This is a genomic window from Amycolatopsis suaedae (assembly GCF_004214935.1).
Classification (GTDB): domain Bacteria; phylum Actinomycetota; class Actinomycetes; order Mycobacteriales; family Pseudonocardiaceae; genus Amycolatopsis; species Amycolatopsis suaedae.
In genome coordinates this window covers 342,216-399,493 of the sequence record NZ_SFCC01000003.1, presented here as the reverse complement: position 1 = coordinate 399,493, position 57,278 = coordinate 342,216, and the positions used below count along the sequence as shown (strand labels likewise).

Genomic DNA, 57,278 nt, shown 5'->3' with positions numbered 1-57,278 from the left:
CCCGTCGAGCGTGAGCGTCCCGCTCTCCGGCTGCAGGAACCGCAGCATGAGCGAGAACATCGTGGTCTTGCCCGCCCCGGACGGTCCGACGATCGCGGTGTGCCCGGTGCGGGCGATGTCCAGGCTGACGCCGCGCAGGGCGGGTTCGGCACCCGGTGCGTACCGGGCGACCACGTCGCGGAAGGACAGGACCGTGTCCGCCCGCCCGTCGACCGCTCCGGCGGCTGCCGTGGTCCGGCCCTCCGGCTCGACGTCGAGGCCCTGCACCTCGCGGATCCTCGCCGCGGCGGCGACCCCGGCCTGCAGCTCACCGACCGTCCTCGTCACCGCCTCGACCGGCTCCATCAGCTGGAACGCGTAGAGCAGGAACGCCACCAGGCTGGACACGGCGAGCGCGCCCTCGCTGACCCGCCACGCACCGAGCGCCAGGATCAGCAGGATCGCCAGCTGGATACCGGCGCCGGCCAGCGTCCAGTTGACCACCGTGATCCGTGCCGCGCGGATGCCCTTCCGTGCCGACTCCTGGGCTTCGGCCAGCACCCGGCCGCTCTCCCGGTGTTCGGCCCGGCTGGCCTTGACGGTGCGGATGGCCCGCAGTGCTCCTTCGAGCAGCCCGCCCATCCGGCCGACGGCGTCCTGGGCGTCCCGGTGTGCCGCGGAGATCTGCGGCATCAGCATCCCGGCGACCGCGCCGACGACACCCAGCGCGCCGATGGTCGTCGCCAGCAGCACCCAGTCCAGCGCCGCCATCAGCACCAGCGACCCGATCACGCCGACTGCGCCGTTGACCAGCTGGATGCCGCTTCCCGCCGCCTCCCGCAGCAGCACGCTGTCGGAGGTCACCCTGGTGACGAACTCGCCCCCGGAGCGCTTGGCCAGCTCCCCCATGCGGATCCGGAACAGCCTGCGCACCATGTCCGTCCTGGCATCGAGCACGATGTTCTCGGCGAGCTTGCCCAGCAGGAGACCCTGCCACAGGCCGATCACCGACCCGGCCACCAGCAGCGTCACCAGGATGGCCACGGCCGCGCCGATCGGCGCCGACTCCGCCATCCCGTCCAGGACCCATTTGGCCACCATCGGGGTGGCCAGGGTCGCGCCGGTGGCGATCAGCCCGAGCACGAGCCCCAGCAGGAGCTTCCCCCGGTGTGGCCGGACGAACGACCACAGCACCCGTACGTTCTGCCACCGCAGAGGTGGCTCGTCCTTTCCTCCCATGGACCCGAGTGTAGCGAAATGGGACATCGATGTCTCATAATAAAGACTCGCGGTGCCGATGCGGTACATCCGTTGTTAAATAAGAGCCGTGTCGTCCACTCGCAACCGAACCCGGGCCCACATCCTGAAGACGGCGGCCAGCGTGCTCGCGGACTGCCCGACCGCCTCGCTCGGCGACGTCGCCGAGAAGGCCGGGGTGGGCCGCAGCACCCTGCACCGCTACTTCCCGGAGCGGTCCGGTCTCACCGCCGCGGTGGTCGACGAGGCCATCGAACAGATCCGCCTGGCCGTCACCGAGGCCGCGCTGGACCGGGACGACACCCTCACCGCTCTGCGCCGGGCGGTGCACGCCTGGCTCGAGATCGGCCCGTGGCTGCAGTACCTGTTCAACACCGGGCACCTGCTGGCCGAGCAGGACCGGGTCAACCAGGAACTGGACTCGGCGAACAAGCCGCTCACCGACCTGCTGGAACGCGGCAGGAAAGAAGGCCTGCTGGACGCGGGCGTCACGGTCGACTGGCTGATGGGCGTGTTCTGGGCGCTGCTCTACACCGGCTGGGAGCTGGCCAAGGAGGGCACGCTGCCCCGGCACGACGTGGCGGCCAACATCATCCGCACGATGGAGAACGGCATCATGTCCCGGTGATGTGCTCCGGCCGGACGGGTACCCGCCGCAGTGCCAGCCCGGTCCCCTGCCGGATCGCCGCGACGATCGCCGGAGTCGACGAGATCGTCGGTGGCTCACCCACTCCGCGCAGCCCGTAGGGCGCGTGCGGATCGGCCAGCTCCAGCACGTCGACGTCCATCGGCGGCATGTCGAGCACGGTCGGGATCAGGTAGTCGGTGAACGACGGATTGCGCAGCTTGCCGTCCCGCGTCTGGATTTCCTCCATCACGGCGAGCCCGAGCCCCTGCGCCGACCCGCCGTGGATCTGTCCGAGCACGGCCTGGGGGTTCATCGCCCGGCCGACATCCTGCGCGCAGTCCAGCGCGACGACCTTCACCAGCCCCAGTTCGACGTCCACGTCCACCACCGCCCGATGTGCCGCGAAGGCGTACTGGACGTGGGCGTTGCCGCTGCCGCGTTCCGGGTCGAGTGCCTCCGTCGGCCGGTGCCGCCACCGCACGGTCTCGTCGATGACGTCGTCGCCGAGCAGCTCGACGAGGTCCCCGTCTCCCCTGCGCCGCACCGCCTCGCGCACGGCGAGGCAGGCTGCGCGCACCGCCCCGCCGGTGACGTAGGTCTGCCGCGAAGCCGACGTGGACCCGGCGTTGCCGATGCTCGTGTCGACCGGCAGTACCGTCACCCGCTCCACGCCCAGCTCGGTACGGGCAATCTGCTGCAGCACGGTGACCAGGCCCTGGCCGACCTCACAGGCGGCGGTCTGCACGCTCACCGCGGGCTCGCCGCCGACGATCTGCAGCCGGACCCTGGCCGTCGAGTAGTCGTCGAAGCCCTCGGAGAAGCAGATGTTCTTGATGCCGACGCCGTAGCCGACACCACGCACGACGCCCTCGCCATGGGTGGTGTTGGCGACCCCGCCCGGCATCCGGCGCAGGTCGAACTCGCCGTCGCGAGCTGGCATCGGTTTGGCGCTCACCCGGCGCAGCAGTTCGGCGACCGGCGCGGCCGAGTCGATCCGCTGCCCGGTCGGCATGACCGAGCCCTCGCTCATCGCGTTGCGGACCCGGATCTCGACCGGGCCGAGCCCGCAGGCCGCGGCCAGTTCGTCCATTTGCGACTCGTAGGCGAACGCGGCCTGCACCGCCCCGAACCCGCGCATCGCCCCACACGGCGGGTTGTTCGTGTAGGCACCCCAGCAGTCGACGGTCACGTTGGGCACGTCGTAGGGCCCGACACCGAGCGTCGCGGCGTTGGCGACGACGGCGCTCGTCGACGACGCGTAGGCACCGCCGTCGAGGAACAGCCGCGCCCGCACGTAGACCAGGCGCCCGCCGGCGGTGGCGCCGTGCTCGTAGTACATCCGCGCCGGGTGCCGGTGGACGTGTCCGTAGAAGGACTCCTCCCGGTTGTAGACCATCTTCACCGGCTTGCCGGTGTGCAGTGCCAGCAGGCACGCGTGGACCTGCATCGACAGGTCCTCCCTGCCACCGAAGGCACCGCCCACGCCGCCGAGGGTCACCCGGACCCGGTCCGCGGGCAGGCGCAGCGCGGCGGCGATCTGCTGCTGGTCGACATGCAGCCACTGGGTGGCGACGTAGAGGTCGATCCCGCCGTCCTCGGCCGGCACGGCGAGGCCGGACTCCGGCCCGAGGAACGCCTGGTCCTGCATGCCGACCTCGTAGGAACCGCTGACCACGACCTCGGCGGTCGCGCCGGGGTCGCCGCGGCGGATCGGGACGTGCCGCACGACGTTGCCGCCCGGGTGCAGTTCGGGGCCGTCGCCGCGGACGGCGCTCTCCGCGTCGACGACCGGTTCGAGCACCTCGTAGCTGACGGCGATGGCGTCGAGTGCCCTGCGCGCGGTCTCCGGGTGGTCGGCGGCGACCAGCGCCACCGGTTCGCCTTGGTAACGCACCACGTCCTCGGCGAGGACCGGCTGGTCGGCGTGTTCGAGGCCGTAGCGGTTGTGCGGGACGTCGGCGGCGGTGAGCACCGCGTACACACCGGGGACGGCGAGCGCCGGGCCGATGTCGAGCGCGGTCAGCCGGGCGTACGGATGCGGGCTGCGCAGGGTGGCGCCCCAGATCATGTCCTCGTGCCACAGGTCCGAGGAGTAGGCGAACTCGCCGCGGACCTTGCTCACCCCGTCCGGCCGCTGGGCGCTGCTGCCGATCCCGCCGGTGACGCCGACCTGGGTGGAGGCGGTCATCGGTCGTCCCGGAGGCGACTGCTCGCCGTCCGTAGCCCGGCGGCGATCGCGGACTCGTCGGTGGTGGTGAGCCTGCCGTCGTCGACGACGGTGTGCCCGCCGACCAGCAGGCGCGCCAGTGGCGGTGGCGTGCCCAGCACGAGGGCGGCGACCGGGTCGGCAATGCCGGCGTGGTCGAGGCCGTCCATCCGCCAGATCGCCAGGTCCGCCAGTTTGCCCGGCTCGATCGACCCGATCTCGGACTCCCGGCCGAGGCAGCGTGCGCCGCCCATGGTTCCCATCCACAGCGCCTGCCGGACGGTCAGCGCGCGTGGCCCGCCACGCTGGCGTGCCTGCAGCAGCGACTGGTGCAGTTCCCCGGCCAGGCCCCCGGCCTCGTTGGACGCGGCGCCGTCGACCCCGAGGCCGACGGGGACACCGGCGTCCAGCAGGTCGCGCACCGGCGCGATCCCGGCGCCCAGCCGACCGTTGGAGGTGGGGCAGTGCGCGGATCCGGTGCCGGTCTCGCCCATGCGGCGCACGGCTTGCGGCGCGAGGTGCACCGTGTGCGCCAGCCAGACGTCGGCGCCGAGCCAGCCCAGCTCGTCGGCGTACTCGGCCGGGGTGCAGCCCTCCTCCTCGAGGCACTGCTTCTCCTCGTCGAGGGTCTCCGCCAGGTGGGTGTGCAGGCGGACTCCCTTGCGGCGGGCCAGTTCCGCCGCACCCTCCATCAGCTCGCGGCTCACCGTGAACGGCGAGCACGGGCCGGCGGCGACCCGCAGCAGCGCGTCCGGGGCGGGGTCGTGGTGTGTGTCGATGGCCCGTTCGGTGCCCAGCAGTGCGGCCTCGGTCCGTTCGACGAGGTTGTCCGGCGGCAGCCCGCCGTCGGATTCCCCCCGGTCCATCGACCCGCGCACGACGTGCAGCCGCACCCCGACCCGCTGCCGGGCCTCGGCGAGTGCGGCGATCTGATCCCCGGCGTCGGCGGGGAACACGTAGTGGTGATCGGCGACCGTCGTGCACCCGGTGGTGGCCAGCTTCGCCAGCCCGGCCGTCGCGGCGGCGTGGGTGATCCCGGCGTCGAGCCTGCCCCAGACCGGGTACAGCTCGACGAGCCATTCGAACAACGTGGAGTCGGCCGCCAGACCACGGGTCGCCCACTGGTAGAGGTGGTGGTGGGTGTTGATCAGGCCGGGGGTGACCAGGCATCCGGCCGCGTCCAGGCGTTGACCGCCCTCCGGGGCCGCGCCCTCGCCGACCTGCGTGATCCAGCCGTCGGTGACCACGACGTACCCGGTCGCGTACTCGGTACCCGCCCGGTCGACCGTGCAGACGGCGGCGTTCTCGATCACCAGCGTGGACATGTCACTCCTGTCGCGTCGCGGCGAGCCGGACCGCGTCGAGGATCGTCTCGTAGCCGGTGCACCGGCACAGGTTGCCCGCCAGCGCCTCGCGGATCTCCTCGTCGGAGGGTGCGCCGTTGCGGGCGAGCAGATCGTGTGCGGCGACCACCAGGCCCGGGGTGCAGAAGCCGCACTGCACGGCGCCGGCGTCCACAAAGGACTGCTGCACCGGGTCGAGGCGGTCGCCGTCGGCGAGTCCCTCGACGGTGCGTACCTCGCGGCCCTCGGCCTGTCCCGCGGCCACCAGGCAGGCACAGACCGGCACGCCGTCGAGGTAGACGCTGCAGGAACCACACTCGCCCTGCTCACAGGCGTTCTTCGAGCCGGGCAGGCCGAGCCGCTCGCGCAGCACGTACAGCAGGCTCTCGCCCGCCCAGACGTCGTCCGCCTGCCGGGGCTCGCCGTTGACGGTGAGGTTCACACGCATGAGCGTTGCCTTTCGCGGTGATCGTCCCAGGCCCAGGTGAGGGTGCGCCGGGCGAGGACGGACAGGGCGTGCCGCCGGTAGGCGGCGCTGCCACGGACGTCGTCGATGGGTTCGGTGGCGTCCGCGACCAGCTCGCCGAACCGGCGTTTGAGCGAGTCCGGCAGCGGGCCGGGCCGGTCCCACGGCAGCTCGGCGCGGAGGAACTCCTCGGCGCCCGGCGTGCGCCGCGGTGTCGGCGCGGCGGAGCCGACCGCGGCGCCCACCTCGCGGCGCCCGGGACGGATCGCCAGCGCGAAGGAGCAGACCGCGATGACCATCGCGTTGCGGGTACCCACTTTGGCGAACTGCTGCGGCCCACCGGCCGCGGGCAGGAGGACGGCCGTGATCAGCTCGTCGTCGGCGAGCACGCTGCGTTTGACGCCCGTGTAGAACTCGCCGGCGCCGACGGTGCGGACTCCCCGCTGCGACGCCAGCTCGATCCGCGCTCCCACGGCAAGAAGCACCGGATGGGTGTCACCCGCCGGTGAGGCGGCGCCCAGGTTGCCGCCGACGGTGCCGCGGTTGCGGATCTGGGGCGACCCGACGGTGCGCGACGCCATCGCCAGGCCGGGCAGCTCGGCACCCAGCTCGGTGATGACCCGGGCGTAGGGCACGGTCGCGCCCAGCCGGATCAGCTCGCCGTCACGGGACCATTCACCGAGTTCGGCGACCCGGGTGAGGTCCAGGAGCGCGCCGGGCCGCCGGTGATCGAAGTTGAGTTCGACCATCACGTCGGTACCGCCCGCGATCGGGACCGCGTCCGGCCGCCCGGCCCTCAGCGCGAGCGCTTCGGGCAGCGTGGTCGGACGGAGAAAGTCCACGGTGACTCCTCTGACGGCGGATACTCCAGTGAACAGCGACACCACCGACCCGGCAACGGTGGTGGACTACGAAACACCGATGAGGCACAGCCAGGCTGTTTGTGCTTTCCTACAAACGTTATGACCACCGTGCGGGACCTACTCCGGATCCCCGAGCTACGCCTGCGGGTCCGTAGCGGGGACGACCTGCTCGACCGTGGCGTGAGCCGGGTGTACGGCACTGAACTGCCGGACCCGAGCCGCTACCTGACGGCAGGCGAGCTCGTGCTGACCGGGTTGCTGTGGTGGCACGCGCCCGGCGACGCGGAGCCGTTCGTCGCCGCCCTGTCCCGCGGCGGCACCGCCGCGCTGGCGGCGTCGGGTGCCGACACCGGCGGGATCCCCGGGGAACTGGTCGAGGCCTGCGCCCGGCACCGGATTCCCCTACTGGAGGTTCCCGCCGACCTGTCGTTCGCGGTGGTCACCGAGCGAATGGTGCTCGCGCTGGCCGAGGTGCGGCCGGTGCTCCGGGCGGACACCGAGCTGCCCGTCCTGCTGACGCAGGCCGCCGAGGAACTGGCGGCCCCCTGCTGGGTGCTGTCCGCGAGCGGGCGGGTCGTCGCGGGAAGCGGCATGCTGCTGCCCGACGCCAGGAAACTGGCCGAGCGCTTCGTCGCCAACGGCTGCCGGGCGGTGACCGCGCGGCGGCACAGCGTCCTCCCGGTCGACGACCACGCCGACGTGCCGTGGGCGGTGGTCGTCGGCGACGACCGGACGACCTGGGCACCTGCCACCAAGCACGTGACGGACGAACTGGTCGACCTGGTCCGCGCCCACCAACGCGAACACCTGCGTGCCCGGACGGCGTCCCGCGCCGCCGACCAGGCAGTGCTCGACCTGCTGGTCCACGCGGGGAGCGACGGCATGGGACCCGCACTCGGCCGCGCGGGCTGGTCACCGGACGCGGTGGCACGGGTGGTGCTTCTGCGGATGACCGGAACGCCGGCGGTACGGGGCGTCGCACTCCTCGACGAGTTGCTCAGCGGCCACCACGCCACCATCGGCACCCGAGGCGCCGACACGATCGCGCTGGTCGAGGACACGGACAGCTGGCCCGCCGACTGGGCCGAGTCGGCCGACCGCGCGTTGCACACCCTCGCGCCGCGACTGCGTGCGACCTGGATCGGTGTCGGGCTCAGCGGCCCGGCAGGCACGTCGGGCCTGCGGGGCGCGGTCGACGAGGCGGGGCACGCGCTGGCCGCGGGCGAACAGCGTGGCGAGCCGGTCACGGTGACCTCGGGTGACGACCTCGGCGTGCACCGGCTCTTGCTCGCCGGTGTCACCGACCAGCTCAGGGAGGCACTCGGCCACCGGATGCTCGGCAGGCTGATCGAGTACGACGCCAGCCAGCAGAGCGACCTCGTCCATACGCTGCGGGTCTTCCTACACAACTCGGGTTCACCGACTCAGGCAGCCAAGGCCCTGCACATCCACGTCAACACACTGCGCTACCGCATCGGCCGGGCCAGCGAGCTGATCGGCCTCGACCTGACCGACTTCACCAACCAGGTCGACGTCTTCCTGGCGCTGCAACTCATCGCCGGACGACCGGAACCGCCGCGGAAATCTCACCGATAAGTGCCTCCACGTGTTCTCCCCAATGCGACACAATGACCAGTTCCCGCGCACGATCTATCCACAGCACGTGGCGGCTCTGATTTCCCCGGGCGCAGACTCCGGTCGCGGGTGCGGCGGGGAATACGTTCCGACGCCGATTCAGCCACCACAGGTAGCCGTAGTCCGGGTTCACCGATCCTGGTGCCCAGCTCATCCGAATCCACTGATCACTCAGGATCTGGTCGCCATGCCACCGACCGCGCTCGCACAACAGCACACCGAGACGGGCAAGGTCGGCAGCACTGGCCCAGAGACCGCCGCCCCAGTGGGCGCCGCCGGACACCACCGCGATATCGCGTCCATCCACCTCCACGAATGAGTTGTCGTACCCGTGCCACGACCACGTCCGTGACACGCCGATGCGATCGAACAGTTCCACTTTCACGACGTCGGCCAGCGATCTGCGCCAGAGCAACGTCAACGCCAATGCGAGCAGATTGACCCGCACGTCGTTGTAGCACCACGCCGAACCGGGGGCAGCCTCCTCGATGTTGGCGCCGTCCACCGAGGAAGGCTTGCCCCACAGCACACCGTCCCAGCCGCTTGTCTGCTGGAGCAGGTGGTGCCACGTCACCTCACCGTGCCGCCGACCCACGACCGGGAGTTCGACCGGCGCGTGCACATCACCGATCAAACCCCGGTCGTAGGCCAGGCCAGCCACCAGCGACAGCACACTCTTGGTGAGGCTGTAGCACATTTCCGGTTCATGAATCGCGCCCCAGCCAGCGAGTGGTTCTCCGCGGTGAAACACCACGCCACTGGCGCCCGTTCCGGGGAGCAGCGGGCCGATCGGCTCGGCCTCGGACTGCCCGGCTACCTGGCGCCTGTGGTAGCCGACCATGTCCTCGATACCGGGGGTCACCCGCCGCTGTTGCCGTCGAACGGCTCTTCTCACGGTGTCCACGTCCACAACGCCCACGCCGATCGATCATCCCGTACGACGCTGCGGATCGGGACCTCTACGCGGACCCGATCCGGTCCGCGAGTGGCTCGCAGTCGCCACGTTACCCCACGGCGCCAGCTTTTTCACTAACACTAAAGAGTGATGGTTTCGATTGCATGTTCGATATACAATCGTCTCATGCGCGCCGGTGATTCCACCGGCATAAAGCTCGGATTTCGTGCAGTGACAAGGGATTCGTTCCCGGCCAGCGGGTCAGGAACGGTGGAGGTAGCGCTCCAGCCCCGGCCGGTCGACGGTGGTCGCCTCCGCGACCTCGGCGTCGTCGAGGGCACCGCAGTGCAGGCCACGCAGGAGGAACCCTGCCATGGCCTGCGCCGTGGCCGGCTCGTCGAGCAGGCCGGTCTCGGCGCTGGTGACGTAGTCACGCAGGCGGCCGGCCGCGTGGGCGAAGCCCTCGCGGAAGAACGCGTACGTGGCGGCGTACCGGCTCGGCAGCTGGTGCGGGTGCAGGTCCCAGCCCTGGTAGAAGCCCCGCTCCAGGGACCGCCGGACCAGCCGGGCGTGCTCGCGCCAGGCCGCCCGGACGGCTTCCCTGTCGCCGGTCGGCAAGCGGTTGGTGGAGCCGTCGGACAGCCGCACCCCGGTGCCGGCCGCCGACACCTGCATCAGTTCCTTGGCGAAGTCCGCGGCCGGGTGATCCATGCTCTGGTACTGCACGCCGATCCCCAGCGCGGCGCTGTAGTCGTAGGTCCCGTAGTGCAGGCCGCTGATCCGGCCCGCACCGGCGTGAATGATCCGGGGCACCGCCACTGTCCCGTCAGCGTCCACAATGGATTGGGAGGTTTCCACCTGCACCTCGAACCGCAACGTCGCATCGTCGAGCCCGTGAGCGGCTTCCAGCGCACCGAGCACGTGCGCGGCCGCCGCCACCTGGTCGACGGCGGTGACCTTCGGCAGCGTCACCACGAAACCGGCCGGCAGCGGACCGGCGTCCAGTAGCGTCCCCAGGAACAGGTCGAGCGTGCGGATACCCCGGCGCCGGGTCGCCCGCTCGAAGCCCTTGAACCGGATTCCGGTGAACGGCGGCGCCTGGCCGGCGCGGACGGACTCGGCGAGCGCGGCCGCCGCCGCACGGGCGTCCGCGTCCTCGGTCCCGTCGTCCGGGCTGCCGTAGCCGTCCTCGAAGTCGATCCGCAGGTCTTCGATCGGCTCCGCGGCGAGCTTGTCGCGCACCCGGTCGAGGACACTCGGGTCCGGGTCGAGGTCGCGGCCGTGCTCGGCGAACACGTCCGACGCCTGCCGCCCCCACCGCGGCACGAGGTCGGCCGTGTACCGGTCGGCGGGGACGTACACCGTGTGGACGGGCTGACGGCCGGCCCGGTCACCGGGGTAGGCCGCCGCCACGCGGGCGTCCGCCTCGGCGAGGCGGGCGTCGACCTCCGCGTAGAGCTCCTCGGTGAGCCGGGCTCGCGCCATCGTCAGCTGATCCGCTCGTAGGCGGGCAGGGTGAGGAAGTCGGCGAAGTTCTCGGCGAGCGCGACCTCCTCGAACAGCTCCACCGCCGGCCCCAGCAGGTCGGCGGGGATGACGTCGGCCAGGTCGGCTCGCACCTCGCCGATCACCGTGCGCACCAGAGAGTCGGTGACCTTCTCGCCGGTGTCGAGCTGGGTGCTGTTGCGGACCCACTGCCACACCTGCGACCGGGAGATCTCCGCGGTGGCCGCGTCCTCCATGAGGTTGTGGATGGCGGCCGCGCCGTTGCCACCCAGCCACGAGGCGAGGTAACGGATGCCGACGTCCACGGCACCGCGCAGACCGGCAGCGGTCGCGCCACCTTCGGTGGCCGCGACGTCGAGGAGCTGGTCCGCGGTCACCGCGACTTCGTCGCGGGTGCGCTCCAGCTGGTTGGGCCGGTCGCCAAGGACCTTGTCGAACTCCTCGCGGCACAGGTCCACCATGCCGGGGTGCGCGACCCAGGAGCCGTCGAAGCCGTCACCGGCCTCGCGGGACTTGTCGGCACGGACCTTCTCCATCGCCTTCTCGGTGACCTCGGGGTCCTTCCGGTTGGGGATGAACGCCGCCATGCCGCCGATGGCGAACGCGCCGCGCTTGTGACACGTCCGCACCAGCAGTTCGGTGTAGGCCCGCATGAACGGGGCCGTCATGGTGACCGAGTTTCGGTCGGGCAGCACGAACTTCTCGCCGGCGTCGCGGAAGTACTTGATGACACTGAACAGGTAGTCCCACCGGCCCGCGTTCAGGCCCGACGCGTGCTCACGCAGCTCGTAGAGGATCTCCTCCATCTCGAACGCGGCCGGAATGGTCTCGATCAGCACCGTGGCGCGGATCGTGCCGTGCTCGATGCCCAGCTCGGCCTGCGCGCGGGTGAACACGTCGTTCCACAGCCGCGCCTCGAGGTGGCTCTCCATCTTGGGCAGGTAGAAGTACGGTCCCTTGTCGGCGGCCAGCAGCGCACGCACGTTGTGGAAGAAATACAGCCCGAAGTCGACGAGGGCGCCGACGCCCTTGCGGCCGTCGAACTCGAGGTTGCGCTCGTCGAGGTGCCAGCCGCGGGGGCGCATGACGATCGTGGCGTGCTCGACGTCGTCACGCAGGGCGTAGCTCTTGCCCTCCGGGGTGCTCAGCGAGATGTCGCCACGCACGGCGTCACGCAGGTTGACCTGCCCGGACACCACGTTTTCCCAGTGCGGGGTGTTGGCGTCCTCCAGGTCGGCCAGCCACACCTTGGCGCCGGAGTTCAGCGCGTTGATGGTCATCTTGCGATCGGTCGGCCCGGTGATCTCCACCCTGCGGTCGCGCAGCGCGGGCGGCGCGACGGCGACCTGCCAGTCGCCCTGGCGCACCTCTGCGGTCTCGGGCAGGAAGTCGAGCCTGCCGGTCCGCGCGGCCTCGGCACGCCGCACCTTGCGGGCCTCCAGCAGTTCGTCACGCCGGGCGGCGAACTCCGCGTGCAGTACGGCGAGGAAGTCCAGCGCCTCGGGCGTCAGGATCTCGTCCCCGCGGTCGACCGGAGCACCGAGCACACGAACTTCAGACATCAAGAACACCCCAACCGTGGACGCTTCACTTTTCTACTTGCCGGACTATAGTTTTTGCATGGCGGAATCACAACGCAGCCCGGGGAGTGTTCAGTCACTTCAGCGTGCCTTCGAACTACTCGAGTTGCTCGCCGACGCCGGCGGTGAGTGCAGCCTCTCGGAGCTGGCTGCCACGTCGTCGCTGCCGATGCCGACCATCCACCGCCTGATACGTACCCTGGTGGCGCTGGGTTATGTCCGGCAGAACGCCAACCGCCGCTACGCGCTCGGAGCGCGGCTGATCCGGCTCGGCGAGAACGCGAGCATGCAGTTCGGCACCCAGGCGCGGCCGCTGCTGGCCGAGCTGGTCGACGAGGTCGGCGAGACGGCCAACCTGGCCATCCTGGAACGCGACGAGGTCGTGTACGTGGCGCAGGTGCCGTCGAAGCACTCGATGCGGATGTTCACCGAGGTCGGCAGGCGCGCGCTGCCGCACGGCACCGGCGTCGGCAAGGCGATGCTCGCCCAGCTACCGCCGGAGCGGGTACTGGAACTGGTCGGCCGGACGGGCATGCCCGCCTACACCGACCACACGGTCACCAGCCCCGAGGCGCTGCTGCGTTGCCTGGCCGACGTCGGCAAGCGGGGCTACGCACTCGACGAGAGCGAGCAGGAACTCGGCGTCCGCTGCGTCGCGGTGGCGCTGACCGGCACCCCGGCACCTGCCGCCGTTTCGGTGTCCGGCCCGGAGGGACGGCTCACCAAGAAGGCGGTCGCCCGGATCGCGCCGGTGGTCCAACGCGTCGCCGCCGAGCTGTCGCGGCGGCTGAGCGAAAGCTAGGAGCCAAGCAGCGCGTCGACGAACGCCCCGGCCTCGAACGGTGCCAGGTGGTCCGGGCCCTCGCCGAGCCCGACCAGCTTGACCGGCACACCCAGCTCCCGCTGCACCTGGAACACGATGCCGCCCTTGGCGGTACCGTCCAGCTTGGTCAGCACGATGCCGGTCACGTCGACGACCTCGGCGAACACCCGCGCCTGGGTCAGCCCGTTCTGGCCGGTGGTGGCGTCGAGGACGAGCAGCACCTCGTCCACCTCGGCCTGCTTCTCGACGACGCGCTTGACCTTGCCCAGCTCGTCCATCAGGCCGGTCTTGGTGTGCAGGCGGCCCGCGGTGTCGACCAGCACGGCGTCCACGCCCGCCTCGACGCCGCGCTTCACCGCGTCGAACGCGACGGCGGCCGGGTCGGCGCCCTCCTTGCCGCGCACCACCTCGGCTCCGACGCGGTTCGCCCAGGTCTCCAGCTGATCGGCGGCGGCGGCGCGGAAAGTGTCCGCCGCGCCGAGCAGAACCTGCCTGCCCTGGGCGACCAGCACCCTGGCCAGCTTGCCGGTCGTGGTGGTCTTGCCCGTTCCGTTGACACCGGCCACCAGCACCACGGCGGGCCGCTTCGTGCCGTCGACCGTGTGCGGCAACGCGCGAACGGCCCGGTCGCCGTCGGTCGCCAGCGCCTCGACCAGCACCTCGCGCAGCAGTGCCCTGGCCTCCTCGGAGGTCCGCACCCCACGCGTGCTCAGCTCGGCACGCAGCTTGTCGACCACCTCGGTGGTGGTCGCCGCGCCCAGGTCGGCGACGAGCAGCGTGTCCTCGATCTCCTGCCAGGAGTCCTCGTCGAGATCCCCCGCGCCGAGCAGGCCCAGCAGGCTCTGCCCGAACGCCGACCGCGACTTCGCCAGCCGCCCCCGCAGCCGCTCCATCCGGCCGCTGGCCGGCTCGATCTCGTCGATCTCCTCGGCAGGCGCGGCCTCGGCCTCGTCGGGCAGGCCGACGTCGACGATCGTGCGGCGCGGCGCGTCCCTCGGCACGGCGGCGTCGTCACCGACACCGGGCTGACCGTCGACCTCGGTGCGTTCCCCTGCCGGGTGTTCCTCGGTACCGCCGGGAGCCAGCGCGATGTCGCCGCCCGCCTGATAACCGCCGCCCTTCGGCTTGGCCTCCTCGACCCGCTCGGGCTCGGTCAGGCTGATCTTGCGACGGCGCGCGACGACCAGCCCGACGACCAGGGCCACGACCAGCACCACGACGACGGCGAGGGCGATCCAGAACCAGAGGTTGCTCGACACGTCCGCAATCCTCGCATCCGGTGACGACACGCCTTTACCTAGCCCGGTGACAGGCCTCCACCGGCAACGACTCGGTTCGGTCAAGTTCCCACGTTATGGCTTGCGTCACTCGTCCCAGGAGGACTAGACCACACCTCCATGCGCGTTGTCGGTCTCCTGTCCGGCACGTCGATCGACGGGATCGACGTGGCGGTCGCCGAGCTGCGCGCGGACGGCGACCGGGTGGAGCTGTCCGCGCTGGGGCATCTGGAACTGCCGTACCCGGACGGACTCCGCGACCGCTTACTGGCCGCGCTGCCGCCCAACCCGAGCTCCGCCGGCGAGCTGACCCGGCTGGACACCGAGGCGGGGCAGGCCTTCGGTGAGGCCGCCGCGGCGGGCATCTGCCGGTTCGGGCAGGCCGACCTGGTCGTGTCGCTCGGCCAGACCGTCTACCACTGGGTCGAGGACGGCCGGGCCCTCGGCACCCTGCAGCTGGGCCAGCCGGCCTGGATCGCCGAACGTACCGGGCTGCCGGTCGTCGCCGACCTGCGCACCCGCGACGTCGCGGCGGGCGGCCACGGCGCGCCGCTGGCCAGCACGCTGGATCACCTATGGCTACGCGATCTCGCGCTGGAGACGGGACGGCCCGCGGCGGCACTCAACATCGGCGGCATCGCCAACCTGACGGTCGTCTTCCCGGACGCGCCGACGCTGGCCTACGACACCGGGCCGGGCAACGCACTGCTCGACCTCGCCGCGTTCCAGGTGACCGGCACCGCGCACCGCGACACCGACGGAGCACTCGCCACGGCGGGTACGCCACGGAAGGACCTGCTCGATCGGCTGCTCGACGACGGCTTCTACGCCGCGCCACCACCGAAGTCCACCGGCAAGGAACATTTCCACGGCGACTACCTGGCAGCGGCGACCGCGGGCCTGCCGCCGATCGGCGGGCCGGACCTGCTGGCCACACTCACCGAACTGACCGCCGTCACCATCGCGGCCGAATGCGCGCGGCACGGCGTCGGCACGGTGATCGCCTCCGGCGGCGGGGTGCGCAACCCCGCGCTGTGGCGCGCGTTGACAGAGCACCTGACTGTCCCGCTGCGGACCAGCGACGAGCTCGGTCTGCCTGGCGACGTGAAGGAGGCCTACCTGACGGCCCTGCTGGGTTGGCTCACCTGGCACGGCCATCCCGCGAACGTCCCCAGCGCGACCGGCGCCGCGGGACCCCGCGTGCTCGGCAGCATCACACCCGGCTCCGGGCCGCTCACCCTTCCACCCCCATTACCCGAACCGGTGACCCGGCTGCGGGTGGCAGCTGGAGTGGACGACACGATAGGGATAACGAATGCGCGCACTTGACCTCGCGATTATCGCGGTCTTCCTGGTGGGGATGCCGTTACTGGGCATCTGGATCGGCGGCCGGCAGAAGTCCGGCAACGACTATTTCGTCGGCGAGGGCAAGATTTCCTGGTGGGTCGCCTGCCTGTCGGTGGTGTCGGCCGAGACCTCGACGCTGACGGTGCTGTCGGTACCGACGGTCTCCTACCTCGCCGCCCCCGAAGCGGGCGGCATGACATACCTGTCGCTGGCGATCGGCTACATCCTCGGCCGGATCGTCGTGGCGTTCGTGCTGCTGCCCCGGTACGTCGCCGGCAACCTGGTGACCGCCTACGCGTTCCTGGGCAAGCGGTTCGGCGGCGGGCTGCAGGGCACCGCGTCGGTGACGTTCCTGTTCACCCGGCTGCTCGCTGACGGCATCCGGCTGTTCGCCACCGCCATCCCGATCAAGCTGGTGCTGGCGGCGTACGGCCTCAACGCCTCCTACTGGGCCATCGTCATCGCGCTCGGCGTGGCCATGGTGATCTACAGCTTCTTCGGCGGTGTCCGCGCCGTCGTCTGGGTCGACGCCATCCAGATGCTCTGGTACGTCCTCGGTGCCGCCGCGGTCATCTGGGTGCTGTCGGACAAGCTGCCCGACGGCTGGTTCGGCGCCGCGTTCGACGCGGGCAAGTTCCAGATCCTCGACTTCAGCTCCAACCCGCTCACCGGGCAGTACGCGGTGCTGACCGCCGTCATCGGCGGTGCGGTGCTGTCGATGGCCTCGCACGGGTCGGACCAGCTGATCGTCCAGCGGCTGCAGGCGACCAACGACGTCCGGGCCAGCCAGAAGGCTCTGATCGGCAGCGGTGTGGTGGTCTTCGTCCAGTTCGCGATCTTCCTGTTCATCGGCGTGATGCTGTGGTCGTTCTACAACGGCCTCGACCCGGTCAAGCAACTCGGCCTGACGAACAAGGACGAGCTGTTCGGGGCGTTCATCGTCAACGAGCTACCCAGCGGCCTCTCCGGGTTCGTGATCGCCGGAATCCTCGCCGCGGCACTGAGTTCGTCGCTGGGCGCACTGGCCTCGTCCACCGTCACCGACGTCTACGAACGGGTCATCGGGCGGCAACTGTCCGATCAGGACCGGCTCAAGCAGGGCCGGATCTGGACGGTGATCTGGGCGGTGGTGCTCATCGTGTGCGCCGGCCTGTTCGCGTCGTTCAACCGGACCGCGTCCGACCCGATCGTCGTGCAGGCACTGGGCATCACCGGGTACACCTACGGCGCACTGCTCGGCGCGTTCCTGCTCGGGCTGCTGGTGCGCAGGGCACGGCAGGCGGACGCCATCATCGCGTTCGTCGTCACCGTGGTCGGGATGGCGTTCATCATCCTGGGCCTGAAGTTCAGCAAGACCGACTCCAGCCTGCTGGGCGTCGACTTCGCCAAGGCCGCGGGCGACAAGGTCACGCTGGCGTGGCCCTGGTACACGCTGCTCGGTGTGGCGATCACGCTGATCGTGGGTGGGTTGCTGGCGCTGCGGCACCGCGACCCCGACCCGAAGGCGCAGGAGGCGGTGGCGGCCAAACCCCGCCACGAAGCCGCCTGAGACAGGACGAAGGCCCCCGGGCGACCGGGGGCCTTCGTCGTGAACTCAGTCCGCCCCGGGCGGTGCCTGACCCTGGGGTGCGACACCGACCAGCGAGTGGACCCGGTAGCGGGCCGCCGACCACGCCGGGGAGTCCGGCAGCGGCTCGATCCGCACCGACACCGCCGCCTTGCCCGCGGTCGCCGAAGCCGGCACCTCGAACGCGTCCGCCAGCCAGCGCGAGTGCTTGTTGCTCAACGGCTGGTACCACTCGCCGACCCAGCGGCCGTCGATGAACACGTTCGCCCGCTGCCGCGCGACCAGCTGGTCGGACACGCGGTGCAGCCGCAGGCCCGAGTTGTCCGTGGCCACCTTCGCGGTGAACTGGACGGCACCGTTGGCCGCCGTCGTGTTCAGCTTCACCGGCGTGCGATCACCCTTGCCCTCGAACGTCGACGTCACCTCGGCGGTGGTCTCGTCCTCCGCGGTGTAGCCGTGCAGGGCCCGGCTGGCCGGGTCACCGGCGTCGACCGCGTCGGACTGAACCACGCCGGACCGGTCGTGGCCGTACCAGAACGCCACCGAACTGTAGTTCGCCGCCCGGTCGGAGTCCGGGCCGTGCTCGATGTCGAACTCGATGCTGTCCCCGAACGGCACCGCGTCGGCGTTCATCAGACGGTAGGCGTTCAGGCAGACGTACTGGCAGCCGTCACGCCCTGTCTCCTGCGAGACGAGGCCCGCCTGCGGCATCGCGTAGGACACGCCCTCCTTGTTGTTCCACTCGGCATCCATGAAGTACCAGCCGGACTCGTAGAAGTCCTCCGAACCGGTGCCGATGATGCTCGGGCCCTCCGCACCGTCGACGTAGACGCGCTCGTCACCCTCCAGGTAGTTCATCGGGTGAATCGGCCCGCCCGGTGCGATGTGACCACGCATCGTGGTCGACACACCGTGGAAGACACCCTGTCCCCTGGTGGACAGGAACGACCACTCCTTGCCCTGCTCGGTGTCCCCGCGCCGGTGCGTGGCGTGGAAGTAGCCGAGTGTCCCGTCCGGCTTCAGGGTGTCGGCGATCGACCCGTTCGGCGCCGACGTGACGGCGACACTCCCGCCGGTCACCGCGACCCCGGACTCGTTGACCAGTTCCACGACCGCGTTGCGCGCGTAGGGCATCGGCCAGTACGAGGTGAACGCGCCGCCCGGTGCCGTGTCGATGGAGTACATCAGCGTGCGGGTCTCGAACTTGCCGAGGCCCGATCCGAAGAACTCGCCGATCGGCGTGTCGACGGTGGTCTTGCCGTCGAACGTGAGCCGCAGCCGCAGCTTCTCCAGGATCGCGTCGGACTCCGCCACCTTGGCCGCGTCGGCCGGGTAGCGGAACACCCCGAGGCCCTCCCAGCGCTGACCGGTGATCCGGTAGCCGTGCACGGCCTCGTCGCTGCGATGGTTCGGTCCCACGTCCATGACGTCGGTACGCACCCACTCGCCGCCCACCCGCGAGTGCACGTCGTACCGGAACTCGTTGACGTCGAGGGACGAGGACACGAAGGTGCTCTCCACCCGGATCTTCGACTTGCCCGCGGTGACCGATGCCGGAACCTCGATCGCCTGGTCCGCCCAGGTGTCCGGCGGTGTCGCCGCGCCGTTGCGCCACTCGCCGACCCGCTGCCCGTCGACACTGACGATCGCGTGCTGATGGGCGATCTTCGGGTCGTACCGGCGGATCAGCCGCACACCGGTGTTGTCCGGTGCGACGGCCGCGGTGAACGAGCTGCCGCCCGGCGCGAACGCCCGGCCGTCGTCGTAAACGTTCGGGCTGTTGATCACCTGCGGCAGGCGTACCTGCAACTGGTTGATCTGCCGTGCTCCCGCCGCGAGCGGCAACCTCGTCGACGCACCCGGCGCGAGCGTGACGTCCGCGCGCTGAACCGCCGCGTTCGGCGCCGCCGGCTTCGGGTCCCGCAGGCCGAAACCACGCAGCCGCTCGACCACGTCGAGTGCCTTGTCGCTGGGGTCGAACGTCCGCACGCCGGCCGAGTCGGCGAACTGCCGGTAGGTGACGTGGTAGAAGTGCGGGTTGTTCTGCGTGACGATCTTCATCGAGTGCGTGTACGGCATCGGCACCTTGATCACCGAACCGCCCATGGTGTCGGCGGAGTTGCCCACGAGCGGCCAGACGAACGGCGCGCCCTTGGCGCCGTTGAGGATGTCCTGCAGCTTGCCGTGCAGTACCACCCGGCCGTCCAGCTCGATGGTGATCTCGCCGATGGCGATCACCGACTCCGGACGGTAGGTGAACCACAGCGAGGAGATCTCGCCGGCGCCGTGCACGTCGGCGATCACGCAGCGGCCGTCCGGCTCGTTGCGCAGGCAGGAGTACGTGCCCTCGAAGCCGTCGTCGTTGCCGCCGGTGCGGTCGAAGCTGGAGAACTGCTTGACCTGCTCGGCGGGTCTGAGCCGGGACAACCCGTCGAGCGTGCGATACGCCTCCCAGCCGATCGGTCCCTTGGCCTCCGGTGCCGCTGCCGGGGCGGCGCCCGCCGCTGGCACGGCGAACACCGTGGCCGCCGCGGTGAGCAAACAGACGAAGAGCGTGCGAAAACGAGCGGCCATACTGCCTCCCGGAAAGTGAAGAGCACCCGGCGACCCAAACCGGGTAATCGATTACCGGCCACGTTAAATGCACATAAAGCGGACCGTCTAGAGGCAATCGGGTGGTGTCCCCAACCGGCCAGCGAGCGGCCCGGCTACCGTTCCGCGCATGAAGCACGTGCACGCGGGCAAGGTCCGCGACCTCTACGAGACCGACGGCGACATCCTGCTCGTCGCATCGGACCGGGTGTCGGTGTACGACGTCGTTCTCCCGACGCCGATCCCGGACAAGGGCGCACTGCTGACCCAGCTGTCGGCCTGGTGGTTCGATCGCACCACGGACATCGTGCCCAACCACGTCGTGTCGGTGACCGACGTGCCCGCCGAGTTCGGCCGCAGGGCGATCCGCTGCCGTCCGCTGAAGATGCTTCAGGTGGAGTGCATCGCGCGGGGCTACCTGACCGGGCTGGGGCTGAGGGAGTACCAGCGGGACGGGACGGTGTCCGGGGTGGCGCTGCCCGCCGGGCTACGCGAGGCCGACCGGCTGCCCGAGCCGATCTTCACGCCGACGACCAAGGCGTCGGAGGGGCACGACGAGTTCATCACGTTCGCCGACGTCGTGAACCAGATCGGCAGTGAGACCGCGGAGCGCCTGCGGGACCTGACCCTGGAGATCTACCGGCGGGGCGCCGAACGCGCGGCGGAGAACGGGATCATCGTCGCCGACACGAAGCTGGAGTTCGGCCTCGACGCCGACGGCACGATCACGCTCGGCGACGAGGTGCTGACGTCGGACTCGTCCCGCTTCTGGCCGGCCGACGAGTGGGAGCCGGGCCGCCCGCAGAACGGCTACGACAAGCAGTTCGTCCGCGACTGGGCGCGGAGCACCGGCTGGGACCAGACGCCGCCCGGCCCGGAGATCCCCGCCGACGTCGTCGCCGCGACCCGGGAGCGCTACGTGCAGCTCTACGAGCGCATCACCGGGGAGACGTGGCCGGCCTGACCGGAGGCGTCAGGAGGTCGCGGCGCGCTCGGCGGCACTGCGCAGCACGCAGAACTCGTTGCCCTCGGGGTCGGCCAGCACGGCCCAGCCGGTGCCGTCCGGGTTGCGGCGGTCGTCCACGAGGGTCGCGCCGATGCCGAGCAGGCGCTCGACCTCCGCGTCCCGCGGGCCGTCCGGCTGCAGGCACAGGTGGATGCGGTTCTTGACGACCTTGCCCTCCGGCACCTGGTTGAAGTGCAGGATCGGGCCCTCGGGCAGCATGACCTCGGTCTCGTCGTGGCCAGGCTCGTCCTCGGGGTGCAGCGGATGGCCGGTGACCTCGCTCCAGAACCGCGCCAGCGCGTAGGCGTCGGCGCAGTCGACGGCGATGTTGCGCAGCGTCGACGTCACGCGCTCTCCGCCTCGGTACGCAACCGCTGCGAGATCACCTTCGTGATGCCGTCGCCCTGCATGCTCACGCCGTACAGCGCGTCGGCGATCTCCATGGTCGGCTTCTGGTGGGTGATGATGATCAGCTGCGACGCGGCGCGCAGCTCCTCCAGCAGCCCGATCAGCCTGCGCATGTTGGTGTCGTCCAGCGCCGCCTCGACCTCGTCCATGACGTAGAACGGCGACGGCCGCGCCCGGAAGATCGCCACCAGCATCGCCACCGCGACCAGGGACTTCTCCCCACCGGACAGCAGGGACAGCCGCTTGACCTTCTTGCCCGGCGGCCGCGCCTCGACGTCGACACCGGTGGCCAGCAGGTCGTCCGGCTCGGTCAGCACCATCCGGCCCTCGCCGCCGGGGAACAACACGGAGAAGACGATCTCGAACTCCCTCGCCACGTCGTGGTAGGCGCTGGTGAAGACCTCGAGAATCTTGTCGTCGACCTCCTTGATCACCGTCAGGAGATCCTTGCGGGTCGCCTTGAGGTCCTCCAGCTGCGTCGAGAGGAACTTGTACCGTTCCTCCAGCGCGGCGAACTCCTCCAGCGCCAGCGGGTTGACCTTGCCCAGCAGCGTCAGATCCCGCTCGGCCCGCTTCGCGCGACGGCTCTGGGTGGCCCGGTCGTACGGGATCGGCTGGGGCGCCGTGACGGCCTCGCCCCGTTCCTTGGCTGCCTCGTACTCGGCGATCTCACCGGCGCTCGGCGGCACCGGGACCTCCGGGCCGTACTCGGCGACCAGGTCCTCCAGGCCGATCCCGAAGTCCTCGGCGATCTTGGTCTCCAGCTGCTCCAGCCGCAGCCGCTGCTCGGCACGCAGCACCTCGTCGCGGTGCACGGCGTCGGTGAGCTTCTCCAGCTCGCCGGTCAGCTCCCTGACCTTGGCCCGGACCTGGCTCAGCGCGGCGTCCCTGCGCTCGCGCTCGGCCTGCGCGGCGTCCCGCTCGGCGGCCGCCCTGCGCACCGACAGCTCGATGCGCTCCAGCGCCAGCTCGCCGGCGTCGACGACGGCCTCGGCGATCTCCGCACCTCGCGCCCTGGCCAGCCGGGCCTTCTCGGCACGCTCACGCGCCTGCCGCTCGGCCGCGGCGGCCCTGCGCAGCGAGTCGGCGCGCCCGGCGATGCTCTGCGAACGTTCCTCGGCCGTGCGCAGCGCCAGCCGCGCCTCGACCTCCTCCTGCCGGACCTCGGCCAGTTCCTCGACGGCCTGGTCACGCTCGGCGGTGTCCGGGTCGTCGTCAACCGGCTGGTCGGCAACGGCGGCAAGCCGTTCCTCCAGCTCGGCCAGCTGCTCCAGCGCCTGCTCCCGGGTGCGCTCGACCTTGGCCCGCTGCTCGCGCAGCCTGGTCACCTCGGCCTCAGCGGACCGGGCGGCCTGCTGGACGCGGTTGAGCCGCTCCGACGAGCGTGCCCGGCGGACCTTGGCCTCGCCCAGCGCCTCCTTGGCCTTGCCGACCTCGTCGCGCCGCGCCTGCTGCTCGGCCCGCGCGCCCTCCAGCTCGGCGACGGTCCGCTCGAGCCTGCGCTCGGCCGCGGCCAGCCGGTCCTGTGCCTCATCGACGGCGGCCTGCACCTCGATGACGCTCTCCGCCCGGGCCGACCCGCCGACCGCCCAGTGGGCGCCGAACACGTCGCCGTCCGCGGTGACCGCACTGACCTCGGGGTGCGCCTCGACGAGCCGGCGCGCCGAGTCGAGGCCGTCGACGATGGCCACCCGGTCCAGCGCGCGCTCCACGGCGGGACGCAGTGCCTCGGGCGCCGTCACGACCTCCCGTGCCCAGCGCGCACCGTGCGGCAGCGCGGGCCAGCCCGAGGTGTCGACGGTGAACCGGCTGCCGCCGAGCAGCAGCCCGGCCCGGCCGGAGTCGTTGTCCCGCAGGAACGACAGTGCCGCCAGCGCGTCGTCGCCGCCGGCGACGGCCACCGCGTCGGCGACCGGGCCGAGCGCCGCGGCCAGCGCGACCTCGTGCCCCGGCTCGACGGTGAGCAGCGCGGCGACCGACCCGAGCAGGCCGGGCAGGCGCTCGGTGGCGCCGAGCAGGGCGCCGGTACCGTCCTTGCGGCGCAGTCCCATGGACAGCGCGTCGGCCCTGGCCTTCTCGGACGCGATCTCGCGCTCGGCGGTCCGCTCGGCCTTGACCAGTTCCTCGACCCTGGCCTTGGCGGCGTTGTTGGCCGCCACCGCGCGGTCGTGGTGGCCCTGCAGGTCGGCGTCGTCGGACTCCTCGACGCCGCCCTCGGCCCGGGCCTGCTCCAGTTCCTCGGCGGCGATCTCGGCACGTTCGGCGGACTCGTCGATGGAGACGGTGAGCCGGTCGATCTCGTCGGAGGTGGCGTTGGTCTTGCTGCGCAGCGCCTCCACCTGGCCGCTCAGCTTCGCCAGGCCCTCCCGGCGGTCGGCGATGGCCCGCACCGCGGCCATGTGCGCCCGCTCGGCGGCCTGCACCAGGTGCTCCAGCTGCTCGCGGCGCTGCACGGTGTTGGACAGCAGGCCGCGGGCCTCGGTGACCGCCTCGGCCAGCTCCTCCTCCTGCTCGGCGACGCGCTCGGCCTCGGCAAGCAGCTGCTCGGGATCGCGGCCGCCGGTCGGCGCGGCGACGTCGGAGGACAGGTGCCGCTGCCGTTCGACGGCCAGCCGCACGGTGCCGCGCAGCCGCTCGGCCAGGGCCGACAGCTTGTACCAGGTGTCCTGCGCGGCGGACAGGCGCGGCGTGTCCTCGGCCAGCGCCGCCTCCAGCTCGGTCTCCTGGGCGGTGACCAGTTCCAGCGCCTGCTCGACCTCGGCGCGACGGGCCCGAGCGGCGTGCTCGTCGGCCTCCTCCTTGGCGATGTCGGCGCGCTGGGTGACCAGGTCGTCGGCGAGCAGGCGCAGCCGCGAATCCCGCAGCTCGGACTGGACAGCCTGCGCCTTGCGGGCGATCTCGGCCTGCTTGCCCAGCGGCTTGAGCTGGCGGCGCAGCTCGGTGGTCAGGTCGCCGAGCCGGTCCAGGTTGCCCTGCATGGCGTTGAGCTTGCGCAGCGCCTTTTCCTTGCGCTTGCGGTGTTTGAGCACACCGGCGGCCTCCTCGATGAAGGCGCGGCGTTCCTCGGGCTTGGCCTCGAGGATCTGGGAGAGCTGCCCCTGGCCGACGATGACGTGCATCTCGCGGCCGATGCCGGAGTCCGACAGCAGCTCCTGGACGTCCATCAGGCGGCAGCCGTTGCCGTTGATCTCGTACTCGCTGGCGCCGTCGCGGAACATCCGGCGGGTGATCGACACCTCGGTGTACTCGATCGGCAGAGCGCCGTCGGAGTTGTCGATGGTCAGGCTCACCTCGGCGCGCCCGAGCGGGGCGCGGCCGGCTGTGCCGGCGAAGATGACGTCCTCCATCTTGCCGCCACGCAGGTCCTTCGCGCCCTGGGTGCCCATGACCCAGCGCAGTGCGTCCAGCACGTTGGACTTGCCCGAACCGTTGGGACCGACCACGCAGGTGATGCCCGGTTCGAACCGCAGCGTGGTCGCCGAGGCGAAGGACTTGAAGCCCTTGAGCGTCAGGCTTTTCAGGTGCACGCGGCGATTACCTCTTCGATGCCCGGTTGGCGTACTCGATCGGACTGGTGCTTCGTCAAGGAAGGTTGGTGCGTTTATTCGGTGGATCCAGGTGGTCGCTGACGAGGCGGAGGGTGGCCCTCGTACCGGCGTTGTACTCGGGCCATCCGACAACGCGGTCAGCGGGCGCCTGGGCCGCCGAGAAACGTGCCGAACCTTTCTTGACGGAGCACCAGGTTACCTGGCGACCCCGTGCGACCGTGGGAGGCGGTGCCTACCGCTCCACGAATCCGCTCAGTCCGCCCTTGGCCGGTGACCAGCGGTCGACCACCGTATCCACTCGACCGGGTGACGAACCGGATCGCAGGATCTCCAGAAGCTGCTCACAGTGGGTCCGATCACCCTCCGCGACCACCTCGACACGGCCGTCGGCGAGGTTGCTCGCACTGCCGACCAGCCCCAGTTCCAGCGCACGGCTGCGGGTCCACCAGCGGAAACCGACTCCCTGGACCTGACCGCGTACCCACGCCGTCAGCCGTACGACCTCACTCCGGCGGGTCATTCCTCACCTTCCTCCCGCTTCGCAGAGTCACCACTGTGTGCCGGTTCGCTCGCCCAGGGTCATCCGGCAGTGATAACGTCCCGCACCGGATTCCACTCCCAGGCACAGCCACGCTAGGAGCCACGATGCCCCAGTCCCCGGGGTCCCCGTCGAACCACCCCGAGACGCCCGGCACGCTCACGCCGCCCGGCGCGCCGGGTGGCCGCCTGCAGCGCACCGGCCTCGCCGTCCTCGCCGCCAGCGGACTCGTGCTGGCCACGGCGTTCGGCGCGGTCGCCCAGCTGGCCGGCAGTGAGCCCTCGGCCGACGCCGGCGGGCCCGCGCAGGTGGGCAGCCCCGGTGGCGGGCCCGGTTCGCCGGTCGTACCGGGCCAGCCGGTGCCCGCCCAGGACCCGATGATCGTCAACGGCGAGCCGGTCGCGGGCTCGTACTCGGCCCCGCCGAGCACGACCGTGACCACGGGCCCGGACGGCAGGCCGACCACCACGGTGTTCACCCCGCCGCCGAACGTGCCGCCGCCGGTCAACCCGCCGCCCGGCAACCCGCCCCCTGGCACGCCGCCGCCGGTGACCAGCGACCCGACCTCGCCGACGTCGACGCCGACCCGCACGCACACGCCGCCGACGTCCACTCCGCCGACCAGCACCCCGACGGACCCGCCGTCGAGCACGACCTCGGAGGGCACGACGTCCTCGTCGACGACGACGGGCACGTCCCGCCCGCAGTAGGCCCCGGCGCAACTACATCTCGAAGCGGTAGCCCATGCCGGGCTCGGTGAGCAGGTGGCGGGGCCGTGACGGCTCCGCCTCCAGCTTGCGGCGCAGCTGCGCCAGGTAGACCCGCAGGTAGTGCGACTCGGTGTCGTAGGACGGCCCCCAGACCTCGTGCAGCAGCTGCTTCTGCGCCACGAGCCTGCCCCGGTTGCGCACCAGCAGCTCCAGCACACCCCACTCGGTCTTGGTCAGGTGCACGTCCGCGCCGTCGCGGCGCACCCGCTTGGCCGCCAGGTCGATCCGCAGCGAACCGGTCTCGACGACGGCGCTGGCGTCGTCGGCACCGGTGACCGCCGACCGCCGCACCGCGGCCCGCAGCCGGGCCAGCAGCTCGTCCATGCCGAACGGCTTGGTGACGTAGTCGTCGGCACCGGCGTCGAGTGCCCGCACCTTGTCGGTCGAGTCGCCCCTTGCCGACAGCACGATGATCGGCACGGTCGACCACCCACGCAGGCCGTCGATCACCTCGTTGCCGTCCATGTCCGGCAGGCCGAGGTCGAGCACCACGACGTCGGGCTTGGTCTCGGCGGCCGCCCGCAGCGCGGCGGCGCCGTCGTGCGCGGTCACCACCTTGTACCCGCGCGCGGACAGGTTGATCCGCAAGGCACGCACGATCTGCGGCTCGTCGTCCACCACGAGCACCGTGCTCGGCCGCTCAGTCACGCCTGCTCCCCTTCCACACCGGCATACTTCGGCAGCGCCACGACGACGGTCAACCCACCGCCCGGCGTGTCCTCCGCCCGGATGGTGCCGCCCATGGCCTCGGTGAACCCCTTCGCCACCGACAACCCGAGCCCGACGCCCGGCGCGCCGTTGCGGTCGCCGAGCCGCTGGAACGGGGCGAACGCCGAGTCCGCCTTGCCCTTCTTCAGTCCCCGGCCGTGGTCGGTGACCCGCAGCTCCACCCAGTCGGCGTGCGCACTGGCCCGCACCGAGACCGGCTGCGGGCTCGCGCCGTGCCGCAGGGCGTTGTCGACGACGTTGGCGACGACCCGCTCCAGCAGCCCGGGATCGGCCAGCACCCAGGGCACGTCGTCGGCGATGCCGACCTCGATGCTCGCCGACCCGTCCACACTGGACAACGCGTGGTGCACCACCTCGTCGTAGCCGACCGGACGCAGGTGCGGCCGCACCGCGCCGGTGGCCAGCCGTGACGAGTCCAGCAGGTTGTCGATCAGCCCGGCCAGCCGGTCGGCCGACTCCTCGATCGTCGCCAGCAGCTCCGCCGTGTCCTCTTCGGACAGCTCGATGTCGGTCGCCCGCAGGCTTCCCGCCGCCGCCTTGATCGACGTCAGCGGCGTGCGCAGGTCGTGGCCGACCGCCGACAGCAGCGCCGTGCGCAGCTCGGTCGCCGCCGCCTTGCGTTCGGCCTTGTCGGCCGCGGCGGCCATCCGCTGCTGCCGCAGGGCCAGCAGCGCCTGCCCGGCGGCGGCCTCCAGCACGCCCCGGTCGGCCGCCTGCAACGCCCTGCCGCGCAACACCAGGTGCACACCGGAGGTCACCGGAACGTCCACATCGGCATCGTCGGGGTGCCCGCACGGGTCCGGGCCAGCGTGCGCGACCCGCTGCCACTTGCCGTCCCGCTTCTCCACCAGCGCCACCGATTCGAGGCTGAAGTTCTCCCGCACCTTCTCCAGCAGCCGCTCGGCCGGCGAGGCGTGGGTCAGCACCGTGCGGGCGTAGGACGCCAGCAACGACGCCTCGGTCCGCGCCCTGGCCGCCTGCGCCGCCCGCCGCGCCGCGACGTCGACGACCGCGGCCACCAGCACCGCGGCCACCACCATGGCCACCAGCGTGACGACGTTGCGCGGATCCTGCACGGTCAGCAGGTGATACGGCGGGGTGAAGAAGAAGTTCAGCAGCCCCGCCGACAGCACGGCGGCGAACAACGCGGGCCCGAGCCCGCCGACCAGCGCGACCACGATCGTGGCCAGGAAGTACACGACGACGTCGGTGGAGAAGTCCAGCTGGTCCCGCAGGACCACCCCGCCCAGCGTGGCCAGCGCCGGCGCCGCCAGCGACAGCACCCAGCCCCACACCCGCCGCGACGGCGCCAGCGGGTTGGCGTCCAGCCGCGCCCGCAGCCGCCCGCCCGCCTCGTCGTGGGTCACCATGTGCACGTCGATCGGGCCCGACCGCTGCACGACCGTGGCCCCGATGCCCTCTTCGAACAGCCGCGCCAGCCGGGACCGCCGGGACGTGCCGAGCACGAGCTGGGTGGCGTTGGCGCCGCGGGCGAAGTCCAGCAGCGCCGTCGGGACGTCGTCGCCCACCACGGTGTGGAACGTGGCGCCGACGTCCTCGGCCACCTTGCGGTAGCGGCCGATCGACGTCGGCCCGACCCTGGTCAGGCCGTCACCCCGCAGCACGTGCACCACCTGCAGCTCCGCGCCGGCCCGCGCGGCGATCCGCCGTGCCCGCCGGATCAGCGTCTCGCTCTCCGGGCCGCCGGTGATCGACACGACGACCCGTTCGCGGGCCTCCCAGGTGTCGGTGATCTTCTGCTCGGCCCGGTACCGCTGCAACGCGACGTCCACCTGGTCGGCCACCCACAGCAGGGCCAGCTCGCGCAGGGCGGTCAGGTTGCCGGGGCGGAAGTAGTTGCCCAGTGCCGCGTCGATGCGGTGTGCCGGGTAGACGTTGCCGTGCGCGAGCCTGCGCCGCAGCGCCTCCGGCGTGATGTCGACCAGCTCGACCTGCTCGGCCCTGCGCACGACGTCGTCGGGCACCGTCTCGTGCTGCACGACGCCGGTGATGCGCGCGACGACGTCGCCGAGGCTCTCCAGGTGCTGCACGTTCACCGTGGACAGCACGTCGATGCCGGCGGCGAGCAGTTCCTCGACGTCCTGCCAGCGCTTCTCGTTGCGGGAGCCGGGGACGTTGGTGTGCGCCAGCTCGTCGACGACCGCGACCTCGGGTGCGCGGGCCAGGACGGCGTCGACGTCGAACTCGGTGAAGTCCCTGCCCCGATGCGTGCTCGCCCGCCGCGGCACGACCTCCAGCCCCTCGATCAGCCGCGCGGTCTTCGCCCTGCCGTGGGTCTCGACCAGCCCGATCACCACGTCGGTGCCGCGTTCGAGCCTGCGGTGCGCCTCGCCGAGCATGGCGTAGGTCTTGCCGACGCCGGGCGCCGCGCCGAGGTAGATGCGCAGTTCACCTCGGCGCGGCGGGGCCGGCGTGTCGTCGTTCTCGCTCACGGTGTCAGTTTGCGCCCTGTCACCGCGAGGTTCAGCTCCAGGACGGTGACCGAGGGCACGCCGATGCCGGTCGTGGTGTTCTCCTCGATCAGGCGGCGCACGACGTCCTCCGGCACACCGGTGTTGCGGGCCACCCTCGGCGCCTGCAGCTGGGCGTAGGCGACGCTGATCTGCGGGTCCAGGCCGGAGCCCGAGGCCGTCACCGCGTCGGCCGGAACGGCCTCGGCCGGGACGCCCTCGCGGGCCGCGACGGCCGCCCGGCGCTCGGTCACCAACGCGACCTGGTCCTCGTTGAACCCGCTCTTGTTGCTGCCCCCCGACGCCGGCAGGCTCGCGGCCGACGGCCGGGTGTGGAACCACGGGTCACGGGCCGGGTCGGCCGCCACCGGGTCGATCCCGATCAGCGACGACCCGGCGGCCTGACCGTTGTGGACGATTACCGACCCCTCGGCGTTGTCCTGCAGCCCGGGAATCCGGGAGACCGCCCAGACGCCCAGCGGGTACACCACGCCGAGCAGGACGGTGAACACCAGCAGCACCCGCACCGCGGCGCCCGCCTGATTGAACAGTGCCTTCATGAGTTTCACCCGATCCCCGGAATGAGCCGGACGAGGAGGTCGATCAGCCAGATCCCGGCGAACGGGGTGACGATGCCACCCAGGCCGTAGATCAGCAGGTTGCGCCGCAGCAGCGCCGACGCGCTGGACGGCCGGTACCGCACGCCCCGCAGCGCCAGCGGGATCAGCGCGACGATGACCAGCGCGTTGAAGATCACCGCGGACAGGATGGCCGACTGCGGCGTGGCCAGCCCCATCACGTTCAGCCCGCCGAGCTGCGGGTAGATGGCCACGAACATCGCGGGCAGGATGGCGAAGTACTTGGCCAGGTCGTTGGCCACGCTGAACGTGGTCAGCGCGCCGCGGGTGATCAGCAGCTGCTTGCCGATCTCGACGATCTCGATCAGCTTGGTCGGGTTGGAGTCGAGGTCGACCATGTTGCCGGCCTCCTTGGCGGCCGACGTTCCGGTGTTCATCGCCACCCCGACGTCGGACGCGGCCAGCGCCGGGGCGTCGTTCGTCCCGTCGCCGGTCATCGCGACCAGCCTGCCGCCCTCCTGCTCCTTCTGGATCAGCGCCATCTTGTCCTCGGGCTTGGCCTCGGCGAGGTAGTCGTCGACGCCGGCGTCGGCGGCGATGGCCCGCGCGGTCAGCGGGTTGTCACCGGTGATCATCACCGTCCTGATGCCCATGGACCGCAGTTCCTCGAAGCGTTCCCGCATCCCCGGCTTGACCACGTCGGACAGCCGGATCACACCCCGCAGCACGGCTTTGCCGCCGGTGTACTCGGCCACCACCAGCGGGGTGCCGCCCTGTTCGCTGACCTCGTCGACGATCCGCTCGACCTCGTCGGGCACGTCGCCGCCACGCTCGCGCACCCACGTCCGCAGCGCGCTGGTGGCGCCCTTGCGGATCAGCCGCTCCCCGATGTCCATTCCGGACATCCGGGTCTGGGCGGTGAACGGCACGAACTCGGCGAGCCGCTCGTCCTCGGTGGCCTCCGCGGGCAGGCCGTGCTCGCGCTCGATCAGCTCGACGATGCTGCGCCCCTCGGGCGTGCCGTCGGCGAGGCTGGACAGCCGTGCGGCCCGCGCCAGCTGGTCCACAGTGGACCCGGCGACCGGGATCAGCTCGGTTGCCTTGCGGTTGCCGAAGGTGATCGTGCCGGTCTTGTCCAGCAGCAGCGTGGACACGTCACCGGCGGCCTCGACCGCGCGGCCCGAGGTGGCCAGGACGTTGCGCTGCACCAGCCGGTCCATGCCCGCGATGCCGATGGCCGACAGCAGCGCGCCGATGGTCGTCGGAATGAGGCAGACCAGCAGCGCCACCAGCACGATGACCGACTGCGTGCTGCCGGAGTAGCCCACCATCGGCTGCAGCGCCACGACGGCGAGCAGGAAGATGATCGTCAGCGTCGACAGCAGGATGGTCAGCGCGATCTCGTTCGGCGTCTTCTGCCGCGAGGCGCCCTCCACCAGTGCGATCATGCGGTCCACGAAGGACTCGCCGGGCTTGGTGGTGATCTTCACGACGATCCGGTCGGACAGCACGGTGGTGCCGCCGGTGACCGCGCACCGGTCGCCGCCGGACTCCCGGATGACCGGCGCGGACTCGCCGGTGATCGCCGACTCGTCGACGGTGGCGATGCCCTCGACGACGTCGCCGTCACCGGGGATCACCCCGCCGGCCTCGACCACCACGAGGTCGCCGATCCGCAGCTCGGCGCCGGGTACCCGCTCCTCGGAGCCGTCCGGCGTGAGCCGCCGCGCCATCGTCTCCTTCTTGGTGCGCCGCAGGGTTTCCGCCTGTGCCTTGCCCCTGCCCTCGGCGACGGCCTCGGCCAGGTTGGCGAACAACACGGTGAACCACAGCCACACCGCGATCAGGACGGTGAACACGCTCGGGTCGACGACGGCGAACACGGTCACCAGCACCGAGCCGACCCAGACCACGAACATGACCGGGTTGCCCAGCTGGTGGCGGGGGTTCAGCTTGCGCAGCGCGTCGGGCAGGGACGTCAGCAGCTGACGCGGGTTGAACACGCCCGCACCGACCCTGCCGGTGTTCTCGACGTGGTGCTCCATGTCCTCAACAGGACTTCGGGGTGGGGTCTGGGTGGTTGTCACGCGAGTGCCTCCGCGATGGGACCCAGCGCGAGCGCCGGGATGAACGTCAGTGCGGCGACCAGGACGACGGTCCCGGTCAGCAGCGAGCCGAACAGCGGCCCGGTGGTGGGCAGGGTGCCCGCGGTCTGCGGCACCTTCTTCTGCGCGGCAAGGGATCCGGCCAGGCAGAGCACGGCCAGGATCGGGACGAAGCGGCCGATCAGCATGGCCACGCCGAGCGAGGACTGGAACCAGTCGCTGGTCACGGTGAGCCCGCCGAACGCGCTGCCGTTGTTGTTGCCCGCCGAGGCGTAGGCGTAGAGCACCTCGGACAGCCCGTGCGGGCCGCTGTTGGTCAGTGCCGTGCTCAGCTCACCGGGCATCATCAGCGCGGCGCCCGCGCCGAGCAGCACGACGGTCGGCATGGCCAGCATGGACACCGCCGCGCAGGTCACCTCACGCCTGCCGAGCTTCTTGCCCAGGTACTCCGGCGTCCGGCCGACCATGAGCCCGGCCAGGAACATGGCGATAACCGCCATCACCAGGATGCCGTACAGGCCGGTGCCGACCCCGCCCGGCGACACCTCGCCGAACAGCATGTTCAGCAACGTCGTCCCGCCGCCGAGGCCGGTGAAGCTGTCGTGCATGGAGTTCACCGCGCCGGTGGACGTCCCGGTGGTGCTGGTCGCCCAGAGGCTGGACGCGCCGATGCCGAACCGCTGTTCCTTGCCCTCCAGGTTCGCCCCGGCCAGCAACGCGGCCGGCCCGTTCGGGTTGGCCTCGGCGACCCAGGAGATCGCCAGCATGGCGCCCCACAGCAGGCCCATCACCGACAGCAGGACGTAGCCCTGCCTGCGGTTGCCGACCATCGTGCCGAACGCCCTGGTCATCGAGACCGGGATGACCAGGATCAGGAAGATCTCGATCAGGTTGGTCCAGGAGTTCGGGTTCTCGAACGGGTGCGACGAGTTGGCGTTGAAGATGCCGCCGCCGTTGGTGCCCAGTTCCTTGATGGCCTCCTGGCTCGCCGCGGGCGCGAGCGCGAGGGTGTTCGGCGTGCCGTCCGGGCCGACGACGTCCACCCCGGAGGCCAGGCTCTGCACGACGCCGAGCGCGACCAGCACGATGGCGAAGACGAACGCCACCGGCAGCAGGATCCGTACGGTGCCGCGGGTCAGGTCCACCCAGAAGTTGCCGAGCCGGTCGGTACGGGACCGGATGAAGCCGCGGACCACCGCGATCGCCACCGCCATGCCGACCGCCCCGGACAGGAAGTTCTGCACGGTCAGGCCCAGCATCTGCACGCTGTGCCCGAGCACGGTCTCCGGGACGTAGGACTGCCAGTTGGTGTTGGTGACGAAGCTGACCGCGGTGTTGAACGCCGTCGCCGGGTTCACCGCGCCACGGCCGAAGTCGAACGGCAGCAGCGGCTGCAGGCGCTGCAGCAGGTACAGCAGCAGCACCGACACCAGCGAGAACGCCAGCACGCTCAGCGCGTAGATCCCCCAGCGCTGCTCGGAGGCCGGGTCGACGCGGAACAGCCGGTACAGCACCCGTTCGCCACGCAGGTGCTTGTCGCTGGTGTAGACGCGGGCGATGTAGTCGCCGAACGGCTTGTAGACCGCCGCGAGGGCAAGCAGAAGCAGGCCGACCTGGATCAGGCCGGCCGTCGTGTCGGTCATCAGAACTTCTCCGGCCGGATCAGGGCGACGAACAGGTAGACGAGCAGGCCCAGCGCCAGCACACCGCCGATGACGTTGGCCGTCACGGATGTGCTCACAGCTTCTCCAGACCGCGCAGCGTCAGCGCCAGCACCACGAAAACGCCGATCAGCAGGACGGCGTAGAGCAAGTCGGCCAATGTGCACCTCTCACGACGGGTCACCCGGTGTGGTGACCACAACCCGACGAAGCGTGCGCCCGTCACCCGAGGTGATCGACCCCCGTTGACGAGCCCTTGATGCCCCTGAGGTGGGCCGTTTACGGAGCTCTAACGGCCGGTGAAGCGCGCCACAGGCCGTGCACTGGCGCCCACTTGGTGTTACAAATGAGTTACATAGTTGTCATAGCTAAGCATTGGAGGGGACGTTCCATGTGTGGCATCACCGGCTGGGTGTCCTACGACTCCGACCTGCGGCAACGCCGTGACATCGTGAACGCGATGACCGACACCATGGCCTGCCGTGGTCCGGACGACGCGGGTACGCAGGTCGAGGCGCACGCGGCACTCGGACACCGTCGACTGGCGATCATCGACCTGCCCGGCGGCAAGCAGCCCATGACCGAGCAGACCGCGTCCGGACCGGTCACGCTCGTCTACAGCGGCGAGACCTACAACTTCACCGAGCTGAGGGACGAACTGGCCGGGCTGGGCCACCGGTTCCGCACCGACAGCGACACCGAGGTCGTCCTGCGCGGCTACCTGCAGTGGGGCGAGGGCCTGCCCGAGCACCTCAACGGCATGTACGCGTTCGCCGTCTGGGACGGCCGCGAGGACAGGCTGGTGCTGGTCCGCGACCGGATGGGCATCAAGCCGCTGTACTTCGAGCCGACCGCCGACGGCGTGCTGTTCGGTTCCGAGCCCAAGGCCATCCTGGCCAACCCGCTCGCCAAGCGGGCCGTCGACGCCGACGGCCTGCGTGAGCTGATGGCGTTCACCAAGGCCCCGGGCTGGTCGTTGTGGCAGAACATGTCCGAGGTCGAGCCGGGCACCGTCGTCACGGTGGACCGGCGCGGCATCCGCACCCGCGCCTACTGGACGCTGCGGGCCGCCGAGCACACCGACGACCAGGACACCACCGTCGGCAACGTGCGCGAGCTGCTGACCGACATCGTGCGCCGTCAGCTCGTCGCCGACGTGCCGCGGTGCGTGCTGCTGTCCGGCGGCCTGGACTCCAGCGCGATCACCGGCCTGGCCGCGGCCGAACTGGCCCGCGAGAAGGAGCAGCTGCGGACGTTCTCGGTCGACTTCGTCGGGCAGGAGGAACACTTCAAGCCGGACGATCTGCGGTCCACTCCGGACTCCCCGTACATCAGGGACGTCGCCAAGCTCGTCGACTCCGCGCACCAGGACGTCGTGCTGGACCCGGCCGCGCTGAGCGACCCGGCCGTGCGCGCGGCGGTGATCACCGCGCGGGACATGCCCGGCATGGGCGAGATGGACAACTCGCTGTACCTGCTGTTCAAGGCGATCCGGGCGGAGTCGACGGTGGCGCTGTCCGGCGAGTCGGCCGACGAGGTGTTCGGCGGCTACGCCTGGTTCCACGACGACGCGGCCACCACGTCGGGCACCTTCCCCTGGCTGGCCCGCTACGCCGGGCTCGACCGGACCTCGATGCTGAGCACGGACGTCCGGGCGACCCTGGACCTGCCCGGCTACATCGGCGACCAGTACGCCACCGCCGTCGCGGCCGTGGACCACCTGGACGGCGAGTCCGAGCGGGAACACCGCATGCGCACGGTCTGCCACCTGCACCTGACCCGGTTCGTCCGGCAGCTGCTCGACCGCAAGGACCGCGCGTCGATGGCTGTCGGCCTTGAGGTGCGGGTGCCGTTCTGCGACCACCGGCTCGTCGAGTACGTCTACAACACCCCGTGGGCGCTGAAGACGTTCGACGGCAGGGAGAAGAGCCTGCTGCGGCACGCGGCCAAGCACGTGCTGCCGGAGTCGGTGACCAACCGGCTGAAGAGCCCGTATCCGTCCACTCAGGACCCCGGCTACGCCGCGGCGCTACAGCGGCAGATCGGCGACATCCGGCGCGACGACCCGGTGTTCGACCTGGTGGACCGGACCTGGCTGGACGAAGCCCTGCGGACCGACCCGGCCGCCATGGAGAGCACCACCAGGGCGGGCCTGGACCGCGTGCTGGACCTGCACACCTGGCTGGACCTGTACAGGCCGAGCCTGCTGCTGTAGCCCTGGGGTGTTACCCAGGACACGGTGTGGCTGAGAAGTGTCTGTGAAACCGCGTGAGCGGGCATTCCCGGAGCGGGGCCGACGTTGGACAGGGTGAAGGAGAGGTGAGGACAATGACCGCGGCTTTCTCGCAGGCGACCTTGACCAGGGGTACCGCGGCGCCACAGCTGCCGACCCCGCCGACCGGCTGGCCCATCGGCTCGTACGAGTCCTACGAGGGTGCCCAGCGGGCCGTCGAGTACCTGGCCGGCCAGAAGTTCCCCGTTGAGGACGTCACGATCGTGGGCGTCGAGCCCATGCTCGTGGAGCGCATCTCGGGCAGGCTGACCTGGGGCAAGGTACTGACGAGCGGTGCGATGTCCGGCGCGTGGTTCGGTTTGTTCGTCGGTCTGCTGCTCAGCCTGTTCACCCCGGGTGCCGGCTTCGCGCCGATCCTGATCGGCCTGGCGTCCGGTATCGGCTTCGGGCTCGTGTTCGCCGCCATCGGTTACGCGGCCACCAGGGGCAGGCGCGACTTCGTCTCGCACAGCCAGCTCGTGGCCCGGCGCTACGACGTGCTCTCCCTGCCCCGCAACGCCGAGCGCGGGCGCGACCTGCTGGCCCGGCTGGCCGTCGGCTGATGGCACGCGCCGAGTGGGCCCCGACCCCCACTCGGCGCGTACCGGGCGCTCCTACTTCGTAGGAGTGGGCGGGGGCGGCGGGCTCGACGGTGCCGACGGTGCCGACGGGGGCGGCGGAGGCGGCGGAGGCGCGGGCACCGAGACCACCGGCGGCGCCGGGATGGCCGCGGTGAACGGGACCCCGGTGATCTCCCGGCAGTCGGGCCGGTAGGCGTTGTAGCCGTTGTAGTTGCCGTTGTCGTCGTAGGCGCCGGTCTCGATCCGCGGGCGCGGGAACCGGTTGTCCTCGCCAAGCTTCCGCCTGCTCTCCGTGCCGGGCTCGCAGCCGTAACGCGGCATGAGAATCGGCTTACCGTCCTCTGTGTACAGATAGAAGTCGGTGATCGGCTTGCCCTGCGCGTCGAAGGCGTAGACGTTGTCCAGGTAATTGCCGTTGTAGAGGAGATCCTGCTGGCCGTTGTTGTACGCCTGCCCCGGGTAGGACGAGTACCCGCCGCTGTAGCCCATCCGGTCCTTGACCGCGTCGATGGCGTGCGCGACCAGTCCGAACGTGCTGCCGAACACGAACGCCGACACCGGCAGGCTCAGCCACAGCCACTTGCGTTCCCCGGCCGACTTCGGGCCGAGCCAGACGACGGCCGCACCGGCCAGCGCCAGCAGGACGAGCGCGGCGAGCCCTTCGGAACGCCGGACGAACAGCATCAGGCCGACCACCAGCAGTACCGCCGCGCAGAGCAGCCACCAGGCGGGGCGCAGTGAGAGCAGGTAGTCCAGCACCCGGCGGGTCCCGGCGGAGGCACCGGTCAGCTTGCCGTGCAGCCAGCGCACCTCCGGCAGGTCCCTGATCCGCTCGTCGTGCTTGGCGGCGTAGAGACCACCGGCCACCAGCACCGGAACGACGAGCAGCAGCACCGCCAGCACGGCGAACGCCGGCTCGAGCGCCACCCCGAAGCCCAGCAGCACCAGGACGACCAGTGCCGCGATCATGCTCCACACCGCGAAACGCGCCGCGACGGGCGACGGCTTGGCCTGGCCGGCCGGCATCTCCGGCGGTTCGAGCGGCGGGTAGCCGCCCGCCGCCCGCAGCTCGGCCGCGTAGCTCTCCGGCGAGCCCAGCCGTTCGGTCAGGGTCTCGACCCTGGCCGCGTCGCCCAGTTCGGCGCCGATCTCGTTGAGCTGTGGCCGCACGTCCTCGAGGATCTCGTCCACCTCGGCGTCCGGCAGGTCGGCCAGTGCGGTACGCACCCTGGCCAGATAGACCCGCACGGCGGCGGGAGTCTGCGTGGTCATGCTGCCTCTCCCAACAGGCTTTCCATGGTCTTCGCGAAGCTCTGCCAGATCCGGCCGGACTCCGCGAGTCGCTCACGCCCTGAGGCGTTCAAGCTGTAGTACTTCCGGTGTGGCCCTTCCTCGCTGGGCACGACGTACGAGGTCAGCATTCCCGCCTTGTACAGCCGTCGCAGGGTGCCGTACACCGACGCGTCACCCACCTCGTCCAGTCCCGCCTGTCTGAGCCGGCGCAGCACGTCGTAGCCGTAGCCGTCGTGATCGCGCAGCACCGCCAGTACGGCGAGATCCAGCACGCCCTTCAGCAGTTGACTGATCTCCACCGGCCCTCCAGTTGTTCGCTGAGAACACTAGCACGCATTGCGCAGTAGTGTGTGTAGCGGTGCGCCGTTCGGTGGCCGGGAACTGTCAACTCGCAGGTGAGAACGTACGACTCGCGGTCAGGAACGTACGACTCGCGCGCGGCGCTGGCAGCGCGGGCAGGAGAAACTGGAGCGGTTCATGAACGGGTCGCGGCGGATCGGGGTGCCGCAGCGCGGGCAGGGCCTGCCCTCCTGGCCGTAGGCGGACAGGCTGCGGTCGAAGTAGCCGGACTGGCCGTTCACGTTGACGTAGAGCGCGTCGAAACTCGTGCCGCCCGCGGCCAGCGCCTCCGCCATCACCTCGGTCGCCGCCCGCAGCAGCTCCGTGCCCTGCTTCGCGGTCAGCCGGTCGGTGGGCCGCGCCCAGTGCAGCCGGGCCCGCCACAACGCCTCGTCCGCGTAGATGTTGCCGACGCCGGAGACCAGCGTCTGGTCCAGCAGGGCCCGCTTGACCTCGGTCCGCCGCGCCCGCAACGCACGCACGGCCAGCACCGGGTCGAACGCGGGATCCATCGGATCGCGGGCGATGTGCGCGATGGTGTCCGGCAGCGCGACGCCGTCGACCTCCACCAGGTCGGCCAGCGCCAGTCCGCCGAACGTGCGCTGGTCGACGAAACGCAGCTGGGGCCCGCCGTCGTCGAACCGCATGCGCACCCGCAGGTGCTTCTCGTCGGCGGCGTCGTCCGGCTGCACCAGCATCTGGCCGCTCATGCCCAGGTGCGCGAGCACCGCGTCACCGCCGGACAGTTCCAGCCACAGGTACTTGCCCCGGCGCCGCGCGGCACCGATCGTCTGGCCGGCCAGCCGCGCGGTGAAGTCGCCGGCTCCGGCGACGTGCCTGCGCACGGCCCTCGGGTGCAGGACCTCGGCCGCGGTGATCGTCCTGCCGACCACATGCCGTTCCAGTCCCAGCCGGACGACCTCGACCTCGGGCAGCTCTGGCATCCCGTCACCCCAGCTTCGCGGCGACCAGCGGCGCGGCCTGCTCGGCCAGCGCACACGCCTGCGCGGAATCGTCGGGGGACCCGTTGACCCTGCCCCCGACCTCGATCGAACCGGACCCGTTCTCCACGAACACCGAGCACGCCTTCGCGCCCTGCACCTGCTTCAGCGCGCGACGCGTTCCGACGGTCAGCTCCGTGGGTTCGGCGTCCTCCCCGTCGGCCTTCACCGAGCCGAGCCCGCTCTGCAGGACGTCGATCGACAGCGACTTCACCGGCACACCGGTGTTCTCCCAGCCGCAGCGGTCGTCCCGGGCGCCCGGCCGGGGATTCGCCGTCAGCGCCAGCCTGCCGAGGTCGTCGGCGGTCAGCAGCTCACACGCCTTGACCGCCTTGGCGGGCGTGCTCCTCGGGTGACCGGAAGGGGGCGGCGACGGCGGCTGGCGGTTCTCACCGCGCTGCTGTGGGGACGCCGGGCCGGGGGCGGGCACGGCCTCACCCGGCTCACTGCTCGAACACCCGGCGAGCACGCCGAGCACCACCGCACCACCTACCAGCAGGACCCGTGCCGCCACGGCCGTCACCCCAGTCAGTCGTCGGTCTTGCCCTGCTCCTCGGACAGCGCGCGGTAGGCCGTCTCGGCGGCCTTCTGCTCGGCTTCCTTCTTGGTCGTTCCCTCGCCGTAGCCGAGCGAACGGCCGCCTACCAGCACCGTGGCCTTGAACTCCTTGCGGTGGTCCGGCCCGGTGTCCTCGACCCGGTACTCCGGCACACCCAGCCCGGAGGACGCGGTGAGTTCCTGCAGGCTGGTCTTCCAGTCCAGTCCGGCGCCCCGCAGCGGCGCCTCGGCAAGCAGGCCGTCGAACAGCCGGTGCACCAGGGCCCGCGCGGTGTCGATGCCGTGCTCGAAGTAGGCGGCGCCGATGACGGCCTCCAGGCCGTCGGCGAGGATGCTCGCCTTGTCCCGGCCGCCGGTCATCTCCTCGCCCTTGCCCAGCAGCAGGTGGGCACCGAGGCCGCCCTCGCCGAGGCCACGGGCGACGCCTGCCAGCGCGTGCATGTTCACCACGCTGGCGCGGAGCTTCGCGAGCTGCCCCTCGGGCAGTTCGGGGTGCGTGCGGTAGAGGTGGTCGGTGACCACCAGCCCGAGCACGGCGTCACCGAGGAACTCGAGCCGCTCGTTCGGCGCGAGACCGCCGTTCTCGTAGGCGAAGGAACGGTGTCGCAACGCCAGAGTGAGCAGCTCGGGATCCAGGGTGACGCCGAGCGCCTCGAGCAGCGGCGCGGGATCAGCAGGTGGTCCGGTCGGCGACTTGCCCCCCATCGGCTTCAGCTGCCTCAGGCTGGCTCGACGACCTGACGCCCGTCGTACTGACCGCACGTCGGGCAAGCCACGTGCTGCGGCTTGGGCTGCTTGCAGGCACGGTTCGAGCAGGGCACGAGCTGCACCGGAGCGGCTTTCCACTGGGCGCGGCGCGAGCGCGTGTTGGACCGCGACATCTTGCGCTTGGGGACGGCCACGTCTAGTTCTCCTCATCACGATCTGCCCGCGTGCGGGCATGCTTCACGGGTCGAGCTTGTGCTCGTCGGCTACTTGTCCGGAGACTCGCCGGAAGGGCGGTCGTCGCCGAGGCGATCGGCCAACGCTGCCCACCGAGGGTCTATGGTCTCATGCCCGTGTCCGGGCTCGAGATCGACCCACTTGCGACCGCACTCGGGACACAGCCCCGGGCAGTCCTCGCGGCACAGCGGTACCAGCGGCAGGGCCAGCACCACCGCGTCACGCACCAGCGGCTCCAGGTCGATCCGGTCGTCGACCAGCCTGCTGACCTCGTCCTCGTCGGTGGTCGCCTCCGTGGTGGAGTTCGGGTAGGCGAACAGCTCGGTGAGGTCGACCTCCACCTCGTCGGTGAGCGGGTCGAGGCACCGCGCACAGGTGCCAGCCAGCGGCGCGACCGCCGTGCCGGTCACCAGCACACCCTCGACCACCGACTCCAGCAGCAGGTCCAGCTCGACCGTGGCACCGGCGGGCACGACGATCACGTCGGGGACACCGAGTTCGGCGTCCACCGTCGCCTCCCGGCGGACAGCACGGGACAGGCCGGCACGGCGCCCCAGTTCACGGGTGTCGACCACCCAGGGACCACGCGGGTCCGTCTTGTTCTCAGGCATCTCTACTTCACGTGAAAGGGTCGACGTTCTCTGCGTGCCGTACGGCGCGCAACCTCACAAGACTACGCGGGTCAGGCCTGGTAGTCGTACAGCGGGGTACGGCCACCGCCGCCCAGCGGCGCGCTCGGCGCACGCAGGTGGTTGCGGCCCGAGTCGACCGTGCGCAGCGTCGTCGAGAGCAGCTCGGAGAACTCGGCGAGCTTGCCGTCGACGTAGGCGTCGCAGTCGGCACGCTGACGGTCGGCCTCGTTGTGTGCCTCGTCGACGATGCGGGCCGCCTCGGCGTGCGCGGCCTGTACCACCTCGGTCTGCGCGACCAGCCTGGCCTGCTCGGCACGGCCCTCGTCGATGGCCCGGTCGTAGGCGTCGCGGCCTGCCTGGATCATCCGCTCGGACTCGGCCCGGGACCGCTCGGTGAGGTTCTGGTACTCGGCCTGCCCGGCAGCCACCGTGCGGTCGGCCTCGTCGCGGGCGTCGGCGACCATCTGCTCCGCGCGTGCCCGCGCGTCCGCGACCAGGCGCTCGGCCTCGGCGTTCGCGTCGGCGAGCGTGCGCTCGGCGTCGGAGTTGGCGGTGCTGACGGTGGTCTCGGCCTCCTGGCGGGCCGTCGAGATCAGCTCGTCGCGCTTGTCCAGGACATCCTGCGCGTCGTCGACCTCGGCAGGTAGCGCGTCCCGCACGTCGTCGAGCAGCTCCAGCACGTCACCGCGCGGCACCACGCAACTGGAGGTCATCGGTACGCCGCGAGCCTCTTCCACGATGGTGACGAGCTCGTCGAGCGCTTCGAACACGCGGTACACGGCTACTCCCTCAACACCTGATCCCTCGTCTGCCTCCTCCAGTCTGCCCGCTTCCGGCGGGATTGGCTCGCAGGTCAGGCCCCGGGCGTGGCGCCCGGGGCCCGGGGTGCCGCTCAGAAGGTGATCAGCACGAAGCTGCGGTAGTGGTCGCGGGTGTAGAAGAACTCGTTGCCCTTGCCCTTGACGATCCGGCGGGCGCCGCGGTCCGGGCTGCCGGGGGTCTTGACGGTGTACTCGCGGTAGTAGCCGCTGGCGCACAGCGGCAGCAGCCGCTCCCGGTTCTGGAACACGGTGTCGTCCTGCGGGTACGGGTACGGGCCGCCCTTGCGGATGAGGTTGTAGGTGTCGGTGGCCTGGCTGGGCAGTTGCGACAGCGGCGTCTTGCGGAAGCCGGAGGTGTCGCCGCAGTCGGCCTGGACCCCGGCGGGGCCGGCGGGCTCGGCTGCCGACACGCCTGCTCCGAAGCCGCCCAGCAGCGCGACGACGAACGCGACGAGAATCGCGGTGATGCGGGAACGGTAGTTGGTCATTTTCGGACCGTAACCCGATCCAGTGATCAACGGGGGACGTGCGGATGAACTACCGACGAGCGGACGCCACCGATCGGGCTACACCTCGCCCAACGGCTCAAAGCACGTGAAGGCCACCTTCACCACGTGAGACGTAATGAAGGTGGCCTTCACGTGCTTGGACGGTCAGGCGCGAGTCAGGCGAACTTCTGCAGGAGGCGCTTGTGGACCGTTTCCGGCACCAGGTGGGAGACGTCGCCGCCGTGCGCGGCGACCTCCTTGACCAGCGAGCTGGACAGGAAGCTGTACTCGGGGCTGGTCGGCATGAACAGCGTCTCGACGCCGGTCAGCCTGCGGTTCATCTGCGCCATCTGCAGCTCGTAGTCGAAGTCGCTGACCACCCGCACCCCCTTGGCGATCGAGGCGATGTCGTTCTGCACGCAGTAGTCGACCAGCAGGCCCTGCCAGGAGTCGACCCGCACGTTCGGCAGCTCCGAGGTGATCTCCCTGAGCAGGTCGAGCCGTTCCTCGATGGCGAACAGGCCCTTCTTGTTCTGGTTGACCAGTACCGCCACGACGACCTCGTCGAACAGCGCCGACGCGCGCTCGATGACGTCCAGATGACCGTTCGTCGCCGGGTCGTAGGAGCCGGGACAGACCGCACGCCGCATGGCGCGGACGGTATCAAGCGCCGGTGAACTCGGCCCAGTGCAGGGCGGTGTCGCCGTAACGCCGGACGCGCAGCGCGGCCAGCCCGGCCGGCCACGGCGGCTCCCCCGCCCGCGTCGCCCGCTCGACGATCACCAGCGCGCCCCCGGCCAGCCACCGGCCGGCCGTCAGCGCCGTCAGGACGCCGGTCAGCTCGGCGTCGCCGACGTCGTAGGGCGGGTCGGCCAGCACCAGGTCGAACGGCTCACCGGAACCGGCGCTCAGCACCGCCTCGGCCCGGCCGTGACGGACCTCACCCCCGAGGCCGAGCGCCGCGACGTTGTCCCGCAGGATCGCCGCCGCCCTGCGGTCGGCCTCGACGAACAACGCACTGCCCGCACCCCGGGACAGGGCCTCCAGACCGAGGGCACCGGAGCCGGCGTAGAGGTCCAGCACGGCGGCGCCGTCCAGCTCACCGGCCACCTCGAGCGCGTTGAACAGGGCCTCCCTGACCCGCTCGGACGTGGGCCGGGTCCCCCGGGGCGGCACACGGAGCCTGCGCCCGCCCGCGCTGCCGGCGACGATCCTGGTCACCCCGGCATCCTGCCAGCGTCCGCGCGACTGTGTTTTTGCCCGCCGGTTGGTGATGCCGGGGGCGTAGGCGCGTATTGTCGTTCTTCCCCTTCCCGGCTAGTGAGCTGTAGGAGCAGTGCGTGTCGGAACCTCGGGTCAGACGGGCCGAGATCGCCATCGAACAGACCCATGTCGACCGGGTCTACACCCGGCTCGCCGAGCTTCGTACCCAGGCCGAGGCCATGCGGGCGAAGGGGTACGAACTGGGCCACGGCGCGCAGCGGGAAGCCGTCTTCGAGCAGGCGTCGATGCTGTTCGAGCGGGACATGATGGTCTACCACGCGAACCAGCAGCTGCAGACCCTCGACGCCGAGTACGAGGGCCTGGTGTTCGGCAGGCTCGATCAGACCAGCGGTGAGGCGGTCTACGTCGGCAGGCTGGGCATCCGCGACGCCGAGTTCGACAACCTGGTCACCGACTGGCGCGCACCGGCGGCCGCCGCGTTCTACCAGGCCACCGCCGAGGAACCGATGGACGTCGTGCGGCGCAGGGTGATCCGCTGCTCCGGGCAGACCGTGCTGGACGTCGACGACGACGTGCTGATGGCCGAGGCCGTCCCGGACGACATGCGGATCGTCGGCGAGGGTGCGCTGATGGCCGCGCTCGGCCGGGCCCGCGGCGAGAAGATGCGCGACATCGTCGCCACCATCCAGCGCGAGCAGGACGAGGTCATCCGGGCGCCGTGGCGCGGGGTCACCGAGATCACCGGCGGGCCGGGCACCGGCAAGACGGCGGTGGCGCTGCACCGGGCCGCGTACCTGCTGTACCGGCACCGCCGCCAGCTCGGCGGCGCGGGCGTGCTGGTCGTCGGCCCGTCCGGGGTGTTCACCAACTACATCTCCCGGGTGCTGCCCGCGATGGGCGAGACCAACGTCGAACTCCGGGCACTGGGCGAGGTGCTCGACGGCGCCGAGGGCACGCACCAGGACCCGGCGAGGCTGGCGGCGATCAAGGGTTCGCTGCGGATGCGCAAGATCCTGCTGCGCGGGCTGCGGGATACGCCGCCGGACGTGCCGACGGAGATGCGGATCGTCTACAAGGGCCAGGTCCTCAAGCTCACCGCCAAGGAGCTGGAGAAGGTGCGCCGCAAGGTGCACGTCCAGGGTGGCCCGCCGAACCGGTCCCGGGTCCGGGCGGCGGAGACGCTGCTGGAGGCACTGGCCGACAAGGCCGAGGAACACGCCGAGGACCGGCCGGTCGACCGGGCCGAGCTGATCACCGAGCTGGGCGAGCGGATCGACTTCCACCGGTTCCTGGTGGTCTGGTGGCCGGTGCTGAGCCCCGCCGAGGTGCTGCGCTGGCTCGCCGACGAGCCGCGCCTGGCCAGGGCGGGCAAGGGCCTGCTGAACCGGGATGAGATCAGCGCGCTGGCCGCGTCGTTCGCCGACCGTTCACGTGGCTGGTCGGTGGCCGACGTCGCGCTGCTCGACGAGCTGCGGGTGCTGATCGGCCCGCCGCCGAAGCGTCGCCGCAGGGTCCAGCAGGTCGAGCTGGACGCGGCGCCGACGCAGCGCGGCAGCACCGGTACCGGGCCGCAGCGGCCGGAGCACTACGACGAGTACTCGCACATCGTCGTCGACGAGGCGCAGGACCTCTCGCCCATGCAGTGGCGGATGGTGGGCAGGCGGGGCAAGTACGCCAGCTGGACCGTCGTCGGCGACCCGGTGCAGAGTTCCTGGCCGGATCCGGCCGAGGCCGCGCAGGCCCGTGACCAGGCGTTCGGCGCGCGGACCGCTCGCAGGCGGTACACGCTGCGGACGAACTACCGCAACTCGGCGGAGATCTTCGACCTGGCGGCGCGGGTCGTCGCCGGGACGGCCGCGGAGGGCGAGCTGCCGCACGCCGTGCGAACCACCGGCCTGGTGCCCGAGGTGCGGACCGTGGAGCCGGCCACGCTGGACGGGTCGGTGCGGGCGGCGGCCAAGGAGCTGCTGGACGCGGTCGAGGGCACGGTCGGCGTCATCTGCGCCATGGACAGGGTGCCGGAGATCGAGGGCTGGCTGGCCGGGCACACCGACGAGCGGCTCAAGGTCGTCGGCAGCCTCGACTCGAAGGGGCTGGAATACGACGCGGTGGTGCTGGTCGAGCCGACCGAGCTGATCACCGAGTCCACGACCGGCCGCCGCGTGCTGTACGTGGCGCTGACCCGGGCGACCCAGCAGCTGACCGTACTGGCCTCCGACTCGGACTGGTGTTAGCGGGAAGCTTCCCGGAGGCCTGCGCGTTGGCAATCGTGTGAGCTCACTGTCCGACATCCCGCTGTCCGTACTCGACCTCGCCCCGGTGTCCGCGGGCTCCGACGCACGCGCCGCGCTGCGCGCCAGCGTCGAGCTGGCCAGGTACACCGAGCAGCTCGGCTACCACCGCTACTGGCTGGCCGAGCACCACAACATGCCGGGCATCGCCAGTTCGGCGACGTCGGTGCTGATCGGGCAGGTCGCGGCGGCCACCGAGCGGATCCGGGTGGGCTCGGGCGGGGTCATGCTGCCCAACCACGCGCCGCTGGTCGTGGCCGAGCAGTTCGGCACGCTGGAGGCGTTCTTCCCCGGCCGTATCGACCTCGGCCTCGGCCGCGCCCCGGGCACCGACCAGCGCACCGCGCTCGCGCTGCGTGGTCCGGCCGGGCTGTCGGCCGACGACTTCCCGCAGAAGCTGCGGGAGCTGATGGACTACTTCGACCCGGCCGTCACCGGCCCGGTCACCGCCGTCACGGCGCAGGGCTACGGCCCGCCGATCTGGCTGCTCGGCTCCAGCGGCTTCTCCGCGCGCCTGGCCGGGGCGCTGGGGCTGCCGTTCTCGTTCGCGCACCACTTCAGCGCGGAGAACACACTGCCCGCGGTCGCGCTGTACCGCGACTCGTTCCAGCCCTCCAAGGTCCTCGACGAGCCCTACGTCATGCTCGGCGCGTCGGTCCTGTGCGCCGAGACCGACGAGCGGGCCCGCTACCTCGCCGGTCCCAGCGCGCTGTCGTTCCTGAGCCTGCGCAAGGGCAGGCCGATCCCGCTGCCGACACCGGAGGAGGCCGCGGCCTACGAGTACTCCCCCATCGAGGAGTCGTTCGTCGCCGACCGCTTCGACAGCCAGATCATCGGCTCGCCCGAGACCGTCCACAAGGGACTGGACAAGCTACTGGCCGACACCGGCGCGAACGAGATCATGATCACCACGATGGTCCACGACGAGGCCGACCGCCGTCGTTCCTACGAGCTGGTCGCGGGTCTCAGGGCAGCGGCTTAGCCGAAGACCGCCTCAGCGATCCCGAGCGGGGAGGCCTCGGTCACGACCAACGGTGGCGAGAACCTGGTGTCCTGCGCCGGTCAGGGGAACGGCAGTTGGTAGAGCACGGCGGTGCTGCGGGCGCCGGCCTCGACGGCCACCGCCGTGTTACCCGCGGGCTTCACCGGCACCGGACGGTTCATGTTGCAGGTGGGACCGAACCCCGTGTTGCCTCCCCATGCCTTCACGACACCGGTGTCCAGCAGTACCGCGTTGTGTTCCACTCCGGCGGAGATCGCCACCACACCGGACGGAGCTGGCGTGGGCAAGGTGGCCTCACAGTTGGCGTTGTACCCCCAGGCGACGAGCGTGCCGTCCTCCTTCAGAACCAGATTGTGGTTCCATCCGGCCGCGATGGCCTTTACTCCCGACCGGGCCTGCGGCGGCACCGTGGCTTGCCCGTGCCGGTTGCTCCCCCAGGCGATGACTCCGCCACCCTTCAGCGCCAGACTGTGATCGCCACCCGCGGCGACGGCGGTGACACCTGAGCGGGCTTCGGCCGGAACATCGGTGCGGTTACCCCAGCTGACCACGCTCCCGTCGTTTCGCAACGCCAGGTTGTGCAGGTTCTTCGAGGAGATGGCCACCACACCTGACCGGGCGGCCGCCGGGACCTCGGTGACGCCGAACAACGTGCTCCCCCAGGCATGGACCCGACCGTCCTTCAGAGCCAGCAGATGCCCGAACCCGGAGGCCACGGCGGTCGCGGGCATCGCCTGGGCCGGTATCTGTTTCTGGCCGAAGTTGTTGTCGTTGAACACCACGATGCTGCCGTCGGCCTTCAACGCGATCGTCTGGAGGGTGCTGCTACGCACCTCGACAACGCCACTGGCGACTCCGAAGTTCTTCGCGGCATTCGCGTTGGGGACGTTCTGAGCGAACAGTGGACTGCCGGCGGTCAGTATGCCGCCCCCGGGCCCCGCGGCCGCCTTCGCGGGTGCAGCCGCGGCGCCCGCGGGCAGGGCCGGCGCGGCGGGCACCTCGGGTACCGGTGCGCACGCGGCAGTCACTGCACTCACGGCGAGCAGCGCGACGGCAGCGCGGCGAACGTGCACCCGGGAAGACACGAGGCGTGATGCTACTCGCCGGTAGACGACTTCTCGCAGACCCGGATCGAATTTGTCATCGAACGACAAAACGGCCGTCACCGGTTCCGGCTTCGGTGACAACATTCGCGGCGAGGCCTTGTCGCCTCGACAATCCGGTCGTAGCGTACCGGTCGGTAACCGAGCCGGAACTCTCGCCGGTTATCTCACGAAAGTCTGACGCGACGACCATTGACGGCGAGTCATCGGCGACTCAGGAAACACCGTACCGGGCGAAGAGAAGCGTTAAGAACAATGGAGGCGGTTCAAGGATGAATCGAAGACTCGGCAGTTTCGCGGCCAAGGGCGCAGCACTGTGCATGGCAGCCGGCCTGGCGGCCGCGCTCGGCACCGGCACCGCGCTCGCCGCCGACAAGGTGTACGAGACCGGGGACCTCGCCTACACCTGTGCGTACCCGATCATCGGTGACGGCCCGCTCACCGTGCACGCCAAGGCACTCGGCCCGGACTCGGTCGCCAGCGGTTCCACCGCCACCGTGCACAGCCTCGAGGTGGTCGCCACGGTGCCCGAGGACATCGCCCAGCTGCTGTACAACCTCGCCGGGGTCGACGGCGTACGCGGGGACGCGGACGCCGACGTCTCCGCCAGCGGGGGCACCCTGAGCTCACCGACCGCGAAGGACATCGCCATTCCGGAGCAGCTCTACCCCGGCGCCGGAACCTTCCCGGTCAACGCCCTGCAGGACGCCAACACCGTGATTCCCACGGCGACGGCCGGTCCCGCTCCGGGGCCGCTGACGATCAGCCTGAACAACCAGTTCACGGTCAAGGCCGACTTCCACTTCCTGAACTCGACACCCGAGTGGCAAGCGCAGGATCCCTTCACCTGCACACTCGACCCGGGTCAGGATTCCACCCTGGGAAGCGCACCCATCACGTGACATGCGCGGCATGGCTGGGTGCCCCGGGCGAGCACGTCCGGGGCACCCAGCCATCCCTGCGGTGAAGGACGGAACATGCGACGTCACCTGCCGAGCCGGCTCGGCGCCGGTGCCCTGATCGCGCTGTCGGCAGCCGGCCTCAACGCCGGCCTCGCCGGAGCCGGCCCCGCACCCGAGGAACCTCCCGGGCAGAACTGGTCCGTGCCTGTCGCCGCGCTCCTGGACTACCGGTGCACCGGCACCGACCCCGCCGTGACCTACCCGGTGACGCTGGGAATCACGACCACCGTCCCGGCGTGGGTCGCCCAGGGGCAGTCCGTCGAGCTGGGCGCGCCGGACACCGCGGTCACCCTTCCCCCCGAAGTCCGGCCCCTCCTCGGCAGTCCCGCCGCCATGAGCGGCCGGGTCGCCTTCGAACTCGTCGCCGAGCAGGGCGGCGCCCGAAGGCCGTCGGCGATCGACATCGGGTACGAGAAGATGTCGGTTCCCGAAACCGGTTCGCCACTGCTGTCGGGGAAAGCCACGATTCCTCCCATTCCCACCTCGGGGCCGGCTCAGCTGCGGCTGACCGTGTCGCCACCGACGGTCACCCTGGTCCCGGAACCCGCCGACGGCGCACCACCGCTGGACCCGGCACCCACACCGACGGTGCTCACCTGCTCGCCGGCCGAAGAACTCAACCCGGTTCTCGCGACGGTCGCGGTGGTGCCTCCCGGTGCCGTCCCACCCGCGCCACCGTCCCAGACAGCACCGGGGGCACGTCAGGAGCAGGCCGAGCAGCCAGGTGTGACCGCGGGCGCCCAGGCCGCCGCGGTGCCGAACCTGCTCTTCGCCCCGCCGGAGACGCTGAGTGGGACGTCCACCGTGCTGAAGATCAAGACGAAGATCGCACTGGGGCCGGGATTCATTCCGTACGTCTCGGTGTTCTCGCAAGGAGCGGACAACACGCTCTACACCGAGGCCGCGGTACCGCCTGCCCGTAGCCCATTCCTCGCGTTCGATTTCGTACCCACCAACGGGACCGCCGAGTTTCGCCCCGCCGACGATTCGGGAAGCACGCTGACCGCCGGAACCGGCATCCTGAAGGCGGGACGACTGGAGGTCATGCGCCTCGAGAACGTCATCCGGCTCAGTGACGTCACCATCAACGGCGTGCCCTACGACGTGGGACCGAACTGCCGCACGGAAACACCTGTGAAGATCGCCATCGCCAGCGATCCCAGGACCAACTGGACCCCGACCAACGGCGGGCCGCTGCAGACCATGCCGGACTCGCCTGTTCCCGAGGTCCGGGGGTTCACCATTCCGCCTTTCGTCGACTGCGGTGTCACCGAACGCATCGACGCCCTCGTCACCGGCCTGATCTCCGGGCCGGGAAATCAGCTCAACCTGAACCTTCCGGCGATCAAACTCAAGCCCTGAGGTGTACATGAGACGACTCACCAGCATCGCGGCCAGCGTCGCCCTGGCCACGGCCGCGACCGGACTGTTCTCCGCGACCGCGGCACTCGCAGCCACCGACCAGACCTACTCGACCGGCAATCTGGACTTCACCTGCAACTTCCCGCTGATCGGCGAAACGGCCATCACCGGCAACGTCACGTTCGACGGCCCCAGCTCGGTGCCGTCGGGCTGGAGCGGTCAGCCGTCCAGACTGGAGGCGACCGGCGTCATCCCGCCCGACGTCGCGGACGCCATCCGCTCGCTGGCCGGCGTCGACGGTCTGCGCGGCAGTACGGCCGGTGACGCGACACTGACGAACGCGACCCCGGCGTCGGTGTCGCTCGGACTGGACTTCGGTGAGCACTTCATCTCCGGCCCGCCGGGCATCCCGTGGGTGATCGTGGCCCGGCCCGCCGCGGGCACCGTGCTGCCGACCATCACGGCCGGCGCACCGGGGACCGTCACCGCGAGGCTGTCCGGCACGTTCGAGGTGGCCTTCGACGTGCACTACGTCAACGAGGGCTGGCAACGTGCGGACAACGTCGGGTGCTGGCTGAACGCGGGCCAGGACCCGGTGTTCTCGCCGCCGATGACGGTCACCTCCGGCGTCTTCGGCTGACGTTCCACGCACGTGAAGGCCACCTTCACCACGTCTGACGTGGTGAAGGTGGCCTTCACGTGCATCGGGGGCGTCGGTGACGGGTCAGGACGTACCGGTCGTCGGCTTGCCCAGGGTGAACGTGAGCTTGTTGTCCGGCCCGGAGATCATCGAGCTGAGCGCGGCGTCGAGCACCGGGCAGCCGCCGAACTTCGGGATCGTGTAGACGCCCTCCAGGTTGCCACCGTTGAACACGGTGAACGAACCGGTGGACTTCAGATCGACCACGACCGGCTCAGCCGTCGTGCACTTCGCGCCGATCATCGGGATGACGCCCACCCAGATGTCGGTCAGCTGCAGGTTGAAGCTGGACCGCGCGGTGAGCGCGCCCTGCTTGATCTCGCCGACCGCGGGGCCGGTCGGCAGCACGGTGACGGTGGCCTTGGCCGGGATGAAGCCGACGACCTCGAACGTGGCCTGCGACGGCGGCAGGCTGATGTCGCCGACGATGTCACCACCGCCCGGCTTGGGCGTCACCGTCGACTTCAGCGTTCCCGGGCCCAGCTTCAGCTCGCCGCCGGTCTTGGCCACGATCGACGTGCCGGAGACCGGGTAGGTGAGCTTGAGCTCGGCCGCGGAGGCGGGGGCGGCGGAGAGCACGCTCGCGCCGAGCGCCACGGTCGCGGCGACGAGGCCGAGGCCGATCCGCCTGCCGGGTCTGGACGTGGACGTACGCGACATTGCGGTACCTCAATTCCAGGAATGTCGAGCAACGAAGTTTACTGGCCAGTAGGCTACGTACGGCCCCACCCCTCGTAAAGCATCAAGAAATTGTTCGCCCCGGCAGACAACTCACAGCATCCGCTTTGTCATCGGATGACAAAAACGCTTCCGGTTACGTCCCCGTGACCGGTGGATTGCCCCGGAATTCTTGTCACCGGCAACGGGACGCGGTTAGCGTACTGGCCAGTAATCTATTCCCTCGGCCATTCCGCCGAATGGACTACTCACCGTTTTCAGGGGAGGTGGCGTGGCGACACGGACCAGACCGGGCAACGGTTTCCCCGGAGCGGGGGCCATCCGTCAGGCAGGCCGGCTCTACGCGCTGGGCCTGGACGTGGCGCGCTGCCTGTTCAAGCGCCCCTTCCAGTTCCGGGAACTGGTGCAGCAGTTCTGGTTCATCGCCAGCGTCTCGATCCTGCCGACAGCGCTGGTGTCGATCCCGTTCGGCGCGGTCATCGCGCTGCACCTGGGTTCGCTGACCACCCAGATCGGCGCGCAGTCCTACACCGGCGCGGCCAGCGTGCTCGCCATCATCCAACAGGCCAGCCCGCTGGTGACCGCGCTGCTCATCGCGGGCGCGGGCGGCAGCGCGATGTGTGCCGACCTGGGCTCGCGCACCATCCGCGAGGAAATCGACGCCATGGAGGTTCTCGGCGTCTCCCCCGTGCAGCGACTCATCGTGCCCAGGGTGCTGGCGGCCATGGGCGTCGCCGTCTTCCTCAACGGCATGGTCAGCGTCGTCGGCGTACTCGGCGGCTACTTCTTCAACGTCGTCATGCAGAACGGCACACCGGGCGCCTACCTGGCCAGCTTCTCGGCGCTGGCCCAGCTTCCCGACCTGTGGATCAGCGAGATCAAGGCGCTGATCTTCGGCTTCGTCGCCGGTATCGTCGCCGCCTACCGCGGGCTCAACCCCAAGGCCGGCCCCAAGGGCGTCGGCGACGCGGTCAACCAGTCGGTCGTCATCACGTTCCTGCTGCTGTTCCTGCTCAACCTGGTACTGACCGCGCTGTACGTGCAGCTCGTACCGCCGAAGGGCATGTGATGTTGCTGCACGAGGACTCCACGCTGCGCAGGGCCGGCCGTGCCGTCGACCGGCGGTTCTCCTTCCTCGACACCCTCGGCGACCAGCTGCTGTTCTTCCTCCGCGCGCTGGCCTGGGTGCCGCGCGCGATCCGCCGCTACGTCAGGGAGATCGTCCGGCTGCTGGCCGAGGTGAGCTTCGGCTCGGGCGCGCTGGCCGTCATCGGCGGAACGATCGGCGTGATGGTGGGCATGACCGTGTTCACCGGGTCGGTCGTCGGCATCCAGGGCTACTCGGCGCTGAACCAGGTGGGCACCTCGGCGTTCGCCGGGTTCATCTCCGCCTACTTCAACACCCGCGAGATCGCGCCGCTGGTGGCCGGGCTCGCGCTGTCGGCGACGGTGGGCTGCGGGTTCACCGCGCAGCTGGGCGCCATGCGGATCTCCGAGGAGATCGACGCGCTCGAGGTCATGGGCGTGCCCAGCGTGCCGTACCTGGTGACCACCCGGATCGTCGCGGGCTTCGTCGCCATCATCCCGCTCTACGCCATCGGCCTGCTGACCTCCTACATCGCCTCCCGCCAGGTGACCATCTGGTTCTACGGGCAGTCCGCGGGCACCTACGACCACTACTTCGCGTTGTTCCTGCCACCCGAGGACGTGCTGTGGTCGTTCCTCAAGGTGCTCGTGTTCAGCGTCGTGGTCGTGCTGACCCACTGCTACTACGGCTACCGCGCCACCGGCGGGCCCGCGGGCGTCGGCGTGGCCGTCGGCCGGGCAGTGCGCACCGCGATCGTGACCGTGGCCCTGCTGGACTTCTTCCTCAGCCTGGCCATCTGGGGCGCGACGACGACGGTGAAGGTGGCCGGATGACCCGCGACGCCCGCCGACGCAAGTACGTCCACCGCACCGCCGGGGTGGTGCTGCTGGCCGTGCTGGCGAGCCTGGCCGCGCTGTCGGTCGCCGTCTACAACAAGGAGTTCACCGAGTCGGTGATCGTGACGCTGCGCACCGACCGGATCGGCAACCAGCTCAACCCGCAGTCCGAGGTGAAGGCCCGCGGCGTGGTGGTCGGCGAGGTCCGGCAGGTCAACGCCACCCCGGAGGGCGCCGACATCACGCTTGCGCTCGACCCGCGCAGCGTCGGCAGGCTGCCCCGGGACGTCTCCGCGCTGCTGGTGCCCAAGACCCTGTTCGGCGAGCGGTACGTCCAGTTGTCCATTCCGGACGGTGCGGCCAAGCCCGCGCTGGCACAGGGGGACGTGATCAGCCAGGACCGTTCGGCCAACGCCATCGAGCTGGAGAAGGTGTTCAGCGACCTGCTCCCGGTGCTCAAGGCCGTCCAGCCGCAGAAGCTGGCCACCACGCTGACCGCGGTGGCCACCGCACTCGACGGCCGGGGCGAGCAGCTCGGCGACACGCTGGTCACCGCCGCCGGGTACCTGGAGGAGTTCAACCCGCACCTGCCCGACCTCAACCGCAACGTCGCCGACCTGGCCAGGGTGAGCCAGCTCTACGGCGACATCGCGCCGGACCTGCTGGACGCGCTCACCGACTCGGCGACGAGCCTGCGCACGGTCGCCGAGAAACACGGCGAGCTGTCCGCGCTGTACCCGGCCGTCGGCGGCAGCGCCCGCGACCTCACCCGGTTCCTGGAGGCCAACCGGCACAACCTGATCCGGCTCGCCGTGTCCGCCAGGGAACCGCTGGAGGTCGCCGCCCGCTACTCCCCCAGCTTCCCCTGCACGCTCAAGGCGATGACCGACCTCAAGCCCGCGATGGACAAGGCACTGGGCGTGGGGACCGACGAACCCGGCCTGCACATCCGCGGGCTGGCCACCGAGAGCCGCGGCAAGTACCTGCCCGGCGTCGACGACCCGGTGTTCGACGCGGCGGGCGGGCCGCGGTGCTACCCGAGCGGGGTCGCGCCCGCCGACACCCCCGCCACCGCCGCGCCGGCGGCGGTGGCGCCCCCCGCCGCGCCGGGCAGCGGCGGGCTGGGACTGCCGAACTCGCCACAGGAACAGGAGCTGGTCGCCACGATCGCCGGAGCCCAGCTGGGCAAGCCGGCCGGTGCGGTGCCGGCCTGGGGCAGCGTGCTGCTCGGGCCGCTCTACCGGGGTGCGGAGGTGGAGCTGCGATGAGGAAGTTCGTCGCGCCGCTGATCAAGGGCCTGCTGTTCATCCTGGTCACCGCGCTGGCCACCACCGTGCTGGCCGTGTCGATCTCCAACACCGACGTCGGCGACGCCGACCACTACGCCGCGCGCTTCACCGACGCCACGGCACTCAACACCGGCGACGACGTGCGGATCTCCGGTGTCCGGGTCGGCCAGGTGGAGGAACTGTCCGTTGTGGACCAGCACATCGCGCTGGTCCGGTTCAGCGTCGAACGCGGCCGGGTACTGCCCGCCGACGTCCGCGCCACCATCAAGTACCGCAACATGGTCGGCCAGCGCTACGTCGCGCTGGAGCGCGGCTCGCAGCCGGGTGCGCCGGCACTGGCCCCGGGCGGGGAGATCCCGCTGGAGCGGACCACGCCCGCACTGGACCTCACCGACCTGTTCAACGGGTTCAAACCGCTGTTCCAGGCGCTGTCCCCACCGGACGTGAACAAGCTGTCCGGCCAGATCGTGCAAGTGCTGCAGGGCGAGGGCGGCACGATCGAGGCGCTGCTGGCCCACACCGCGTCGCTGACCTCGACGCTGGCCGGGCGTGACCGGGTGATCGGCGAGGTCATCACGAACCTGAACACGGTGCTGCGCACGGTGAACAGCAAGGGCGACCGGCTGGGCACGGTGGTCACCACGGCCCAGCAACTGGTGTCCGGACTAGCCCAGGACCGGACCGCGATCGGCGAGTCGATCGAGGGCATCGCCGCGCTGTCGTCGGCCACCGCCGGGCTGTTCGAAGCGGCCCGGCCGCCACTGAAGGAGTCGATCGCCGGGCTGCACGAGCTGTCCGGGAACCTCCTCACCGGCCAGGCCGACGTCGAGCGCTTCCTGACGCTGCTGCCGGAGAAGATGGCCGCGATCGGCAAGCTCGGCTCGTACGCCTCGTGGATGAACGGCTTCCTGTGCGAGGGCGTGGTGCTGACCGACCCCGCGCGGGGCTACACCTCGGACGAGAGCAGGTGCCGCCGGTGACGTCGTTCAAGGAACGCAACCCGTTCACCATCGGCGTGATCGGCTCGGTGGTGCTGGCCGCGGTGGTGACCACGGCGTTCTACGCCGAGGAGCTGCCGATCATCGGGGGCGGCACCACCTACCACGCGGAGTTCGGCGAGGCAGCCGGGCTGCAGGCCGACGACGAGGTCCGGGTGGCGGGCATCAAGGTCGGCGAGGTCACCGACGTCGAGCTGGCCGAGGACCGGGTGCGCGTGGCGTTCCGGGTGTCCGACGTCTGGCTGGGCAACCGCACCACCGCGGAGATCAAGATCAAGACGTTGCTGGGGCGCAAGTTCCTGTCCCTGTACCCGACCGGCGACGCCGCACTGGACCCGGACACGCCGATCACACTGGATCGCACGGTCACCCCGTACGACGTGACCGAGGCGTTCAGCGGGCTGGCCAACACCGTCGGCGCCATCGACACCGGCCAGCTGGCGCAGAGCTTCCGCACGCTGTCGGAGACGTTCGCCGACTCGCCGCAGCACGTGCGTACCGCGCTCGAAGGCCTGACCGCGCTGTCGCGCACCATCTCCGAACGCGACGAGCAGCTGGCCCAGCTGCTGGCCAACACGAGGACGGTCGCCACCAGCCTGGCCGGCTCGGGCACGGCGTTCGAGAAGCTGCTCGGCGACGGCAACCTGCTGCTCACCGAGCTGACCCACCGGCGAGAAGCCATCTCCGCACTGCTCACCGGCGCCCGCAGGCTGGGTGAGCAGCTGTCCGGGCTGGTCGCGGACAACAAGGCCCAGCTCGGACCGGCGCTGGCGCGGCTGAACAGCGTCGCGGAGATCCTGCAGCGGCACACCGAGAACCTGGACCGCGGGCTGGCCCTGGCCGGCCCGTACTTCCGGCAGGTCAACAACATCATGGGCAACGGCCGCTGGCTGGACTTCTACCTGTGCGGCCTCATACCGGAGAACCGCGACCCGTGTACCCCACCGGGCTTCGAAGGGACGGGACCGAGGTGAGCACACGTTTCCAGGTCCGCATGAGCAAGGTCTTCGTCGTCATCACGGTGGCGGCGGTGGTCGTCG

52 protein-coding genes (2 of these 52 cut by a window edge) are annotated in these 57,278 nt (G+C 70.7%); 20 read left to right on the top strand and 32 right to left on the bottom strand.

Going from position 1 to position 57,278, the window contains the following annotated elements:
- On the bottom strand, positions 1-1,218 hold the 5' portion of the coding sequence (locus EWH70_RS07780) for an ABC transporter ATP-binding protein (protein WP_130474577.1). Its footprint begins 549 nt before the window's first position; the window shows 1,218 of its 1,767 coding nt (coding positions 1-1,218); its start codon is at positions 1,216-1,218; its stop codon lies off the left edge, out of view.
- A gap of 88 nt (positions 1,219-1,306) precedes the next feature.
- Between EWH70_RS07780 and EWH70_RS07775 the strand changes: the two genes are divergently transcribed.
- Positions 1,307-1,864, top strand: coding sequence for a TetR/AcrR family transcriptional regulator (locus EWH70_RS07775; protein WP_165436196.1), 558 nt, complete (start codon positions 1,307-1,309; stop codon positions 1,862-1,864).
- On the opposite strand, the gene EWH70_RS07770 is transcribed toward EWH70_RS07775, so the two are convergent.
- The 4 genes from EWH70_RS07770 to EWH70_RS07755 are packed head-to-tail and all read right to left on the bottom strand — an operon-like array spanning position 1,851 to position 6,721.
- Positions 1,851-4,052, bottom strand: coding sequence for a xanthine dehydrogenase family protein molybdopterin-binding subunit (locus EWH70_RS07770; protein WP_130474575.1), 2,202 nt, complete (start codon positions 4,050-4,052; stop codon positions 1,851-1,853). The genes EWH70_RS07775 and EWH70_RS07770 overlap by 14 nt on opposite strands.
- A complete protein-coding gene (locus EWH70_RS07765; RefSeq protein ID WP_130474574.1) occupies positions 4,049-5,395 on the bottom strand; it encodes an 8-oxoguanine deaminase in 1,347 nt (448 codons plus the stop codon). The genes EWH70_RS07770 and EWH70_RS07765 overlap by 4 nt, the downstream gene beginning before the upstream one ends.
- A 1-nt stretch (position 5,396) precedes the next feature.
- A complete protein-coding gene (locus tag EWH70_RS07760; RefSeq protein ID WP_130474573.1) occupies positions 5,397-5,861 on the bottom strand; it encodes a (2Fe-2S)-binding protein in 465 nt (154 codons plus the stop codon).
- Positions 5,852-6,721, bottom strand: a complete 870-nt coding sequence (locus EWH70_RS07755) for an FAD binding domain-containing protein (protein ID WP_130474572.1) — start codon at positions 6,719-6,721, stop codon at positions 5,852-5,854. Before EWH70_RS07755 ends, EWH70_RS07760 begins: the two co-directional genes overlap by 10 nt.
- Positions 6,722-6,841: 120 nt before the next feature.
- Between EWH70_RS07755 and EWH70_RS07750 the strand changes: the two genes are divergently transcribed.
- Positions 6,842-8,338, top strand: a complete 1,497-nt coding sequence (locus tag EWH70_RS07750; RefSeq protein WP_130474571.1) for a PucR family transcriptional regulator — start codon at positions 6,842-6,844, stop codon at positions 8,336-8,338.
- On the opposite strand, the gene EWH70_RS07745 is transcribed toward EWH70_RS07750, so the two are convergent.
- From EWH70_RS07745 to aceB, 3 genes are all read right to left on the bottom strand, one after another.
- On the bottom strand, positions 8,295-9,296 hold the full coding sequence (locus tag EWH70_RS07745; RefSeq protein ID WP_240686857.1) for a serine hydrolase domain-containing protein: 1,002 nt from the start codon (positions 9,294-9,296) through the stop codon (positions 8,295-8,297). The genes EWH70_RS07750 and EWH70_RS07745 overlap by 44 nt on opposite strands.
- Before the next feature lie 237 nt (positions 9,297-9,533).
- Positions 9,534-10,757: a DUF6986 family protein gene (locus EWH70_RS07740; protein ID WP_130474570.1), complete on the bottom strand. Its 1,224-nt coding sequence runs from the start codon at positions 10,755-10,757 to the stop codon at positions 9,534-9,536.
- Positions 10,758-10,759: 2 nt separating this feature from the next.
- On the bottom strand, positions 10,760-12,340 hold the full coding sequence (aceB, locus tag EWH70_RS07735) for a malate synthase A (RefSeq protein WP_130474569.1): 1,581 nt from the start codon (positions 12,338-12,340) through the stop codon (positions 10,760-10,762).
- 58 nt (positions 12,341-12,398) lie between these two features.
- Between aceB and EWH70_RS07730 the strand changes: the two genes are divergently transcribed.
- A complete protein-coding gene (locus tag EWH70_RS07730) occupies positions 12,399-13,160 on the top strand; it encodes an IclR family transcriptional regulator (protein WP_130474568.1) in 762 nt (253 codons plus the stop codon).
- On the opposite strand, the gene ftsY is transcribed toward EWH70_RS07730, so the two are convergent.
- Positions 13,157-14,440: a signal recognition particle-docking protein FtsY gene (gene ftsY, locus EWH70_RS07725; RefSeq protein ID WP_130474567.1), complete on the bottom strand. Its 1,284-nt coding sequence runs from the start codon at positions 14,438-14,440 to the stop codon at positions 13,157-13,159. The genes EWH70_RS07730 and ftsY overlap by 4 nt on opposite strands.
- Positions 14,441-14,578: 138 nt before the next feature.
- On the opposite strand from ftsY, the gene EWH70_RS07720 reads away from it, so the two are divergent.
- On the top strand, positions 14,579-15,787 hold the full coding sequence (locus tag EWH70_RS07720) for an anhydro-N-acetylmuramic acid kinase (protein ID WP_130474566.1): 1,209 nt from the start codon (positions 14,579-14,581) through the stop codon (positions 15,785-15,787).
- The gene (locus tag EWH70_RS07715) at positions 15,774-17,354 is read left to right on the top strand and encodes a sodium:solute symporter (RefSeq protein ID WP_130474565.1); all 1,581 of its coding nucleotides are present in this window, start codon (positions 15,774-15,776) and stop codon (positions 17,352-17,354) included. Before EWH70_RS07720 ends, EWH70_RS07715 begins: the two co-directional genes overlap by 14 nt.
- A gap of 45 nt (positions 17,355-17,399) precedes the next feature.
- Here the strand turns inward: EWH70_RS07715 and EWH70_RS07710 are convergent, their stop codons facing one another.
- Positions 17,400-19,946: a glycoside hydrolase family 172 protein gene (locus EWH70_RS07710; protein ID WP_130474564.1), complete on the bottom strand. Its 2,547-nt coding sequence runs from the start codon at positions 19,944-19,946 to the stop codon at positions 17,400-17,402.
- Positions 19,947-20,094: 148 nt separating this feature from the next.
- On the opposite strand from EWH70_RS07710, the gene EWH70_RS07705 reads away from it, so the two are divergent.
- Positions 20,095-20,928, top strand: coding sequence for a phosphoribosylaminoimidazolesuccinocarboxamide synthase (locus tag EWH70_RS07705; RefSeq protein WP_130474563.1), 834 nt, complete (start codon positions 20,095-20,097; stop codon positions 20,926-20,928).
- 9 nt (positions 20,929-20,937) lie between these two features.
- Here EWH70_RS07705 and EWH70_RS07700 read toward each other — a convergent pair whose 3' ends face one another.
- The 3 genes from EWH70_RS07700 to EWH70_RS07690 form a co-directional block, all read right to left on the bottom strand.
- Complete coding sequence (locus tag EWH70_RS07700) at positions 20,938-21,318, bottom strand: VOC family protein (RefSeq protein ID WP_130474562.1); 381 nt, start codon at positions 21,316-21,318, stop codon at positions 20,938-20,940.
- Complete coding sequence (gene smc, locus EWH70_RS07695) at positions 21,315-24,905, bottom strand: chromosome segregation protein SMC (RefSeq protein ID WP_130474561.1); 3,591 nt, start codon at positions 24,903-24,905, stop codon at positions 21,315-21,317. Before smc ends, EWH70_RS07700 begins: the two co-directional genes overlap by 4 nt.
- A 253-nt stretch (positions 24,906-25,158) precedes the next feature.
- The gene (locus tag EWH70_RS07690) at positions 25,159-25,446 is read right to left on the bottom strand and encodes an acylphosphatase (protein ID WP_130474560.1); all 288 of its coding nucleotides are present in this window, start codon (positions 25,444-25,446) and stop codon (positions 25,159-25,161) included.
- 125 nt (positions 25,447-25,571) lie between these two features.
- Here EWH70_RS07690 and EWH70_RS35415 point away from each other — a divergent pair, with 125 nt between their 5' ends.
- Complete coding sequence (locus EWH70_RS35415) at positions 25,572-26,174, top strand: hypothetical protein (RefSeq protein WP_165436195.1); 603 nt, start codon at positions 25,572-25,574, stop codon at positions 26,172-26,174.
- Positions 26,175-26,186: 12 nt separating this feature from the next.
- On the opposite strand, the gene EWH70_RS07680 is transcribed toward EWH70_RS35415, so the two are convergent.
- Genes EWH70_RS07680 through kdpF form a run of 6 tightly spaced genes read right to left on the bottom strand, consistent with a single transcriptional unit; the run spans position 26,187 to position 33,858 of the window.
- Positions 26,187-26,882: a response regulator gene (locus tag EWH70_RS07680; protein WP_130474558.1), complete on the bottom strand. Its 696-nt coding sequence runs from the start codon at positions 26,880-26,882 to the stop codon at positions 26,187-26,189.
- Entirely contained in the window at positions 26,879-29,416 is a 2,538-nt protein-coding gene (locus EWH70_RS07675) for a sensor histidine kinase (protein WP_130474557.1), read from the bottom strand. Before EWH70_RS07675 ends, EWH70_RS07680 begins: the two co-directional genes overlap by 4 nt.
- Positions 29,413-29,994, bottom strand: a complete 582-nt coding sequence (locus tag EWH70_RS07670; RefSeq protein ID WP_130474556.1) for a potassium-transporting ATPase subunit C — start codon at positions 29,992-29,994, stop codon at positions 29,413-29,415. Before EWH70_RS07670 ends, EWH70_RS07675 begins: the two co-directional genes overlap by 4 nt.
- Before the next feature lie 5 nt (positions 29,995-29,999).
- On the bottom strand, positions 30,000-32,057 hold the full coding sequence (gene kdpB, locus EWH70_RS07665) for a potassium-transporting ATPase subunit KdpB (protein ID WP_130474555.1): 2,058 nt from the start codon (positions 32,055-32,057) through the stop codon (positions 30,000-30,002).
- Between the two features lie 38 nt (positions 32,058-32,095).
- Positions 32,096-33,760: a potassium-transporting ATPase subunit KdpA gene (kdpA, locus tag EWH70_RS07660; RefSeq protein ID WP_130474554.1), complete on the bottom strand. Its 1,665-nt coding sequence runs from the start codon at positions 33,758-33,760 to the stop codon at positions 32,096-32,098.
- On the bottom strand, positions 33,760-33,858 hold the full coding sequence (gene kdpF, locus EWH70_RS07655) for a K(+)-transporting ATPase subunit F (protein ID WP_130474553.1): 99 nt from the start codon (positions 33,856-33,858) through the stop codon (positions 33,760-33,762). Before kdpF ends, kdpA begins: the two co-directional genes overlap by 1 nt.
- 311 nt (positions 33,859-34,169) lie before the next feature.
- Here kdpF and asnB point away from each other — a divergent pair, with 311 nt between their 5' ends.
- On the top strand, positions 34,170-35,993 hold the full coding sequence (gene asnB, locus EWH70_RS07650; RefSeq protein WP_130474552.1) for an asparagine synthase (glutamine-hydrolyzing): 1,824 nt from the start codon (positions 34,170-34,172) through the stop codon (positions 35,991-35,993).
- 113 nt (positions 35,994-36,106) lie between these two features.
- The gene (locus tag EWH70_RS07645; protein WP_130474551.1) at positions 36,107-36,613 is read left to right on the top strand and encodes a YflT domain-containing protein; all 507 of its coding nucleotides are present in this window, start codon (positions 36,107-36,109) and stop codon (positions 36,611-36,613) included.
- Positions 36,614-36,664: 51 nt separating this feature from the next.
- On the opposite strand, the gene EWH70_RS07640 is transcribed toward EWH70_RS07645, so the two are convergent.
- The 11 genes from EWH70_RS07640 to rsmD form a co-directional block, all read right to left on the bottom strand.
- Positions 36,665-37,903 (bottom strand): DUF1700 domain-containing protein, encoded by a 1,239-nt coding sequence (locus EWH70_RS07640; protein ID WP_130474550.1) that lies wholly within the window; start codon positions 37,901-37,903, stop codon positions 36,665-36,667.
- Complete coding sequence (locus EWH70_RS07635; RefSeq protein ID WP_130474549.1) at positions 37,900-38,223, bottom strand: PadR family transcriptional regulator; 324 nt, start codon at positions 38,221-38,223, stop codon at positions 37,900-37,902. Before EWH70_RS07635 ends, EWH70_RS07640 begins: the two co-directional genes overlap by 4 nt.
- Positions 38,224-38,340: 117 nt before the next feature.
- Positions 38,341-39,207: a bifunctional DNA-formamidopyrimidine glycosylase/DNA-(apurinic or apyrimidinic site) lyase gene (gene mutM / locus EWH70_RS07630; RefSeq protein WP_130474548.1), complete on the bottom strand. Its 867-nt coding sequence runs from the start codon at positions 39,205-39,207 to the stop codon at positions 38,341-38,343.
- 4 nt (positions 39,208-39,211) lie between these two features.
- Positions 39,212-39,778: a DUF3558 family protein gene (locus tag EWH70_RS07625; protein ID WP_165436194.1), complete on the bottom strand. Its 567-nt coding sequence runs from the start codon at positions 39,776-39,778 to the stop codon at positions 39,212-39,214.
- A gap of 14 nt (positions 39,779-39,792) precedes the next feature.
- Positions 39,793-40,527: a ribonuclease III gene (rnc, locus tag EWH70_RS07620; RefSeq protein ID WP_130474546.1), complete on the bottom strand. Its 735-nt coding sequence runs from the start codon at positions 40,525-40,527 to the stop codon at positions 39,793-39,795.
- Positions 40,528-40,541: 14 nt separating this feature from the next.
- A complete protein-coding gene (rpmF, locus tag EWH70_RS07615; protein WP_130474545.1) occupies positions 40,542-40,724 on the bottom strand; it encodes a 50S ribosomal protein L32 in 183 nt (60 codons plus the stop codon).
- A gap of 69 nt (positions 40,725-40,793) precedes the next feature.
- A complete protein-coding gene (locus tag EWH70_RS07610) occupies positions 40,794-41,375 on the bottom strand; it encodes a YceD family protein (RefSeq protein ID WP_130474544.1) in 582 nt (193 codons plus the stop codon).
- Between the two features lie 71 nt (positions 41,376-41,446).
- On the bottom strand, positions 41,447-42,175 hold the full coding sequence (locus tag EWH70_RS07605) for a flotillin family protein (RefSeq protein WP_130474543.1): 729 nt from the start codon (positions 42,173-42,175) through the stop codon (positions 41,447-41,449).
- A 113-nt stretch (positions 42,176-42,288) separates the two neighbouring features.
- Positions 42,289-42,705, bottom strand: coding sequence for a guanyl-specific ribonuclease (locus tag EWH70_RS07600; RefSeq protein WP_130474542.1), 417 nt, complete (start codon positions 42,703-42,705; stop codon positions 42,289-42,291).
- A gap of 176 nt (positions 42,706-42,881) precedes the next feature.
- Positions 42,882-43,355: a pantetheine-phosphate adenylyltransferase gene (gene coaD / locus EWH70_RS07595; protein ID WP_130474541.1), complete on the bottom strand. Its 474-nt coding sequence runs from the start codon at positions 43,353-43,355 to the stop codon at positions 42,882-42,884.
- Positions 43,356-43,368: 13 nt separating this feature from the next.
- Positions 43,369-43,926: a 16S rRNA (guanine(966)-N(2))-methyltransferase RsmD gene (rsmD, locus tag EWH70_RS07590; RefSeq protein WP_130474540.1), complete on the bottom strand. Its 558-nt coding sequence runs from the start codon at positions 43,924-43,926 to the stop codon at positions 43,369-43,371.
- A 119-nt stretch (positions 43,927-44,045) separates the two neighbouring features.
- On the opposite strand from rsmD, the gene EWH70_RS07585 reads away from it, so the two are divergent.
- Both EWH70_RS07585 and EWH70_RS07580 read left to right on the top strand, forming a co-directional pair.
- Positions 44,046-46,163 carry a HelD family protein gene (locus tag EWH70_RS07585; RefSeq protein ID WP_130474539.1) on the top strand — a complete coding sequence of 706 codons (2,118 nt, stop codon included), beginning with the start codon at positions 44,046-44,048 and terminating at the stop codon, positions 46,161-46,163.
- A gap of 37 nt (positions 46,164-46,200) precedes the next feature.
- Entirely contained in the window at positions 46,201-47,202 is a 1,002-nt protein-coding gene (locus EWH70_RS07580; protein WP_130474538.1) for an LLM class flavin-dependent oxidoreductase, read from the top strand.
- Between the two features lie 80 nt (positions 47,203-47,282).
- On the opposite strand, the gene EWH70_RS07575 is transcribed toward EWH70_RS07580, so the two are convergent.
- Positions 47,283-48,308, bottom strand: coding sequence for an RCC1 domain-containing protein (locus EWH70_RS07575; RefSeq protein ID WP_240686856.1), 1,026 nt, complete (start codon positions 48,306-48,308; stop codon positions 47,283-47,285).
- 290 nt (positions 48,309-48,598) lie between these two features.
- On the opposite strand from EWH70_RS07575, the gene EWH70_RS07570 reads away from it, so the two are divergent.
- The 3 genes from EWH70_RS07570 (at position 48,599) to EWH70_RS07560 (ending at position 51,290) form a co-directional block, all read left to right on the top strand.
- A complete protein-coding gene (locus EWH70_RS07570) occupies positions 48,599-49,228 on the top strand; it encodes a DUF6801 domain-containing protein (protein WP_130474536.1) in 630 nt (209 codons plus the stop codon).
- 75 nt (positions 49,229-49,303) lie between these two features.
- Positions 49,304-50,650: a hypothetical protein gene (locus tag EWH70_RS07565; protein ID WP_130474535.1), complete on the top strand. Its 1,347-nt coding sequence runs from the start codon at positions 49,304-49,306 to the stop codon at positions 50,648-50,650.
- Between the two features lie 7 nt (positions 50,651-50,657).
- A complete protein-coding gene (locus EWH70_RS07560; RefSeq protein ID WP_130474534.1) occupies positions 50,658-51,290 on the top strand; it encodes a DUF6801 domain-containing protein in 633 nt (210 codons plus the stop codon).
- Between the two features lie 84 nt (positions 51,291-51,374).
- Here EWH70_RS07560 and EWH70_RS07555 read toward each other — a convergent pair whose 3' ends face one another.
- Positions 51,375-52,010, bottom strand: a complete 636-nt coding sequence (locus tag EWH70_RS07555) for a hypothetical protein (RefSeq protein ID WP_240686855.1) — start codon at positions 52,008-52,010, stop codon at positions 51,375-51,377.
- A gap of 289 nt (positions 52,011-52,299) precedes the next feature.
- Between EWH70_RS07555 and EWH70_RS07550 the strand changes: the two genes are divergently transcribed.
- The 6 genes in view from EWH70_RS07550 to EWH70_RS07525 are tightly spaced (at most 20 nt apart) and all read left to right on the top strand, a layout consistent with a single transcriptional unit that may run on beyond the window.
- Entirely contained in the window at positions 52,300-53,097 is a 798-nt protein-coding gene (locus EWH70_RS07550; RefSeq protein WP_130474533.1) for an MlaE family ABC transporter permease, read from the top strand.
- Positions 53,097-53,948 carry an MlaE family ABC transporter permease gene (locus tag EWH70_RS07545; RefSeq protein WP_130474532.1) on the top strand — a complete coding sequence of 284 codons (852 nt, stop codon included), beginning with the start codon at positions 53,097-53,099 and terminating at the stop codon, positions 53,946-53,948. The genes EWH70_RS07550 and EWH70_RS07545 overlap by 1 nt, the downstream gene beginning before the upstream one ends.
- Entirely contained in the window at positions 53,945-55,219 is a 1,275-nt protein-coding gene (locus EWH70_RS07540; protein ID WP_130474531.1) for an MCE family protein, read from the top strand. Before EWH70_RS07545 ends, EWH70_RS07540 begins: the two co-directional genes overlap by 4 nt.
- Positions 55,216-56,220, top strand: a complete 1,005-nt coding sequence (locus EWH70_RS07535; protein WP_130474530.1) for an MCE family protein — start codon at positions 55,216-55,218, stop codon at positions 56,218-56,220. Before EWH70_RS07540 ends, EWH70_RS07535 begins: the two co-directional genes overlap by 4 nt.
- Positions 56,217-57,212: an MCE family protein gene (locus EWH70_RS07530; RefSeq protein ID WP_130474529.1), complete on the top strand. Its 996-nt coding sequence runs from the start codon at positions 56,217-56,219 to the stop codon at positions 57,210-57,212. The genes EWH70_RS07535 and EWH70_RS07530 overlap by 4 nt, the downstream gene beginning before the upstream one ends.
- A 20-nt stretch (positions 57,213-57,232) precedes the next feature.
- Positions 57,233-57,278: the start of an MCE family protein gene (locus EWH70_RS07525; RefSeq protein WP_130474723.1), read on the top strand. It continues 941 nt past the right edge of the window; the window shows 46 of its 987 coding nt (coding positions 1-46); it begins with the start codon at positions 57,233-57,235; its stop codon lies off the right edge, out of view.

Bases quoted from the DNA above. Each gene is read 5' to 3' on its own strand.
- EWH70_RS07730 (WP_130474568.1), top strand. From the start codon at position 12,399: ATGGCGGAATCACAACGCAGCCCGGGGAGTGTTCAGTCACTTCAGCGT.
- rnc (WP_130474546.1), bottom strand. From the start codon at position 40,527: ATGGGGGGCAAGTCGCCGACCGGACCACCTGCTGATCCCGCGCCGCTG.
- EWH70_RS07670 (WP_130474556.1), bottom strand. From the start codon at position 29,994: ATGAAGGCACTGTTCAATCAGGCGGGCGCCGCGGTGCGGGTGCTGCTG.
- EWH70_RS07610 (WP_130474544.1), bottom strand. From the start codon at position 41,375: ATGCCTGAGAACAAGACGGACCCGCGTGGTCCCTGGGTGGTCGACACC.
- EWH70_RS07705 (WP_130474563.1), top strand. From the start codon at position 20,095: ATGAAGCACGTGCACGCGGGCAAGGTCCGCGACCTCTACGAGACCGAC.
- kdpB (WP_130474555.1), bottom strand. From the start codon at position 32,057: ATGGAGCACCACGTCGAGAACACCGGCAGGGTCGGTGCGGGCGTGTTC.
- kdpA (WP_130474554.1), bottom strand. From the start codon at position 33,760: ATGACCGACACGACGGCCGGCCTGATCCAGGTCGGCCTGCTTCTGCTT.
- EWH70_RS07760 (WP_130474573.1), bottom strand. From the start codon at position 5,861: ATGCGTGTGAACCTCACCGTCAACGGCGAGCCCCGGCAGGCGGACGAC.
- asnB (WP_130474552.1), top strand. From the start codon at position 34,170: ATGTGTGGCATCACCGGCTGGGTGTCCTACGACTCCGACCTGCGGCAA.
- EWH70_RS07690 (WP_130474560.1), bottom strand. From the start codon at position 25,446: ATGACCCGCCGGAGTGAGGTCGTACGGCTGACGGCGTGGGTACGCGGT.
- EWH70_RS07600 (WP_130474542.1), bottom strand. From the start codon at position 42,705: ATGACCAACTACCGTTCCCGCATCACCGCGATTCTCGTCGCGTTCGTC.
- aceB (WP_130474569.1), bottom strand. From the start codon at position 12,340: ATGTCTGAAGTTCGTGTGCTCGGTGCTCCGGTCGACCGCGGGGACGAG.
- EWH70_RS07570 (WP_130474536.1), top strand. From the start codon at position 48,599: ATGAATCGAAGACTCGGCAGTTTCGCGGCCAAGGGCGCAGCACTGTGC.
- EWH70_RS35415 (WP_165436195.1), top strand. From the start codon at position 25,572: ATGCCCCAGTCCCCGGGGTCCCCGTCGAACCACCCCGAGACGCCCGGC.
- EWH70_RS07535 (WP_130474530.1), top strand. From the start codon at position 55,216: ATGAGGAAGTTCGTCGCGCCGCTGATCAAGGGCCTGCTGTTCATCCTG.
- EWH70_RS07565 (WP_130474535.1), top strand. From the start codon at position 49,304: ATGCGACGTCACCTGCCGAGCCGGCTCGGCGCCGGTGCCCTGATCGCG.
- EWH70_RS07640 (WP_130474550.1), bottom strand. From the start codon at position 37,903: ATGACCACGCAGACTCCCGCCGCCGTGCGGGTCTATCTGGCCAGGGTG.
- EWH70_RS07560 (WP_130474534.1), top strand. From the start codon at position 50,658: ATGAGACGACTCACCAGCATCGCGGCCAGCGTCGCCCTGGCCACGGCC.
- EWH70_RS07555 (WP_240686855.1), bottom strand. From the start codon at position 52,010: ATGTCGCGTACGTCCACGTCCAGACCCGGCAGGCGGATCGGCCTCGGC.
- EWH70_RS07750 (WP_130474571.1), top strand. From the start codon at position 6,842: ATGACCACCGTGCGGGACCTACTCCGGATCCCCGAGCTACGCCTGCGG.
- EWH70_RS07645 (WP_130474551.1), top strand. From the start codon at position 36,107: ATGACCGCGGCTTTCTCGCAGGCGACCTTGACCAGGGGTACCGCGGCG.
- EWH70_RS07770 (WP_130474575.1), bottom strand. From the start codon at position 4,052: ATGACCGCCTCCACCCAGGTCGGCGTCACCGGCGGGATCGGCAGCAGC.
- EWH70_RS07765 (WP_130474574.1), bottom strand. From the start codon at position 5,395: ATGTCCACGCTGGTGATCGAGAACGCCGCCGTCTGCACGGTCGACCGG.
- EWH70_RS07710 (WP_130474564.1), bottom strand. From the start codon at position 19,946: ATGGCCGCTCGTTTTCGCACGCTCTTCGTCTGTTTGCTCACCGCGGCG.
- coaD (WP_130474541.1), bottom strand. From the start codon at position 43,355: ATGCGGCGTGCGGTCTGTCCCGGCTCCTACGACCCGGCGACGAACGGT.
- mutM (WP_130474548.1), bottom strand. From the start codon at position 39,207: ATGCCAGAGCTGCCCGAGGTCGAGGTCGTCCGGCTGGGACTGGAACGG.
- EWH70_RS07715 (WP_130474565.1), top strand. From the start codon at position 15,774: ATGCGCGCACTTGACCTCGCGATTATCGCGGTCTTCCTGGTGGGGATG.
- EWH70_RS07720 (WP_130474566.1), top strand. From the start codon at position 14,579: ATGCGCGTTGTCGGTCTCCTGTCCGGCACGTCGATCGACGGGATCGAC.
- EWH70_RS07545 (WP_130474532.1), top strand. From the start codon at position 53,097: ATGTTGCTGCACGAGGACTCCACGCTGCGCAGGGCCGGCCGTGCCGTC.
- EWH70_RS07740 (WP_130474570.1), bottom strand. From the start codon at position 10,757: ATGGCGCGAGCCCGGCTCACCGAGGAGCTCTACGCGGAGGTCGACGCC.
- EWH70_RS07540 (WP_130474531.1), top strand. From the start codon at position 53,945: ATGACCCGCGACGCCCGCCGACGCAAGTACGTCCACCGCACCGCCGGG.